This window comes from Pantoea phyllosphaerae, from assembly GCF_051025595.1.
Classification (GTDB): Bacteria; Pseudomonadota; Gammaproteobacteria; order Enterobacterales; family Enterobacteriaceae; genus Pantoea.
The window spans coordinates 114,652-169,088 of record NZ_JBPFDE010000011.1; the positions used below are offsets into that span (position 1 = coordinate 114,652).

Annotated in this window: 47 protein-coding genes and 3 tRNA genes (1 of these 50 running past the window's edge); 41 read left to right on the plus strand and 9 right to left on the minus strand. The window is 59.7% G+C overall.

Annotated features, from left to right (window positions below; all coding sequences use genetic code 11):
- From ACR6A7_RS15385 to lplT, 5 genes are all read left to right on the plus strand, one after another.
- Nucleotides 1–1,027, plus strand: the end of a protein-coding gene (locus ACR6A7_RS15385; RefSeq protein ID WP_434125853.1) for an efflux RND transporter permease subunit. Its footprint begins 2,171 nt before the window's first position; only the last 1,027 of its 3,198 coding nucleotides appear in the window; its start codon lies off the left edge, out of view; the stop codon is at nucleotides 1,025–1,027.
- Nucleotides 1,024–4,125, plus strand: coding sequence for an efflux RND transporter permease subunit (locus ACR6A7_RS15390; RefSeq protein WP_434125854.1), 3,102 nt, complete (start codon nucleotides 1,024–1,026; stop codon nucleotides 4,123–4,125). The genes ACR6A7_RS15385 and ACR6A7_RS15390 overlap by 4 nt, the downstream gene beginning before the upstream one ends.
- Before the next feature lie 3 nt (nucleotides 4,126–4,128).
- Complete coding sequence (locus ACR6A7_RS15395; protein WP_434125855.1) at nucleotides 4,129–5,517, plus strand: efflux transporter outer membrane subunit; 1,389 nt, start codon at nucleotides 4,129–4,131, stop codon at nucleotides 5,515–5,517.
- A gap of 77 nt (nucleotides 5,518–5,594) precedes the next feature.
- Entirely contained in the window at nucleotides 5,595–7,745 is a 2,151-nt protein-coding gene (gene aas, locus ACR6A7_RS15400; protein WP_434125856.1) for a bifunctional acyl-ACP--phospholipid O-acyltransferase/long-chain-fatty-acid--ACP ligase, read from the plus strand.
- Nucleotides 7,742–8,944 (plus strand): lysophospholipid transporter LplT, encoded by a 1,203-nt coding sequence (lplT, locus tag ACR6A7_RS15405; protein ID WP_434125858.1) that lies wholly within the window; start codon nucleotides 7,742–7,744, stop codon nucleotides 8,942–8,944. Before aas ends, lplT begins: the two co-directional genes overlap by 4 nt.
- Here lplT and ACR6A7_RS15410 read toward each other — a convergent pair.
- Together ACR6A7_RS15410 and barA are read right to left on the minus strand one after the other, a co-directional pair.
- Complete coding sequence (locus tag ACR6A7_RS15410) at nucleotides 8,941–9,189, minus strand: type II toxin-antitoxin system CcdA family antitoxin (RefSeq protein ID WP_434125907.1); 249 nt, start codon at nucleotides 9,187–9,189, stop codon at nucleotides 8,941–8,943. The two genes, lplT and ACR6A7_RS15410, sit on opposite strands and share 4 nt — an antisense overlap.
- Complete coding sequence (gene barA / locus ACR6A7_RS15415; RefSeq protein WP_434125860.1) at nucleotides 9,098–11,827, minus strand: two-component sensor histidine kinase BarA; 2,730 nt, start codon at nucleotides 11,825–11,827, stop codon at nucleotides 9,098–9,100. The genes ACR6A7_RS15410 and barA overlap by 92 nt, the downstream gene beginning before the upstream one ends.
- 78 nt (nucleotides 11,828–11,905) lie before the next feature.
- On the opposite strand from barA, the gene rlmD reads away from it, so the two are divergent.
- The 9 genes from rlmD to queE all read left to right on the plus strand — a co-directional run bounded on the left by rlmD (nucleotide 11,906) and on the right by queE (nucleotide 22,184).
- On the plus strand, nucleotides 11,906–13,219 hold the full coding sequence (gene rlmD / locus ACR6A7_RS15420; protein WP_434125861.1) for a 23S rRNA (uracil(1939)-C(5))-methyltransferase RlmD: 1,314 nt from the start codon (nucleotides 11,906–11,908) through the stop codon (nucleotides 13,217–13,219).
- A 33-nt stretch (nucleotides 13,220–13,252) separates the two neighbouring features.
- Nucleotides 13,253–15,484 (plus strand): GTP diphosphokinase, encoded by a 2,232-nt coding sequence (gene relA, locus ACR6A7_RS15425; RefSeq protein ID WP_434125862.1) that lies wholly within the window; start codon nucleotides 13,253–13,255, stop codon nucleotides 15,482–15,484.
- A gap of 61 nt (nucleotides 15,485–15,545) precedes the next feature.
- Nucleotides 15,546–16,334 carry a nucleoside triphosphate pyrophosphohydrolase gene (gene mazG / locus ACR6A7_RS15430; protein WP_434125863.1) on the plus strand — a complete coding sequence of 263 codons (789 nt, stop codon included), beginning with the start codon at nucleotides 15,546–15,548 and terminating at the stop codon, nucleotides 16,332–16,334.
- Nucleotides 16,335–16,563: 229 nt separating this feature from the next.
- Nucleotides 16,564–18,201, plus strand: coding sequence for a glutamine hydrolyzing CTP synthase (gene pyrG / locus ACR6A7_RS15435; RefSeq protein WP_434125864.1), 1,638 nt, complete (start codon nucleotides 16,564–16,566; stop codon nucleotides 18,199–18,201).
- 76 nt (nucleotides 18,202–18,277) lie between these two features.
- Entirely contained in the window at nucleotides 18,278–19,576 is a 1,299-nt protein-coding gene (gene eno / locus ACR6A7_RS15440; RefSeq protein ID WP_103794806.1) for a phosphopyruvate hydratase, read from the plus strand.
- Nucleotides 19,577–19,972: 396 nt separating this feature from the next.
- A complete protein-coding gene (tssD, locus tag ACR6A7_RS15445; protein WP_434125866.1) occupies nucleotides 19,973–20,449 on the plus strand; it encodes a type VI secretion system tube protein TssD in 477 nt (158 codons plus the stop codon).
- Between the two features lie 26 nt (nucleotides 20,450–20,475).
- Nucleotides 20,476–20,844, plus strand: coding sequence for a tlde1 domain-containing protein (locus ACR6A7_RS15450; RefSeq protein WP_434125867.1), 369 nt, complete (start codon nucleotides 20,476–20,478; stop codon nucleotides 20,842–20,844).
- Nucleotides 20,841–21,302 carry a hypothetical protein gene (locus ACR6A7_RS15455; protein WP_434125868.1) on the plus strand — a complete coding sequence of 154 codons (462 nt, stop codon included), beginning with the start codon at nucleotides 20,841–20,843 and terminating at the stop codon, nucleotides 21,300–21,302. Before ACR6A7_RS15450 ends, ACR6A7_RS15455 begins: the two co-directional genes overlap by 4 nt.
- 210 nt (nucleotides 21,303–21,512) lie before the next feature.
- The gene (queE, locus tag ACR6A7_RS15460; RefSeq protein ID WP_434125869.1) at nucleotides 21,513–22,184 is read left to right on the plus strand and encodes a 7-carboxy-7-deazaguanine synthase QueE; all 672 of its coding nucleotides are present in this window, start codon (nucleotides 21,513–21,515) and stop codon (nucleotides 22,182–22,184) included.
- Nucleotides 22,185–22,223: 39 nt separating this feature from the next.
- Here queE and ACR6A7_RS15465 read toward each other — a convergent pair whose 3' ends face one another.
- Both ACR6A7_RS15465 and queD read right to left on the minus strand, forming a co-directional pair.
- Nucleotides 22,224–22,820, minus strand: a complete 597-nt coding sequence (locus ACR6A7_RS15465) for an inorganic diphosphatase (protein ID WP_434125870.1) — start codon at nucleotides 22,818–22,820, stop codon at nucleotides 22,224–22,226.
- A 128-nt stretch (nucleotides 22,821–22,948) separates the two neighbouring features.
- Nucleotides 22,949–23,308: a 6-carboxytetrahydropterin synthase QueD gene (queD, locus tag ACR6A7_RS15470; protein WP_434125871.1), complete on the minus strand. Its 360-nt coding sequence runs from the start codon at nucleotides 23,306–23,308 to the stop codon at nucleotides 22,949–22,951.
- Between the two features lie 296 nt (nucleotides 23,309–23,604).
- On the opposite strand from queD, the gene cysJ reads away from it, so the two are divergent.
- From cysJ to ACR6A7_RS15485, 3 genes are read left to right on the plus strand one after another with little or no spacing between them, the layout of a single operon-like run.
- Nucleotides 23,605–25,410, plus strand: coding sequence for an NADPH-dependent assimilatory sulfite reductase flavoprotein subunit (gene cysJ / locus ACR6A7_RS15475; protein WP_434125872.1), 1,806 nt, complete (start codon nucleotides 23,605–23,607; stop codon nucleotides 25,408–25,410).
- Nucleotides 25,410–27,134, plus strand: coding sequence for an assimilatory sulfite reductase (NADPH) hemoprotein subunit (gene cysI / locus ACR6A7_RS15480; RefSeq protein WP_434125873.1), 1,725 nt, complete (start codon nucleotides 25,410–25,412; stop codon nucleotides 27,132–27,134). Before cysJ ends, cysI begins: the two co-directional genes overlap by 1 nt.
- A complete protein-coding gene (locus tag ACR6A7_RS15485; protein WP_434125874.1) occupies nucleotides 27,131–27,865 on the plus strand; it encodes a phosphoadenylyl-sulfate reductase in 735 nt (244 codons plus the stop codon). Before cysI ends, ACR6A7_RS15485 begins: the two co-directional genes overlap by 4 nt.
- A gap of 39 nt (nucleotides 27,866–27,904) precedes the next feature.
- On the opposite strand, the gene ACR6A7_RS15490 is transcribed toward ACR6A7_RS15485, so the two are convergent.
- Together ACR6A7_RS15490 and ACR6A7_RS15495 are read right to left on the minus strand one after the other, a co-directional pair.
- Nucleotides 27,905–28,189, minus strand: a complete 285-nt coding sequence (locus ACR6A7_RS15490) for a YciI family protein (protein WP_434125909.1) — start codon at nucleotides 28,187–28,189, stop codon at nucleotides 27,905–27,907.
- An 8-nt stretch (nucleotides 28,190–28,197) separates the two neighbouring features.
- Nucleotides 28,198–29,217, minus strand: coding sequence for an aminopeptidase (locus ACR6A7_RS15495; protein WP_434125875.1), 1,020 nt, complete (start codon nucleotides 29,215–29,217; stop codon nucleotides 28,198–28,200).
- A 254-nt stretch (nucleotides 29,218–29,471) separates the two neighbouring features.
- Between ACR6A7_RS15495 and cysG the strand changes: the two genes are divergently transcribed.
- The 13 genes from cysG to rpoS all read left to right on the plus strand — a co-directional run bounded on the left by cysG (nucleotide 29,472) and on the right by rpoS (nucleotide 40,619).
- Nucleotides 29,472–30,887 carry a siroheme synthase CysG gene (gene cysG / locus ACR6A7_RS15500; RefSeq protein WP_434125877.1) on the plus strand — a complete coding sequence of 472 codons (1,416 nt, stop codon included), beginning with the start codon at nucleotides 29,472–29,474 and terminating at the stop codon, nucleotides 30,885–30,887.
- A gap of 9 nt (nucleotides 30,888–30,896) precedes the next feature.
- Nucleotides 30,897–31,805, plus strand: coding sequence for a sulfate adenylyltransferase subunit CysD (gene cysD / locus ACR6A7_RS15505; RefSeq protein WP_033752098.1), 909 nt, complete (start codon nucleotides 30,897–30,899; stop codon nucleotides 31,803–31,805).
- 10 nt (nucleotides 31,806–31,815) lie between these two features.
- Nucleotides 31,816–33,243, plus strand: a complete 1,428-nt coding sequence (cysN, locus tag ACR6A7_RS15510) for a sulfate adenylyltransferase subunit CysN (RefSeq protein ID WP_434125879.1) — start codon at nucleotides 31,816–31,818, stop codon at nucleotides 33,241–33,243.
- A complete protein-coding gene (gene cysC / locus ACR6A7_RS15515; protein WP_434125880.1) occupies nucleotides 33,243–33,848 on the plus strand; it encodes an adenylyl-sulfate kinase in 606 nt (201 codons plus the stop codon). The genes cysN and cysC overlap by 1 nt, the downstream gene beginning before the upstream one ends.
- Nucleotides 33,849–33,903: 55 nt before the next feature.
- Nucleotides 33,904–34,224, plus strand: a complete 321-nt coding sequence (locus ACR6A7_RS15520; RefSeq protein WP_434125881.1) for a DUF3561 family protein — start codon at nucleotides 33,904–33,906, stop codon at nucleotides 34,222–34,224.
- A 171-nt stretch (nucleotides 34,225–34,395) separates the two neighbouring features.
- Nucleotides 34,396–34,710, plus strand: coding sequence for a cell division protein FtsB (gene ftsB / locus ACR6A7_RS15525; protein WP_033752087.1), 315 nt, complete (start codon nucleotides 34,396–34,398; stop codon nucleotides 34,708–34,710).
- 3 nt (nucleotides 34,711–34,713) lie between these two features.
- Entirely contained in the window at nucleotides 34,714–35,430 is a 717-nt protein-coding gene (gene ispD / locus ACR6A7_RS15530; RefSeq protein WP_434125883.1) for a 2-C-methyl-D-erythritol 4-phosphate cytidylyltransferase, read from the plus strand.
- Complete coding sequence (gene ispF, locus ACR6A7_RS15535; RefSeq protein WP_434125911.1) at nucleotides 35,430–35,912, plus strand: 2-C-methyl-D-erythritol 2,4-cyclodiphosphate synthase; 483 nt, start codon at nucleotides 35,430–35,432, stop codon at nucleotides 35,910–35,912. The genes ispD and ispF overlap by 1 nt, the downstream gene beginning before the upstream one ends.
- Complete coding sequence (truD, locus tag ACR6A7_RS15540; RefSeq protein ID WP_434125885.1) at nucleotides 35,909–36,958, plus strand: tRNA pseudouridine(13) synthase TruD; 1,050 nt, start codon at nucleotides 35,909–35,911, stop codon at nucleotides 36,956–36,958. The genes ispF and truD overlap by 4 nt, the downstream gene beginning before the upstream one ends.
- Nucleotides 36,939–37,700 carry a 5'/3'-nucleotidase SurE gene (surE, locus tag ACR6A7_RS15545; RefSeq protein WP_096073726.1) on the plus strand — a complete coding sequence of 254 codons (762 nt, stop codon included), beginning with the start codon at nucleotides 36,939–36,941 and terminating at the stop codon, nucleotides 37,698–37,700. The genes truD and surE overlap by 20 nt, the downstream gene beginning before the upstream one ends.
- Entirely contained in the window at nucleotides 37,694–38,320 is a 627-nt protein-coding gene (locus tag ACR6A7_RS15550; RefSeq protein ID WP_434125886.1) for a protein-L-isoaspartate(D-aspartate) O-methyltransferase, read from the plus strand. Before surE ends, ACR6A7_RS15550 begins: the two co-directional genes overlap by 7 nt.
- A gap of 164 nt (nucleotides 38,321–38,484) precedes the next feature.
- On the plus strand, nucleotides 38,485–39,576 hold the full coding sequence (gene nlpD / locus ACR6A7_RS15555) for a murein hydrolase activator NlpD (protein WP_434125887.1): 1,092 nt from the start codon (nucleotides 38,485–38,487) through the stop codon (nucleotides 39,574–39,576).
- Nucleotides 39,577–39,626: 50 nt separating this feature from the next.
- Nucleotides 39,627–40,619 carry an RNA polymerase sigma factor RpoS gene (gene rpoS, locus ACR6A7_RS15560; RefSeq protein ID WP_048783701.1) on the plus strand — a complete coding sequence of 331 codons (993 nt, stop codon included), beginning with the start codon at nucleotides 39,627–39,629 and terminating at the stop codon, nucleotides 40,617–40,619.
- Nucleotides 40,620–40,720: 101 nt separating this feature from the next.
- On the opposite strand, the gene mutS is transcribed toward rpoS, so the two are convergent.
- Together mutS and ACR6A7_RS15570 are read right to left on the minus strand one after the other, a co-directional pair.
- The gene (mutS, locus tag ACR6A7_RS15565; RefSeq protein WP_434125888.1) at nucleotides 40,721–43,282 is read right to left on the minus strand and encodes a DNA mismatch repair protein MutS; all 2,562 of its coding nucleotides are present in this window, start codon (nucleotides 43,280–43,282) and stop codon (nucleotides 40,721–40,723) included.
- A gap of 359 nt (nucleotides 43,283–43,641) precedes the next feature.
- Entirely contained in the window at nucleotides 43,642–44,427 is a 786-nt protein-coding gene (locus ACR6A7_RS15570) for a prepilin peptidase (protein WP_434125890.1), read from the minus strand.
- A gap of 290 nt (nucleotides 44,428–44,717) precedes the next feature.
- On the opposite strand from ACR6A7_RS15570, the gene mltB reads away from it, so the two are divergent.
- Both mltB and ACR6A7_RS15580 read left to right on the plus strand, forming a co-directional pair.
- A complete protein-coding gene (gene mltB, locus ACR6A7_RS15575) occupies nucleotides 44,718–45,800 on the plus strand; it encodes a lytic murein transglycosylase B (RefSeq protein WP_434125892.1) in 1,083 nt (360 codons plus the stop codon).
- 77 nt (nucleotides 45,801–45,877) lie between these two features.
- Entirely contained in the window at nucleotides 45,878–46,216 is a 339-nt protein-coding gene (locus ACR6A7_RS15580) for a zinc ribbon domain-containing protein YjdM (RefSeq protein ID WP_033752063.1), read from the plus strand.
- Between the two features lie 33 nt (nucleotides 46,217–46,249).
- Here the strand turns inward: ACR6A7_RS15580 and ACR6A7_RS15585 are convergent, their stop codons facing one another.
- Nucleotides 46,250–47,137 (minus strand): dihydrodipicolinate synthase family protein, encoded by an 888-nt coding sequence (locus tag ACR6A7_RS15585; protein WP_434125893.1) that lies wholly within the window; start codon nucleotides 47,135–47,137, stop codon nucleotides 46,250–46,252.
- Between the two features lie 146 nt (nucleotides 47,138–47,283).
- Between ACR6A7_RS15585 and tam the strand changes: the two genes are divergently transcribed.
- The 9 genes from tam to ACR6A7_RS15630 all read left to right on the plus strand — a co-directional run bounded on the left by tam (nucleotide 47,284) and on the right by ACR6A7_RS15630 (nucleotide 54,436).
- Nucleotides 47,284–48,063: a trans-aconitate 2-methyltransferase gene (gene tam, locus ACR6A7_RS15590; RefSeq protein ID WP_434125894.1), complete on the plus strand. Its 780-nt coding sequence runs from the start codon at nucleotides 47,284–47,286 to the stop codon at nucleotides 48,061–48,063.
- Between the two features lie 100 nt (nucleotides 48,064–48,163).
- Complete coding sequence (gene pncC / locus ACR6A7_RS15595) at nucleotides 48,164–48,658, plus strand: nicotinamide-nucleotide amidase (protein ID WP_434125896.1); 495 nt, start codon at nucleotides 48,164–48,166, stop codon at nucleotides 48,656–48,658.
- Nucleotides 48,659–48,753: 95 nt separating this feature from the next.
- Nucleotides 48,754–49,827, plus strand: coding sequence for a recombinase RecA (gene recA, locus ACR6A7_RS15600; protein ID WP_434125898.1), 1,074 nt, complete (start codon nucleotides 48,754–48,756; stop codon nucleotides 49,825–49,827).
- A gap of 112 nt (nucleotides 49,828–49,939) precedes the next feature.
- A complete protein-coding gene (locus ACR6A7_RS15605) occupies nucleotides 49,940–50,452 on the plus strand; it encodes a regulatory protein RecX (RefSeq protein WP_434125899.1) in 513 nt (170 codons plus the stop codon).
- A 135-nt stretch (nucleotides 50,453–50,587) separates the two neighbouring features.
- A complete protein-coding gene (gene alaS, locus ACR6A7_RS15610; RefSeq protein ID WP_434125900.1) occupies nucleotides 50,588–53,215 on the plus strand; it encodes an alanine--tRNA ligase in 2,628 nt (875 codons plus the stop codon).
- Between the two features lie 250 nt (nucleotides 53,216–53,465).
- Complete coding sequence (gene csrA, locus ACR6A7_RS15615; RefSeq protein WP_004155916.1) at nucleotides 53,466–53,651, plus strand: carbon storage regulator CsrA; 186 nt, start codon at nucleotides 53,466–53,468, stop codon at nucleotides 53,649–53,651.
- Nucleotides 53,652–53,956: 305 nt separating this feature from the next.
- Nucleotides 53,957–54,049 (plus strand) — tRNA-Ser (locus tag ACR6A7_RS15620).
- A gap of 9 nt (nucleotides 54,050–54,058) precedes the next feature.
- A tRNA-Arg gene (locus ACR6A7_RS15625) sits at nucleotides 54,059–54,135 on the plus strand.
- Between the two features lie 227 nt (nucleotides 54,136–54,362).
- A tRNA-Arg gene (locus tag ACR6A7_RS15630) sits at nucleotides 54,363–54,436 on the plus strand.
- The last annotated feature ends 1 nt before the right edge of the window (nucleotide 54,437 follow it).

The following is a 54,437-nucleotide window of genomic DNA, read 5'->3' on the forward strand; positions in this document are numbered from 1 at the left end:
CGCTTCGGACGTCGATACCGCGCTCTACAACGCCTTCGGCCAGCGTCTGGTCTCCACCATTTTCACCCAGTCGAACCAGTATCGCGTGGTGCTGGAGGTGGCGCCCGCTTACCAGCAGTCTCCCGCCTCGCTGGAGGAGATCTATCTACAGGCCGCGACCAGCGATAGCGCGACGAGCAGTTCGACGTCATCTGCGGGCGCATCTTCGACCACATCAACGTCAACGTCAACGTCAACCAGCGACGCCAGCGGCGGCATGGTAAAGCTGACCTCGGTCGCCACCATCCACCAGCGCGCCGGTTCGCTGATGCATATGCGGCTCAACCAGTTCCCGGCGGTGACGATCTCCTTCAACCTGAACAGCGGCTACTCGCTGGAGGAGGGGCAGAAGGCGATCGCCGAGGTGCAGCAGCAGCTGGGGATGCCGTCGAGCATCACGCTGCGCTATCAGGGCGAAACCGCCGCCTTCCAGAGCGCCACCGGCAATACCCTGTGGCTGATCCTCGCCGCGCTGCTCACCATGTACGTGGTGCTGGGCATTCTCTACGAGAGCTTTATTCATCCGGTCACCATTCTCTCCACGCTGCCCTCGGCGGCGGTCGGCGCGCTGCTGACGCTGCTGCTGGCGGGCAGCGAGTTCAGCCTGATTGCGCTAATCGGCGTGATCCTGCTGATCGGCATCGTGAAAAAGAACGCCATTATGATGATCGACTTTGCGCTGGAGGCGGAGAACAGGCAGCACCTCAGTCCGCGCGAGGCGATCCATCAGGCCTGCCTGCTGCGCTTTCGCCCGATCCTGATGACCACCATGGCGGCGCTGCTCGGCGCGCTGCCGCTGATGCTGGCGTCAGGCTCCGGCGCGGAGCTGCGCCAGCCGCTGGGGCTGGTGATCGTCGGCGGGCTGATCGTCAGTCAGGTGCTGACGCTCTTCTCCACGCCGGTGATCTACCTGTGGTTTGACGCCGTCGCGCAGCGCGGCAACGCCTGGGTGAAACGTCGCCAGCAGCGGTCGCGAGGCGCGTCATGAACCTGACGCGGCTGTTTATCTTCCGCCCGGTCGCCACGCTGCTGCTGACGCTGGCGATCCTGCTGCTCGGCGCGCTCGGCTACCGGCTGCTGCCGGTCGCGCCGCTGCCGCAGGTCGATTTTCCCACCATTATGGTGAGCGCCAGCCTGGCGGGCGCCAGTCCGGAAACCATGGCGGCGACGGTGGCGACGCCGCTGGAGCGCGCGCTGGGGCAGATTGCGGGCATTACCGAAATGACCTCCAGCAGCTCGCAGGGATCCGCCAGCATCATTTTGCAGTTTGAGCTGGACCGCGATATCAACGGCGCGGCGCGCGACGTGCAGGCGGCGATCAACGCCTCGCGCAGCCTGCTGCCGAGCAGCATGGCGTCGCTGCCGACCTACCGCAAAGCTAACCCCTCCGACGCGCCGATCGTGATGCTGGCGCTCACCTCGGCGACGCGCACCCCCGGCGAGCTGTACGATCTGGCCGAAAGCAAGATTGAGCAGGCGATGGGACAGGTGAAGGGCGTGGGCGAGGTGTCGCTGATGGGCAGCGCGCTGCCTGCGGTGCGCATCGACCTGCAGCCGCAGAAGCTGACGCACTACGGCATCTCGCTGGATAGCGTGCGCAGCGCCGTTGCCAACAGCACCACCAATTTGCCGAAAGGGATGCTGCAGGGCAGCAGCCAGTCGTGGATGATAGACAGCAACGGCCAGCTCGATAAAGCGGCGCAGTATCGCGATCTCATCGTCGCTTATCAGGACGGCAACGCGGTGCGGCTGCACGACGTCGCCACCGTCTACGACTCGGTGGAGGATCAGTATCAGGCCGGTTTCCTCAATGCCGCGCCGTCGGTGATGATCGGCATCAAGCGCCAGGCGGGCGCCAATATGCTCGACACCATCGACGCGATTAAGGCGCAGCTGCCGGCGCTGGAGAACGATCTGCCCGCCGATACGCAGCTAAAAGTGGTGATCGACCGCTCGCCAGGGGTGCGCGCCTCGCTCTACGACACCGAAGAGACGCTGCTGATCGCGGTGCTGCTGGTGATCGCCGTGGTGTTTCTGTTTCTGCGTAACCTGCAGGCGGTGGTGATCCCGGCGCTGGCGCTGCCGGTGTCGCTGATCGGCACCTGCGCGGTGATGTACCTGCTCGGCTACAGCCTCGACAACCTCTCGCTGATGGCGCTGATTATCTCTACCGGCTTTGTGGTGGATGACGCCATCGTGGTGCTGGAGAACATTACGCGCCATATCGAAGAGGGGCTGGGCCCGGTGCGCGCGGCGGTCCGCGGCGCGCGCGAGGTGAGCTTTACCGTGCTGTCAATGACGGTGTCGCTGATCGCCGTTTTTATCCCTGTCCTGCTGATGGGCAGCATCGTAGGACGCCTGTTCCGCGAATTCGCCGTTACCCTCACGGTGTCGCTGCTGATCTCGATGTTTGTCTCGCTCAGCCTGACGCCGATGCTCTGCTCGCGGCTGCTGAAGCGCAAACCGCGCGTGACCACACGACCGCATCCGGTTTATCAGTTTATTGAGAACCGCCTCAACGCGCTGCTGGCCGCCTATGCGCGCGGGCTGAACTGGGTGATGCGCCATCAGAAGCTGACGATGTTTAGCCTGCTGCTCACCGTGCTGCTCAATCTGTTTCTCTATAGCGTGGTGCAGAAGGGCTTCTTTCCCAATCAGGACACCGGCCTGCTGATGGGCGCGCTGCGCGCCGACCAGAACATCTCGTTTCAGGCGATGAAGCCGAAAATGCTGATGTTCACCAGCATCATTCAGGCCGATCCGGCGGTAGAGAGCGTAATGTCGTCGATGGGCAGCGGCATGTTCGGCTCGCGCAACAGCGCCAACTTCTTCGTGCGGCTGAAGGCGCTCGACCAGCGCGACGCCACCGCCACCGAAGTGGCCAACCGGCTGAGCATGAAAACCAGCCATATCGCGGGCGCGCAGATGTTCCTGATGGCGGCGCAGGATCTGCATATCGGCGGCCGCAGCGCCAACGCCAGCTATCAGTACAGCCTGCAGGCGGACGATCTCGATCTGCTGCGCACCTGGACGCCGAAGGTGCAGGCGGCGCTGGCGGCGATCCCGCAGCTCAACAGCGTCGACTCTGACTCGCAAACCGGCGGCCAGGAGGTGGTGATCACCATCGATCGCGATCGCGCCACGCGCCTCGGCGTCAATGTGCAGATGCTCGACACCCTGCTCAACAACGCCTTCAGCCAGCGCCAGGTCGCCACGCTCTATCACACGCTGAATCAGTATCACGTCGTGATGTCGCTTAACAGCAGCTACACGCGCGATCCGGCGGTTTTAGCGCAGCTCTATGTGATTAACGACAGCGGTGACCGGGTGCCGCTCTCCGCCTTCGCCACCCTGACCAGCGGCAACGCGCCGCTGTCGGTGGCGCATCAGGGGCAGTCGGCCACCAGCACCATTGCCTTTAACCTCAACGACGGCGTCTCGCTGGAGCAGGCGCAGGCGCTGATCAAGCAGGCGATGGCGAAGCTCGGTCTGCCCTCCAGCATCCAGGCCGGTTTCGCCGGCACCGCCGCCGCCTTCGGCCAGCTGACGGCCACCATGCCCTGGCTGATCCTGGCGGCGCTGGCGGCGGTCTATATCGTGCTGGGCGTGCTCTACGAGAGCTACGTGCATCCGCTGACCATTCTCTCGACGCTGCCGTCGGCGGGCGTCGGCGCGCTGCTGCTGCTGCTGCTCACCAACACGCAGCTCACGGTGATTGCGCTGATCGGCATCATCCTGCTGATTGGCATCGTCAAGAAGAACGCCATTATGATGATCGACTTTGCGCTCGACGCCGAGCGCCGTCTCGGCCTGACGCCGCAGCAGGCGATCGTGCAGGCGTGCCTGATGCGCTTTCGCCCCATTATGATGACCACGCTGGCGGCCTTTTTCGGCGCGCTGCCGCTGGCGCTCGGCAGCGGCGGCGACGCCGATCTGCGCAGCCCGCTCGGCATGGCGATTGCCGGTGGTCTGGCATTGAGCCAGCTGCTGACCCTGTTTACCACGCCGGTGGTTTATCTCTGGCTCGACCGTTTGAGTCGCGCCACTCAACGTCAGTGGCGCCGTTTGCGCCATGCGGAATCCTGATCGATGAAAAACGTTTCTCTCGCTTTACTGCTGCTGCTCGGCGGCTGCGCCGTCGGCCCCGACTATCAGCGCCCCAGCGCCAGCGTGCCGCTCCATTACAAAGAGGCGAGAGGCTGGCAGCGCGCCGCACCGCAGGACGATCAGAGCAAAGGTGAATGGTGGGCGGTCTATCACGACGACACCCTGAGCGGCCTGTTGCAGCAGGTCAGCCTCTCTAACCAGAACGTCGCCAGCTACGCCGCGCAGTACCGCGAGGCGCAGGCGCTGGCCGCTCAGTCGCGCGCCGCGCGCTTTCCCACGCTCGGTTATGACGCCAGCGGAACGCGCAGCGGCACCCGTTCGACCAACAGCGGCGCGCGCAGCGTCACCAATAGCAACTCGGCGCAGCTAAGCGCCAGCTGGGAGGCGGATCTGTGGGGCAAGCTGCGCCGCACCCGCGAAGAGAATGTTGCCAGCGCCCAGGCGAGCGCCGCCGAGCTGGCGAACGTGACGCTCAGCGCCCAGTCGGCGCTGGCGCAGGACTATTTTCAGCTGCGTATTATGGATGAGAAGATCGCGCGCTATCAGCAAAGCGTGGCGGCCTACGATCGCTACCTGAAGGTCATTGAGAATAAATACCAGGCGGGCAGCGAATCGCGCGCCACCCTGGCGCAGGCGCAGATGCAGCTGGAGAGCGCGCGCGCCTCGGCGCTCGACCAGCAGTGGCAGCGGGCCCAGATGGAGCATGCTATCGCGCTGCTGATCGGCAAAGCGCCAGCCGACTTCAGCCTGCCAGCGGCGAAGCTGACCGCGACGCTGCCGCCGTTGCCGCAGGCGCTGCCGTCGCAGCTGCTGCAGCGCCGTCCCGATATCGCCTATGCCGAACGCAACGTCGCCGCCGCCAACGCCGCGGTCGGCGTGGCGATTGCCGGCTACTATCCCGATCTGACGCTGAGCGCCAGCGGCGGCACCAGCGCCTCGGCGCTGCATAATCTCTTTTCGCTGCCGTATCGCGTCTGGTCGCTCGGCCCCGATCTGAGCGGCACGCTGCTCGATTTCGGCGCTACCTCGGCGAAGGTGGATCAGGCGCGCGCCGCGTATGATGCCAGCGTCGCCAGCTATCGCCTGGCGGTGCTGACGGCGATGCAGGAAGTCGAAGATGATTTGGTAGAGCTAAACACCCTCACCAGCGAACTGGATGCGCAGCAGCGTGCCACCGACGCCGCGCGCGAATCGGCGCGCGTCACCCGCAACCAGTATGAAGCGGGCATGATCGACTATCTGGACGTCGCCACCACCGAGGCCAGCAGCCTGAGCGCGCAGCAGAGCCTGCTGACGCTGCAAAGCACGCAGTGGGTCGCCAGCGTGGCGCTGATTGCCGCGCTCGGCGGCGGCTGGCAGAGCGCGCCCTAAATCGCGCCTTTACGCTTGTCGAACGACGTCAGATCCTGCATCGTTAGGAACCTTTTTAGCGATGCTATGGAGCTGGCATGTTGTTTACATTTTTACGGCTGGTCTGCCGCCTGCTGTGGCGAGTGGAACTGCGCGGTGATACCGCCGCGCTGCATCAGGGAAAAGTGCTGATCGCGCCGAATCATCTCTCTTTTCTCGACGGCGTGCTGCTGGCGCTGTTCCTGCCGATCAGACCGGTTTTCGCAGTTTATTCCGCCATCAGCGATCGGTGGTATATGCGGATGGTGAAGCCGCTGATCGATTTCGTTCCGCTCGATCCGACCCGGCCGATGTCGATCAAGCAGCTGGTGCGGCTGATCGACAGCGGCCGTCCGGTGGTGATCTTCCCGGAAGGGCGCATTACCGTGACCGGCTCGCTGATGAAAATCTACAGCGGCGCGGGGTTCGTCGCCGCCAAATCGCAGGCCAACGTAGTGCCGATGCGCATTGAAGGCGCAGAGTACACCCCCTTTGGCCGCCTGGCGGGCGTCTTCAAGCGCCGCCTTTTTCCCCGTATCACCCTGAGCATTCTGCCCGCCACGCGCATTCCGATGCCGGAGGCGAAGCGCGCGCGCGACCGGCGCCAGCTCGCTGGTGAGCACCTGCACCATATTATGATGGAGGCGCGCATGGCGGTGCGCCCGCGCGAAACGCTCTATGACGCCTTCCTCAGCGCTCGTACCCGCTACGGCGCCTTCAAGCCCTGCATCGAAGACGTCAATATGCAGCCCGACAGCTATACCGGGCTGCTGAAAAAGGCGCTCGGCGTCGGGCGCATTCTGGAGCGCTACAGCCAGCCGGGCGAGATCGTCGGCCTGCTGCTGCCGAATGCGACGGTGACCGCCGCGGCGATCCTCGGCGCGTCGATGCGCGGGCGCGTGCCGGCGATGCTCAACTACACCGCCGGGGTCAACGGCATGCGCGCGGCGCTGACCGCGTCGCAGGTGAAAACCGTCTTCACCTCGCGCCAGTTTCTGGAGAAGGGCAACCTCTGGCATCTGCCGCAGGGGCTGACCGAGGTCGAGTGGATCTATCTGGAGGATCTGCGCGATACCGTGACAACACAGGACAAGCTCTGGATCCTCGCGCATCTGCTGCTGCCGCGTCGCGCGCAGGTGGCGCGCCAGCCGGAAGAGGCGGCGATGGTGCTCTTCACCTCCGGCTCGGAGGGGAACCCCAAAGGGGTGGTGCATTCGCATAAAAGCCTGCTGGCGAACGTGGAGCAGATCCGCACCGTGGCGGATTTCACCCCACGCGATAAATTTATGTCGGCGCTGCCGCTGTTCCACGCCTTCGGCCTGACGGTGGGCCTGTTCACGCCGCTGATGACCGGCGCGCAGGTGTTTCTCTACCCCAGCCCGCTGCACTATCGCATCGTGCCGGAGCTGGTCTACGACCGCAACTGCACCGTGCTGTTCGGCACCTCGACCTTCCTCGGCAACTACGCGCGCTTTGCTGCGCCTTACGATTTCGCCCGCCTGCGCTACGTGGTGGCGGGCGCGGAGAAGCTGCAGGAAACGACGCGCCAGCTCTATATGGAGAAGTACGGCATTCGTATTCTGGAAGGCTACGGCGTAACCGAATGCGCGCCGGTGGTGGCGATCAATGTGCCGATGGCGGCGAAAGCGCACACCGTCGGCCGCATCCTGCCGGGCATGGATTCGCGGCTGATGTCGGTAGAGGGCATTGAGCAGGGCGGACGTCTGCAGCTGCGCGGGCCGAACATCATGAACGGCTATCTGCGCGTCGAGAACCCCGGCGTGCTGGAAACGCCCGCTGCCGACAACGGTGAAGGGCAGATGGAGGCGGGCTGGTACGATACCGGCGACATCGTCTCCTTTGACGAAGGCGGTTTCTGTCAGATCCAGGGGCGCGCCAAACGCTTTGCCAAGATCGCCGGCGAGATGGTATCGCTGGAGAGCGTCGAGCAGATCGCCCTGAAGGCGTCGCCGGAGAAACAGCACGCGGCGTCGCTGCGCGCCGACGGCAACCGCGGCGAAGCGCTGGTGCTCTTTACCACCGACGCCGGACTGAAGCGCGACGCGCTGCAGAAGGCAGCGCGCGAGCTGGGCGCGCCGGAGCTCGCCGTGCCGCGCGATATTCGCGTGATGAAACAGCTGCCGTTGCTGGGCAGCGGCAAACCGGACTATGTCAGCCTGAAAAAACAGGCGGAAGAGGAGCAGGCATGAGCAGGCTAAACACGCAGGCGATGTCGCTGAGGTCGCGCGGCATGCTGGCGGTGATGGGCGCGCAGTTTTTCTCCGCCTTCGGCGACAATGCGCTGCTGTTCGCCACCCTGGCGCTGCTGAAAAGCGAGTTCTATCCCGACTGGAGCCAGCCGGTGATGCAGATGCTGTTCGTCGCCGCCTATATTCTGCTGGCGCCCTTTGTCGGTCAGATGGCGGACAGCTTCGCCAAAGGCCGGGTCATGATGTTCGCCAACGGCCTGAAGCTGCTGGGGGCGCTGCTAATCTGCTTCGGCTTCAATCCTTTCGTGGGCTATACGCTGGTGGGCATTGGGGCAGCCGCTTATTCACCCGCCAAGTACGGCATTCTTACCGAGCTGACCTCTGGCGAGAAGCTGGTGAAGGCCAACGGCATGATGGAGAGCTCGACCATCGCCGCGATCCTGCTCGGATCGGTATCGGGCGGGGCGCTCGCCGACTGGAGCCTGACGGCGGCGCTGGCGCTCTGCGCAGCCACTTACGCGGTGGCGGTGGCGGCAAACCTGTTTATTCCGGCGCTTGCCGCGGCGCGGCCGGGACAGAGCTGGCACCCCGGCGTGATGCTGCGCGCTTTTTTCCAGGCGTGCTCAACGCTGTGGCATAACGCAGAGACGCGCTTTTCCATCCTCGGCACCAGCCTGTTCTGGGGCGCAGGCGTGACGCTGCGCTTTCTGCTGGTGCTCTGGGTGCCGGTGGCGCTCGGCATCGGCGACAACACGACGCCGACCACGCTCAACGCCATGGTGGCGATCGGCATTGTGGTCGGCGCCGGCGCCGCGGCGAAGCTGGTGACGCTGGAGACGGTGCGCCGCTGTATGCCCGCTGGCGTCCTGATCGGCGTGATGGTGGTTATTTTTTCGCTACAGCATTCGCTGCTGAATGCGTACCTGCTGCTGATGGTGATCGGCGCGCTGGGCGGCTTTTTCGTGGTGCCGCTCAACGCGGTGCTGCAGGCGCGCGGCAAAGCGAGCGTCGGCGCGGGCAATGCGATTGCGGTGCAGAACTTCGGCGAGAATATCGCCATGCTGGTGATGCTGGGGCTCTATACGCTGGCGGTGAAGGCGGGCGCGCCTGCGGTGGCGACCGGCGTCGGCTTCGGCGCGCTGTTTGCGCTGGCGATTGCGGCGCTCTGGCTGTGGCGGCCGAAAGCCGCCGCGCGTTAAAACTGAAGGTGCTGGTCCGAGAGTAAACCGTACGCTTCTGTTATTCGGTTGAGTCCGGCCAGCGCCGCCGCGTTAGCCTGCCGCCACTGCTGTGGCGATGCGGCGACAGAAGGCTCTCTGCGTTGCCTGCCGCCGCGCTCTTTTTTGCTCTGGTTAGCTTTCGCCCAGCAGCCTCCGCGCCTCGCGCGCCACGTTTTCCATCTCGTCCTGCAGCTCCAGCAGCTCCGGCTCCAGGTCGTCGATATCGCCGCTCTGGCGCAGGTTCTTCTCCAGCTGGCGGCAGAGCTGCTTCATGCGCGGCACGCCGCTGTAGCTGGCGCTGCCGTGCAGCTTATGAATGATTTCGCGCATTCCCTGCACATCTTTCGCCGCCATAAAGGCGTCAAGTTTTTCATGCACCTCAGGCAGAAAGTCGAGCAGCATTGTCAGCATGTCGCGCGCCAGATCGGGCTTGTTCGCCGCCTGGCGCAGCGCCAGCTCCCAGTCGAGCGACGGCGAAACGGCAGGCACCGGCGGCAGCACCGCAGGCAGCGCCGGGCTGTAGCGCGCCAGCAGCTGGCTGAGCCGGGCTTCGTCGATCGGCTTCGCCAGATAGTCGTTCATCCCGGCGTTGATCAGATGTTCGCGCTCGCCGTCGATGGCGTGCGCGGTGACCGCCACAATCGGCGTACTGGCATGCAGCGGCAGGCTGCGAATGATTTCGCTGGCGCGAATGCCGTCGATCTCCGGCATCTGGATATCCATCAGGATGATATCCAGCGGCTGCGCGCGCGCCGCGGCGATCGCCTGCTCGGCGTTGTTGCATAACAGGCTATGCTGCACCTGCTCCTCCAGCAGCGCGCCGATCAGCTTGAGGTTGGCGGGGTTATCGTCCACCGCCATGACCCGCAGCGGCAGGCGCGCGCCGTTCGGCAGGTCGCTGCGCTGGCGGCTATGCAGGTCGGCCAGCAGCGGCAGCAGACGCGTGGTAGAGACCGGTTTGGTGATGCAGCCGTGAATGCCGCGCACCTTGAGCCGATCCGCCAGCAGCATCATGGCGCTCGGCAGCGCCAGCAGCACGCAGTCGGCACGGTTCAGCAGGGAATCGATAAAGGCGTCGTCCAGCAGCGCTTGCTGCGTGATGTCGATCGGCAGCCCGACCAGCAGCAGCGGATAGTGCGGCTCGCGCAGGCCCGACAGCGTTTCGCTGTGCTCGACCTGCAGTGGGGTAAGGCGCAGCATCTTCAGCGCCGCGTCAGCCGAGGCGGCGTGCGCCTCGACGTAGGCCATGCGCGAGCGCGACAGGGCGTCGAGCGCGCGCGGCAGCGTCGGCGCGTTGGGATTGAGCTCGAGCTGTATCCGCACCCAGAAGGTCGAGCCTTCGTTAACGCGGCTGTGGAAGGCGATTTCACCGCCCATTTCGCTGACCAGCTTCTGGGTAATCACCAGCCCCAGCCCGGTGCCGCCGTGGCGGCGGGAAATGCTGGCGTCCGCCTGGCGAAACGCCTGAAACAGCTGGCTTTGCTGCTGCTCAGAAATGCCGATGCCGGAGTCGTGCACCTGAATCTCCAGCTCGACGCGCGTGGCGCTGACGGCGCGCTGTTCGACGCGCAGATCGATTGTGCCGCGCTCGGTAAACTTGATGGCGTTGCCCAGCAGGTTGATCAGAATCTGCTGCAGGCGCAGCGGATCGCCGATCACGTTATCCGGCACGCTGCTGTCGCACAGCACCGTCAGCTCCAGCCCTTTTTCGTGCGCCGACGGCGCCAGCAGCACGATGGTTTCATCCAGGGTGGCGCGCAGCGGGAAAGGAATCGACTCCAGCACCAGCTTGCCCGCTTCCAGCTTGGAAAAGTCGAGCACGTCATTGATGATGCTGAGTAAGTTATTCGCCGAGCGCTCAATGGTGTGCATATAGTCGCGCTGGGTGGTGCCGAGCGCCGTTTTCAGCATCTGACGGGTAAAGCCGATCACGCCGTTGAGCGGGGTGCGCAGCTCGTGAGACATATTGGCGAGAAACTCCGACTTGATGCGCGCCGCTTCCTGGGCGCGCTTTTTCGCCAGATCCAGCTCGACGTTCTGAATCTCCAGCTGCTCCAGCGTTTCTCGCAGATCCCAGGTCGCCTGATCGATATTGTGCTGCATCTCTTCATGATAGGCGGTGAGCGACATCGCCATGGCGTTGATGCCGTTTTTCAGAATGCTCAGCTCGCCCAGCATATAACCCTCGACGCGGCTGTCGAGCTGGCCGCGGCGAATGCGGTCGACGGTTGTCACCATGTTGCGAATCGGGCCGGTAACGTCGCGCATCAGGCGATAGGCGAACAGCATAGCGATGCAGAGACAAAACAGCAGCATCAGGGTGGCGATAAATACCTCTTTATACTGCTGCAAACGCACTGACTGGAGATCGAGCTCGATCGCCACGTAGCCGAGCGGATTACCCGCTGGTTTCGCCTCTTCGCTCGGCTGTTCATCTATCGCATAGTGCTCAGAGGTGATCGGCGTGCGCAGGATCAGCAGCGTGCCGTGGCGCTCTATCGAGACATCGTCCGGCAGCGCGTGGATATCCTCTTCCTGCGTCAGGCTCAGATTCTGGTTGTTATTCGAGGTGACGTAGAGACGGTTAGTGTTGTCGAACACGGAAATGGCGCGGACAATATCAGAATGACGGCGGTGCAGCAGGCTGACCAGCGCGCGCAGCGCGTCGCGATCGTGCCAGGTCATGCTGTATTCGCTGGAGATCGCCAGCGGCTCGATAATGCTGGCGCCCGCGTCCACGACCTGCCGCTGAAGTTCGTTATAGCGATGCACCACGAAAAATGAGCTGAGCAGGAGTCCAATCATTAACGTCGGGGCCAAAATTAGAATCATCATTCGCGCCCGCAGGCTGTATTTCGTCATAATAGTCGCTGGCTGAGCCCGTTATCCCTGTGCGCGACAACGCGCGCACGCTGAATTTTATTGAGAATGTAGAACACTATGGCGCAATTTTACTCCGCAAAACAGCGCGTGACGACGAAGCAACGCATCACCGTCACCGTAGACGAGCTCGATCCTTTTGGTCAGGGCGTGGCGCGGCATCAGGGCAAGACCCTGTTTATCAACGGCGCGCTGCCCGGCGAGCAGGCGGAAGTGACGCTGGTGGAGGAGAAACGTCAGTATGCGCGCGGCAAAGCGACGCGGCTGCTCAGCCTCAGCCCGGAGCGCGTGACGCCGCGCTGCCCGCACTTTACCCGCTGTGGCGGTTGTCAGCAGCAGCACGTCGCCGAGTCGCTGCAGCAGCGCAGCAAAGCGGCAGCGCTGTCGCGTATGCTGGGCCAGACGGCGCAGCGTGCCGTCGCGGTGGACGAGATCCTCGCCGGACCTGCCTGGGGCTACCGTCGCCGCGCGCGCCTCGGCCTGCAGTGGCAGCCGAAAACGCGCGAGCTGCAGATGGGATTTCGCCAGGAAGGGAGCAACGAGCTGGTAGCCATTCGCGTCTGCCCCATTCTGGCGCCCGAACTTGAAGCGCTGCTGCTGCCGTTGCGCGACTGCCTCAGCGCGCTAAAGGCGGCCAGCCGGCTGGGGCATCTTGAACTGGTGCTGGCGGACAACGGGCCGCTGATGGTATTGCGCCATCTCGACGCGCTGCAGGCCGCCGACCGCGAAAAACTGGAATGTTTTTCGCATGAGCAGAGGCTGATGCTGTTTCTCGACGACGGCAAGCGGCTGGAGCAGGTGCGCGGCGAGGAACCTTTTTACCATTCGGGCGAGGTGCGGTTGACCTTTAGTCCGCAAGACTTTATCCAGGTCAACGACGCGGTCAATCAGCAGATGGTGGCGCAGGCGATCGCCTGGCTCGATCTGCGGCCGGAAGACCGCGTGCTCGATCTTTTTTGCGGCATGGGAAACTTTACGATCCCTGTAGGAAAATTCGTACAAAATGCTGTGGGTGTGGAGGGCGTTGCAGCATTAGTGCGGCAGGCAGCGTATAATGCGCAACTGAATAATCTTAAAAATGTCCGCTTTTTCCAGCACAACCTGGAGGAAGACGTTACGCGCCAGCCGTGGGCGGCGCAGGGATTTAACAAGGTATTGCTCGATCCGGCGCGCGCCGGGGCCGCGGGTGTGATGACGCATGTGGTTAAACTTGCGCCAGAGCGCGTGGTCTATGTTTCGTGTAATCCCACAACGCTTGCTCGTGACAGCCAGACATTGCTGTCGGCGGGCTACCATCTGGAAAGGGTCGCGATGCTGGATATGTTCCCTCATACCCGCCATCTCGAATCCATGGTGCTATTCAGCAAAACATAAGCGGCAATTGATGCTGCTGTGGCAGGAGAGGATATGGTTGCGGTCAGAAGTGCGCATTTAAATACGGCAGGAGAGTTCGCTCTCGATCAGTGGATCGCCAGTCTTGGCATTGCCAACCCGCAATCATGTGAACGTATCGCCGAGACCTGGCGCTATTGCGAGGCCCAGACGCAGGGCCACCCCGATCAGTCGCTGCTGCTGTGGCGCGGTATCGAGATGGTTGAGATCCTCTCAATGCTCAGCATGGATATCGAAAGCTCCTGCGCCGCGCTGATCTTCCCGCTGGCGAGCGCGGAAGTGGTGAGCGAAGAGGAGCTAGGCGAAACCTTCGGCAACGGCATCGTTACGCTGGTGCACGGCGTGCGCGATATGGACGCCATTCGCCAGCTCAAAGCGATCCACAACGACTCCATGGCCTCTGAGCAGGTGGATAACGTGCGCCGCATGCTGCTGGCGATGGTGGAGGATTTCCGCTGCGTGGTGATCAAGCTGGCGGAACGCATCATGAACCTGCGCGAGATGAAAGACGCGCCGGAAGATGAGCGCGTGCTGGCGGCCAAAGAGAGCACCAATATCTATGCGCCGCTCGCCAACCGGCTCGGCATCGGCCAGCTGAAATGGGAGCTGGAGGATTACTGCTTCCGCTACCTGCATCCCGATGAATACAAACGCATCGCCAAACTGCTGCACGAGCGCCGTATCGACCGCGAGCAGTATATCGAGAACTTCGTCGACTCACTGCGCAAAGAGATGGTGAAAGAGGGGGTACGCGCCGAGGTTTACGGTCGTCCGAAACATATCTACAGCATCTGGCGCAAGATGCAGAAGAAGTCGCTGGCGTTCGACGAGCTGTTTGACGTGCGCGCGGTGCGCATCGTTGCCGAGCGTCTGCAGGACTGCTACGGCGCGCTCGGCATCGTGCATACGCTCTATCGTCATCTGCCGGCGGAGTTCGATGACTATGTCGCCAACCCTAAACCGAATGGCTATCAGTCGATTCATACCGTGGTGCTCGGGCCGAAAGGCAAAACCGTGGAAATTCAGATCCGCACCCGGCAGATGCATGAAGACGCCGAGCTGGGCGTCGCCGCACACTGGAAATATAAAGAGGGGCCGAGCACCGGCAGCGCCCGCGGCGCCTCTGGACACGAAGGGCGTATCGCCTGGCTGCGTAAGCTGATCGCCTGGCAGGAAGAGATGGCTGACTCCGGCGAGATGCTGGAAGAGGTGCGCAGCCAGGTGTTCGACGATCGCGTGTACGTCTTTACCCCAAAAGGCGACGTGGTGGATCTGCCCGCCGGATCGACGCCGCTCGACTTCGCCTATCACATTCACAGCGATATCGGCCACCGCTGCATCGGCGCCAAGATCGGCGGCCGCATCGTGCCCTTTACCTATCAGCTGCAGATGGGCGATCAGGTTGAAGTGATCACCCAGAAACAGCCGAACCCGAGCCGCGACTGGCTGAACCCCAACCTCGGCTATATCACCACCAGCCGCGGACGCGCCAAGATCCATAACTGGTTCCGCAAGCAGGACCGCGACAAAAACATCGCCGCGGGCCGTCAGATCCTCGACAGCGAGCTGAACCAGCTCGATATCAGCCTGCGCGAAGCGGAGAAGCTGCTGCTGCCGCGCTATAACGTTACCTCGCTCGATGAGCTGCTGGCGGCGATCGGCGGCGGCGATATTCGCCTTAATCAGATGGTTAACTTCCTGCAGGCGAAGCTCCACAAGCCGAGCGCGGAAGAGGAAGATCGCGAGGCGCTGCGCCAGCTGACGCAGAAAAGCTACTCGCCGCCGTCGCGCAAAGAGAGCGGCCGCGTGGTGGTGGAAGGGGTCGGCAACCTGATGCACCATATCGCGCGCTGCTGTCAGCCGATTCCGGGCGACGATATTGTCGGGTTTATCACCCAGGGCCGCGGCATCTCTATCCACCGCGCCGACTGCGATCAGCTCGCTGAGCTGAGCGACCACGCGCCAGAACGCATTGTCGATGCGGTGTGGGGCGAGAGCTACTCCAGCGGCTACTCGCTGGTGGTGCGCGTGACCGCCAACGATCGCAGCGGCCTGCTGCGGGACATCACCACCATTCTCGCCAACGAGAAGGTCAACGTGCTGGGCGTCTCCAGCCGCAGCGACACCAAAAAACAGCTGGCGACCATCGATATGGACATTGAAATCTACAATCAGCAGGTGCTGGGCCGCGTGCTGTCGCGGCTGAACCAGGTGCCTGATATCATCGACGCCCGACGGCTTCACTGATGTTGCGGGATGGGCGCGCGCCCATCCCCGCGTCTTATCCCCGATTAAACAAGGACTGACTATGAGCGCACTCGATCGCCTGCTGGGCATCATGCAAACCCTGCGCGATCCGCAACGCGGCTGCCCGTGGGATCGCGAACAAACCTTCGCTTCGATTGCGCCCCATACGCTGGAAGAGACCTATGAAGTGCTGGACGCCATCCAGCGAGAAGACTTCGACGATCTGCGCGGCGAGCTGGGCGATCTGCTGTTTCAAGTGGTGTTTTACGCGCAGATGGCCAGCGAGCAGGATCGCTTTACCTTCGACGACATCTGTAATGCTATCAGCGACAAGCTGGAGCGCCGCCATCCACATATTTTCGGCGACGCCAGCGTAGAGGGCAGCGCAGAGGTGCTGAAAAACTGGGAGGCGATCAAGGGCGCAGAGCGGGCGGAAAAGGCGCAGCACTCGGCGCTCGACGATATTCCCAAAGCGCTGCCGGCGCTGATGCGCGCGCATAAAATCCAGAAACGCTGCCATAACGTCGGCTTCGACTGGACCTCAATCGGCCCGGTGCTGGATAAGGTGCATGAGGAGATCGACGAGGTGATGCACGAGGCGCAGCAGGCGACCATCGATCCGCACAAGCTGGAAGAGGAGATTGGCGATCTGCTGTTTGCCACGGTCAACCTGTCGCGCCATCTGGGCAGCAAAGCGGAAACCGCGCTGCAAAAGGCGAACGACAAGTTTGAGCGCCGTTTCCGTGCGGTAGAGGCGATTATCGCTGCGCAGGGGCTCGCTATGTCGGAGGCGACGCTGGAGCAGATGGAGGCCGCCTGGCAGCAGGTCAAAGAAGGCGAAAAGCGCTGATTATTCCAGCGCCGCATACAATTTAGCCGGTCACGCTTACTCGATTCAGCCTGAGAAAAAAGTTGTGACCTGCGTCAACATTTCCCTGGCCGCTATCCGCTATGTTACCCGCTGCAATGCGTTGGAGGATGGCGGTGATTCATCAATTGTGGCTAACAGGGGTTTCAGGTATACTGTTTTCCCGTCCTGGTTATTCCACCGTCTTTAAACCTAAACTCTCAGGTTCAGCATGACAACGAATTATATTTTTGTGACCGGCGGGGTCGTTTCCTCTCTGGGTAAAGGCATTGCCGCAGCCTCCCTCGCAGCCATTCTCGAAGCACGTGGTCTCAACGTGACCATCATGAAGCTGGATCCCTATATCAACGTCGATCCGGGCACCATGAGCCCTACCCAGCACGGTGAAGTGTTCGTCACCGACGACGGGGCCGAAACCGATTTGGATTTGGGTCACTACGAGCGCTTCATCCGTACGAAAATGACGCGCCGCAACAACTTCACGACCGGCCGCATCTACTCTGAAGTGCTGCGCAAAGAGCGCCGCGGCGACTATCTCGGCGCGACCATTCAGGTTATCCCGCACATCACCAACGCCATTAAAGAACGCATTATCGCGGGTGGCGAAGGTCATGACGTCGTTCTGGTGGAGATCGGCGGCACCGTCGGCGATATCGAATCGCTGCCGTTCCTGGAGGCGATTCGCCAGATGGCGGTTGATGTCGGCCGCGAGCACACCATGTATATGCACCTGACGCTGGTGCCTTATATGGCGGCGGCGGGTGAGGTGAAAACCAAGCCAACACAGCATTCAGTAAAAGAGCTGCTCTCTATCGGCATCCAGCCCGACGTGCTGATCTGCCGTTCCGACCGCGCCGTGCCGGCAAACGAACGCGCCAAGATCGCGCTGTTCTGTAACGTGCCGGAAAAAGCGGTTATCTCGCTGAAAGATGTCGATTCCATTTACAAAATCCCGGGCCTGCTGAAATCACAGGGTCTGGATGACTATATCTGCAAGCGCTTCAACCTGAACGCGCCGGAAGCCAACCTGTCCGAATGGGAGCAGGTGATCTACGAAGAGGCCAATCCGGGCGGCGAAGTGACCATCGGCATGGTCGGCAAATATGTCGAACTGCCGGATGCGTACAAATCGGTGATTGAAGCGCTGAAGCACGGCGGCCTGAAAAATCGCGTAACGGTTAATATTAAGCTGATCGATTCGCAGGACGTCGAGACGCGCGGCGTCGAAATTCTCAAAGATCTGGATGCGATTCTGATCCCCGGCGGCTTCGGCTACCGCGGCGTGGAAGGCAAGCTGATGACCGCGCAGTACGCGCGTGAAAACAATGTGCCTTATCTGGGCATCTGCCTCGGCATGCAGGTGGCGCTGATGGAGTTCGCGCGCAACGTTGCCGGGATGGAAGGCGCCAACTCCACTGAATTTGTGCCAGACTGTAAATACCCGGTGGTGGCGTTGATCACCGAGTGGCGCGATGAAAACGGCAATGTGGAGCAGCGTACGGAGTCCAGCGACCTGGGCGGCACCATGCGCCTCGGCAGCCAGCAGTGCCAGCTGACGCCGGACAGCAAAGTTCGTCAGCTCTACGGTTCCGACACTATCGTCGAGCGCCATCGCCACCGCTACGAAGTCAACAATCTGCTGCTGAAGCCGATTGAAGCCGCAGGGCTGCGCATTGCCGGACGTTCTGGCGACGACCAGCTGGTCGAGATCATCGAGATCCCGAATCACCCCTGGTTTGTGGCCTGCCAGTTCCATCCGGAGTTCACGTCAACACCGCGCGACGGTCATCCGCTGTTCGCTGGCTTTGTTAAGGCCGCGCAGGATCACCAGAAGCGTTTAGCGAAGTAAGTTTCACGAGCAACGCGCGAACTTTTCGCGCGTTGTTTGTCTTAGGATTGACTAACTTGTACTGAGGAAAATCGTAATGGCCAAAATCGTTAAAGTCATCGGTCGCGAAATCATCGACTCCCGCGGCAACCCAACTGTAGAAGCGGAAGTACATCTGGAAGGTGGTTTTGTTGGTCTGGCAGCGGCACCGTCAGGCGCTTCTACCGGTTCACGCGAGGCGCTGGAACTGCGCGACGGCGACAAATCTCGTTTCCTGGGCAAAGGCGTAACGAAAGCCGTTGCTGCGGTTAACGGTCCGATTGCGGATGCGGTAAAAGGCAAAGACGCGAAAGATCAGGCGAACATCGATAAAATCATGATCGACCTGGACGGTACTGAGAACAAATCCAACTTCGGCGCAAACGCCATCCTGGCGGTATCGCTGGCTGCGGCGAAAGCGGCAGCGGCCTCTAAAGGTCAGCCGCTGTACGAGCACATCGCTGAGCTGAACGGCACCCCGGGCAAATTCTCTATGCCGCTGCCGATGATGAACATCATCAACGGCGGTGAGCACGCCGACAACAACGTCGATATCCAGGAGTTCATGATCCAGCCGGTTGGCGCTTCAACGGTGAAAGAAGCGATCCGTATGGGTTCTGAAGTGTTCCATCACCTGGCGAAAGTGCTGAAGGCGAAAGGCATGAACACCGCTGTTGGTGACGAAGGCGGCTACGCGCCGAACCTGGGCTCTAACGCTGAAGCGCTGGCTGTCATCGCAGAAGCGGTAAAAGCGGCGGGCTACGAGCTGGGCAAAGATATCACCCTGGCGATGGACTGCGCAGCCTCTGAATTCTACAAAGATGGCAAATATGTGCTGGCTGGCGAAGGCAACAAAGCCTTTACCTCTGAAGAGTTCACGCACTTCCTGGAAGATCTGACTAAACAGTACCCGATCGTCTCTATCGAAGATGGTCTGGACGAGTCAGACTGGAACGGCTTTGCTTACCAGACTAAAGTGCTGGGCGACAAAATCCAGCTGGTGGGCGACGACCTGTTCGTAACCAACACCAAAATCCTGAAAGAAGGCATTGAGAAAGGCATTGCTAACTCCATCCTGATCAAGTTCAACCAGATCGGTTCTCTGACCGAAACTCTGGCGGCGATCAAAATGGCCAAAGACGCAGGCTACACCGCGGTGATTTCACACCGTTCAGGTGAAACCGAAGACGCCACCATCGCTGACCTGGCGGTGGGTACTGCAGCAGGCCAGATCAAAACCGGTTCAATGAGCCGTTCTGACCGCGTTGCCAAGTACAACCAGCTGATTCGTATCGAAGAAGCCCTGGGTTCAAAAGCGCCGTTCAACGGTCTGAAAGAAGTGAAAGGCCAGGCGTAATCGCCTGCTGGTGCCGTCATCTGACGGCCTTTGCCTGAGTCAAAGCCCCGCCTTGTGCGGGGCTTTTTTTTAGCGGTTTCATTGGGAATTAATCTTTTTAAGATGATCCCGAGCATTTATCCCGTCATCGCTAAGATGGATCTTTGAAAGAGTCATAACTTCCCAACAGTAATAACAAATATAATAATTCAATCTTAAAATAGATGTCTTCCATTAAAAATGGCTAAGTTGTGTTTTTGATGCGATCTTGAAAAGATATATGGAGTTTAATGAAATATTAAGCGTGTAGTTTTTATCTATATGATTGCTTTTTCACTCTATAATGATTTAAATCATTATTTTTCGTTTTTTCTGCCGTAAGTTAGATTCTTTTATTAGTTAAAAGGAGTGTTAACTATGGCTCTGCCCATTTATCTTTGGGTTTATGACGAAGAGGAGAAGTTACTAAAGGGAGGAGTAGAAGTTAACGGCCGACAAGGGAGTATTGAAATTATGGGAATGCAACACGATATAGCTCTACCCACAAACAATATGAACGGTGCTATTGCCGGAGCGCATCAGCATGAGGCTTATACTTTCGAAAAAGAAATTGACTCATCATCTCCACTATTGTATCGCGCACTGACCACCGGCCGTACTCTGGCAAAAGCGATATTTAGATATTACCGTATCAGTCATAACGGTTTCGAAGAGGAGTATTTTAGGGTAGTCCTGGATAGCGTGAAAGTTTGCCATATCATACCCATTATGTTTGATACAAAAGATAGAGATTTCGCGAGTTACGGGCATATTGAACATGTGGGTTTTCACTATAAAAAAATTTACTGGAATTATTTGGATGGGAATATACAGCATGTTGATGGCTGGAAATAATTTAATGCTGCATAAGGAGATTGACTATGGCGAAATGGATATACAGGCAAAGCACCGGAGAACTATTCCGAGATGGTAAGTTAATTGAGAAAGGCTATTCTGGTGTGCTTACTAACAAAAATAATCCTGACCGCGAGCAGGTTCGAGGCATGGGACCCATTCCACGTGGAATCTGGAAAATAGGTAGCACCGGAACCAGCAAGGGCCCATTGACTATTACCCTAATTCATATCAGCGGCGAAGCTTACAACCGAGATATGAGTACTTTCCGTATTCATGGCGAAAAAGTTCACGGCGTGCCCGGCTTTGCCTCCTCAGGCTGTATAATCATGTATCCACATACGCGCCTGTTGGTGAGCAAAGATCGAGGTGCTTATCTGGAGGTTATACGATGAAGTGGATAGTCGCACTCCTTATGCTTCCCGCCATTGTATTGGCTACACCCTCGCCTGATAGCGCTGCAAAAAACAGATTAACACTTTCAGACTGGCGATATGTCACACAAAAGGTAGCGGCAGGCGATAGCACGTGGCTTGGCGTTGTTCCTGACCTCGCACTCAAAGCCGACCGTAAACAAGCCGATCAGCTTGAAGAGGCATTAGCCACCGCTTTGCCGATAAACCCCAAAGGCGTGTTAGCGGTGCTGCACACGCTGGATGCAGGTTCATGGCCTGAAATGAGTGGTACGAATATTGTTTGTACGCGGATGGTCGTACGGCCAGGCAAAGCGGCGTCGGACTATTATAAGGCTACGCGCTGGGCTTTGCTTAGTGAGCCTGGCGGGGCAGAATGCCTTTGGAATCTGGAGGGAGTTTGGGAAGAAGTGAACCAGCAAACAAATAACGCTGAATGAGGCTTTATTAAAACTGAAAACTTCACAGGCAGCCAGCGCATGCAACATGAGAAGAGCACGTGCGCTTTCCGCTTCGCCTCTTTTTGCCACCCGCAGGCTGTGCCAACGGGCAGACGATGTTTCTTGTACACAGAAAAGGCACGTCGCGTGGTTGAGCTGCACGGCAAATCTGCCATAATCAGCGCCCTGTTTTTTTCTAGCGAGTCCGTAATGCAATACCCGATTAATGAAATGTTCCAGACGCTGCAGGGAGAAGGATTTTATACCGGCGTTCCGGCCATCTTTATCCGCTTACAGGGATGTCCGGTGGGTTGTAGCTGGTGTGATACCAAACATACCTGGGAGAAGCTGGCCGATCGGGAAACGGCGCTGGGCGATATTCTGGTCAAAACGGTGGAAACAGATGCCTGGGGCCACGCCGATGCGGCGCTGCTGATTGAGACTATCCAGCGTCAGGGCTGGACGGCGCGCCATGTGGTGATTACCGGCGGCGAGCCGTCGATTTACGATCTGCGCCCGCTGACCACGGCGCTGGAAGCGCAGGGGTTTCAGTGCCAGATCGAAACCAGCGGCACGCACGAAGTGCACTGCTCCGAGAAAACCTGGGTGACGGTATCGCCGAAGGTGAATATGCGCGGCGGCTATGACGTGCTGGCCCAGGCGCTGCAGCGTGCGGATGAGATCAAGCATCCGGTGGCGCGCGAGCGCGACGTAGAGGCGCTGGACCAACTGCTGGCAACCCTGAGCGACAGCAAAGCGCGCATTATTGCGCTGCAGCCCATCAGCCGCAAAGACGCGGCGACGAAACTCTGTATTGAAACCTGTATCGCGCGCAACTGGCGCCTGTCGATGCAGACTCACAAATATCTTAATATCGCCTGACGGCAGAGAGCAGGGCGGCGGCCGCGCCGCCCGCTGGCATTACTGCTTCGCTTTATAGGCGTCAAACGCCTTCTTGATTTCGCTCTTCGCCACGTTGGCACCCTCAAATCCGTTCAGCTCGACCTTTTTGCGCCCCTCGGGCAGTTGCTTATAAACGCGGAAAAAGGCCTCGAGGCGTGCCCGTTCCATCTTCGGCAGATCGCTGATGCTCTGAATATCGTCCCAGGTCGGATCGATTTTACTGGTCGGCACCGCGACGATCTTGTCGTCCACTTCGCCGCCGTCAATCATCTTCAGCACGCCGATAGCGCGCAGTTTAATCAGCGTGCCTGGCTGCAGCGGCGCGCGGGTATAGAAGATCACGTCGAGCGGATCGTTATCACCGCCCAGTGACTGCGTCAGGGATCCGTAGTTAGCCGGATAGGCCACCGGCATCGACTGAAAGCGATCCGCCACGATAAAGCCGGTTTTGGCGTCGGTCTCATATTTGATCGTGCCGCCGGCGGGAATTTCGGTCACGACGTAGAACTCGTCCGGCACGTTGTCCGGCTGGGGAAAGTCGAGCACGTTTTGCGCCTGTACGGCGGCAGAGGCGGTAAAAAGCAGCGCAAGGGCAGCAAGGCGTTTCAGGTTCATTGTTGATTCTCTTGATCTTTAATGAAGGAGAGAACAACGTAGAGAGGTCAGATGACAGAGAGATGACGCAGGCGTAAAGAAGCGTAGGGCGGAAAGAGCGGGCTGTGCGGTCCACAGCCCTGACGGGATTATCCTTTATAGACGCAGCCCGCTGTACAGGTCTCTTTGATCATTACCGCGCTCAGCTCCGGCAGCTGCGGCTTCATCCGATCCCAAATCCACTTCGCCAGCACTTCGCTGGTGGGGTTCTCAAGGCCAGCGATCTCGTTCAGATAGTGGTGATCGAGGCGCTCGTACAGCGGCTTGAACGCCGCTTTCAGTTCGGCGAAATCCATTACCCAGCCGGTATGCGCGTCCACTTCGCCGGTAATTTCCAGTCGCACCAGAAACGAATGGCCATGCAGGCGACCGCATTTATGTCCTGCCGGGACGTTAGGTAAATGGTGAGCAGCTTCGAACTGGAACTCTTTAAACAATGTGGTAGACATAATGGCTCTCAGGCTAAAAAACCGGGGAATTCTACCTGAAATACGGAATTTTCGCATCCGTACCGTTGTAAAGAGGGATTTGCGCGGTCACTGCAGCAGCGCGCCATTATAAGGTACTGATAAATATAAACTTTATATATCAGTTTTACCGATTATGCCTACCTGGAAAACCACTTAGTCATTTTGGTTATTAATTATGTCGAAGCCGTATTTAATCGTTAATATACGGGCCGGTAACCTACCACTCTTCCTGCTACTTTACCGTCCGGACTCTGAATACTGGAATTCTTAACGCGATGACGACTCAGGCACCCCCAGGTTCTCTGCTCCCGCTTAACCCGGAGCAACTTGCGCGCTTACAGGCGGCAACGACTGATTTTTCTCCCACCCAGCTGGCGTGGATCTCTGGCTACTTCTGGGGAATGATCAATCAGACGCCCGGCAGCGTCGCGGCCAGTGCGCCAGCGGCGGCGGAGATCCCGGCGATTACGCTGATCTCCGCTTCGCAAACCGGCAACGCGCGCCGCGTCGCCGAGCAGCTGCGCGACGATCTGCAGGCGGCGAAGCTGAACGTCAAGCTGGTTAACGCCGGCGATTACAAATTCAAGCAGATCGGTCAGGAGAAGCTGCTGGTGGTGGTGACCTCCACGCAGGGTGAAGGCGATCCGCCGGAAGAGGCGGTGGCGCTGCATAAATTCCTGATGTCGAAAAAAGCGCCTGCGCTTAATGGCGCCGCCTTCGCGGTGCTGGGCCTCGGCGACACCTCTTACGAATTCTTTAGCAAAGCGGGCAAGGATTTCGACAGCCGTCTGGCGGAGCTGGGCGCAGAGCGCCTGCTGGATCGCGTCGACGCCGACGTCGATTTCGCCGAAGCGGCTGCCAGCTGGCGCCGCGCGCTGGTCGAGGTGCTGAAGCAGCGCGTGCCGAGCGAAACGCCGGCGCAGGCCGTGGCGACCGCGACCGGCAGCGTCAATGAAGTGCACAGCAGCCCCTACACCAAAGAGGCGCCGCTGTCCGCCAGCTTTGCCGTTAACCAAAAGATTACCGGCCGCCACTCCGATAAAGACGTGCGTCATATCGAAATCGACCTGGGCGACTCCGGCCTGCGCTACCAGCCAGGCGACGCGCTGGGCGTCTGGTATGAAAATGACCCGGCACTGGTTGCCGAGCTGCTGAGCCTGCTGTGGCTGAGAGGTGATGAGCCGGTGCAGATGGAGAGTGAAACCTTGCCGCTTAGCGAAGCGCTGCAAACGCGTTTTGAGCTGACGGTGAACACCGCCCAGATTGTCGAGCAGTACGCCGCGCTGTCGCGTAACGACGCGCTGCTGGCGCTGGTGGGCGATAAGGCGAAGCTGCAGCACTATGCGCAGACCTTCCCGATCGTCGATATGGTGCGTAACGCGCCGACCGAACTCAACGCCGAACAGCTGACGACGCTGCTGCGTCCGCTGACGCCGCGCCTCTACTCCATCGCCTCGTCGCAGGCGGAGAATGAAACTGAAGTCCATATTACCGTCGGCGCGGTGCGCTTCGATTTCGACGGCCGCGCACGCGCAGGCGGCGCCTCCAGCTATCTGGCCGACCGGCTGGAAGAGGATGCGGAAATTCGCGTCTTTATCGAGCATAACGATAACTTCCGTCTGCCCGCTAACCCGGATGCGCCGGTGATTATGATTGGCCCGGGCACCGGCATCGCGCCGTTCCGCGCCTTTATGCAGCAGCGCGATAACGATGGCGCAGGCGGCAAAAACTGGCTCTTCTTCGGCAACCCGCACTTCACAGAGGATTTTCTCTATCAGGTGGAATGGCAGCAGTATGTGAAGGATGGCCTGCTGACCCATATCGACCTCGCCTGGTCGCGCGACCAGGAGCAGAAAGTCTACGTGCAGGACAAAATCCGCGCCAAAGGGGCGGAAGTGTGGCGCTGGATCGAAGAGGGCGCACATATTTATGTCTGCGGCGACGCCAACCGTATGGCGAAGGATGTCGAGCAGGCACTGCTGGATGTGGTGGTCGAACACGGCGCAATGGATCGTGAAACGGCCGACGAATTTTTAAGCGAGCTGCGCATTGAGCGCCGCTATCAGCGAGACGTTTACTAATGAGCGAAAAACACCCCGGACCGCTGGTCGTTGAAGGCAAGCTGGTTGACGCCGAGCGTCTTAAAAAAGAGAGCAACTATTTACGCGGCACCATCCTGGAGGATCTGGATGATGGCCTGACCGGCGGCTTTAACGGCGATAACTTTCTGCTGATCCGCTTCCACGGCATGTACCAGCAGGACGATCGCGACATTCGCGCCGAGCGCGCCGAGCAGAAGCTGGAGCCGCGTCACGCCATGATGCTGCGCTGCCGACTGCCTGGCGGTATCATCACGCCGACGCAGTGGCTGGCGATCGACAAGTTCGCCACCGAAAAAACGCTGTACGGCAGCATCCGTCTGACTAACCGCCAGACCTTTCAGTTCCATGGCATTCTGAAGAAGAACGTCAAGCCTTCGCACCAGATGCTGCACGAAGTCGGGCTCGACGCGCTGGCGACCGCTAACGACGTCAACCGCAACGTGCTCTGCACCTCAAACCCGGTCGAATCGGAGCTGCATCAGGAAGCCTACGAGTGGGCGAAGAAGATCTCCGAGCATCTGCTGCCGCGCACCCGCGCCTACGCAGAAATCTGGTGGGATAAAGAGAAGGTTGCGACTACGGATGAGGAGCCGATCCTCGGCGAGACCTATCTGCCGCGTAAGTTTAAAACCACGGTGGTGATCCCGCCGCACAACGATGTCGATCTGCACGCTAACGATCTCAACTTTATCGCGGTGGCGGAGAAGGGCAGGCTGATCGGCTTTAACCTGCTGGTCGGCGGCGGCCTGTCGATCGAGCACGGCAACAAAGCGACCTATGCGCGCACCGCTAGCGAGTTCGGCTTTCTGCCGCTGGAGAAAACGCTGGAGGTCGCGGCTGCGGTGGTGACTACCCAGCGCGACTGGGGCAACCGCACCGATCGCAAAAACGCCAAAACCAAATATACCCTGGAGCGCGTCGGCGTCGAGACCTTCAAAGCGGAAGTGGAGAAGCGCGCCGGGCTGACCTTCGAGCCGATTCGTCCTTACGAGTTTACCACCCGCGGCGACCGCATCGGCTGGATCAAGGGCATCGACAAGAAGTGGCACCTGACGCTGTTTATCGAAAACGGCCGCCTGCTCGACTACCCGGACCGTCCGCTGAAAAGCGGCATCGCGGCGATTGCGCGCGTGCATCAGGGCGACTTCCGCCTGACGGCGAACCAGAACCTGATCGTGGCCGGCGTGCCGGAGAGCGAAAAGGCAAAAATCGAGGCGATTGCGCGTGAACACGGCCTGATGGAGAGCGTGACCGCGCAGCGCGAAAATTCGATGGCGTGCGTCTCGTTCCCGACCTGCCCGCTGGCGATGGCGGAAGCGGAGCGTTTTCTCCCCGCCTTTGTCACCAAAGTCGAAGAGATCATGCACAGCCACGGCGTGGGCGAAGAGCACATAGTGCTACGCGTCACCGGTTGTCCCAACGGCTGCGGCCGTGCCATGCTGGCGGAAATCGGGCTGGTGGGCAAAGCGCCGGGCCGTTACAACCTGCATATCGGCGGCAACCGCATCGGTACGCGTATTCCGCGTATGTATCGCGAGAACATCACCGAAAGCGAGATCCTCGCCAGCATCGACGAGCTGGTGGGCCGCTGGGCGCGCGAGCGCCACGGCGCTGAGGGCTTCGGCGACTTCGCGATCCGCGCAGGCATCGTCAAGCCGGTTGTCGATCCGGCACGAGATTTCTGGGATTCGGAGGCAGTATGAGTCAGTTCGACCTCGCAGCACTGGGTGAAATGAACAAAGTCGAGCGCACGCTGGCGCTGGCGTCCGTCAATGCGCAGCTGGAGAAAAGCTCGGCGGAGGCGCGCGTCAGCTGGACGCTGGAGAACCTGCCGGGCGCCTTTGTGCTCTCGTCGAGTTTCGGCATTCAGGCGGCGGTGTCGCTGCATCTGGTCACGCGGCAGATGCCCGATATTCCGGTGATCCTCACCGATACCGGCTATCTCTTCCCGGAAACCTACCGTTTTATCGATCGGCTGACGGATCAGCTGGGCCTGAATCTGCAGGTGTTTCGCGCCGAAACCTCGGCGGCCTGGCAGGAGGCGCGCTACGGCAAGCTGTGGGAGCAGGGGGTGGAAGGCATTGAGCAGTACAACCAGATCAACAAGGTTGAGCCGATGAACCGTGCGCTGCAGACGCTGGGCGCGCAGACCTGGTTCGCCGGGCTGCGGCGCGATCAGTCGGGCAGCCGGGCGAATCTGCCGGTGCTTGGCGTGCAGCGCGGCGTGTTCAAGGTGCTGCCGATTATCGACTGGGACAACCGTCAGATTCATCACTATCTGCAGCAGCACAATCTTCAATACCATCCGCTGTGGGACGAAGGCTATTTGTCGGTGGGCGATACCCACACCACGCGCAAATGGGAGCCCGGCATGGCAGAAGAGGAGACGCGCTTCTTCGGCCTCAAGCGCGAGTGCGGCCTGCACGAAGGCTAAATTTCCAGGCGCGCGGCGATAAAACCGCGCGCCTGCTGACTACATCCCTACCAGAGCGGCAAACTCCTCTGTCGCACGCGTGACGTTCAGCCTGGTCACCTCATAATTCGCCACCGCGACAAAGGGATCCTCCGCCAGAATCGTATCCAGCCGCGCGCGATCGATATCTTTGACCAGCACGATACCGCCGGTGCGCGGATCCTTGCGTCCAGCCGCGATAAAGACGCCAGCAGCGAAATAGCGATCTAGCCACTGGATATGCGGTTCCAGCAGTGTTTCCACCTCTTCGACCGGCCGAAAATAGCTTAACGAAACGATATACATCATTATCCTCACACTTTGGGATTGGTCAGCTCGCCCAGCAGCGGCAGCAGCACCTTCACGCTGTCGCGCGTGCGCAGGGAAATACGGCCCGGCAGCCAGCGATCGAGATAGCTGAGGTTATCACGATCAATCTGATGGCGTGTGGTGCCGTCGGGGAAATGCGTCGAGCGGCGGCGCTGCTGCGCGCCATCTTTGTTACCCAGCGCCCAGTTGCTCGCCGTCACGTCCAGCAGCGGAAAGCCCGCCTTATCGAAGGCGTTAGCGGCGTTATAGTCGCGCGCGGTCATCTGATGGCTGGCGGCGGGGATGCCGAGCTGCTGCGCGAGGCGCAGCGCGCGTTCGCTGGTCTGCTTGCGCACCGCGCGCGGCGTATTGCTGCCGCTGTTGAAATAGAGATGGTCGCCGGCGATCAGGCTGTTGAGATCGACCACCAGCAGCGTGTTCTTTTTCTCTTTCTCGCTCATGCGCGCCACGTAGTCCTGCATGCCGCCCAGCGCGGTTTCGCCTGCGCTCAGCGCCACAAAGCGCACGCCGTAATGCAGCGGCCGATGGCTCAGCTGCTGCGCCAGCTCCAGCATCACGCCCAGCCCTGACGCGTTATCGTCGACGCCCTGCAGACGCAGGCCACCAAGGTTATGCTCCGCGTCGCTGCTGCTGAGCGGCGTCCAGGTGTCGAGATGCGCCACAATCAGGATCTCCTGCGGCGCGCTGCCGGCGCGCGCGGCGATTACCGAGGTTGCGGTCACTTTATGCCAGCGCAGATCGCCGTTGGCTTCGCGCCAGCGGTAGCCGGTATTGAACTGACGGGTATTACTCTGAAAACCGAGCGCGGTGAACTGCTGCTGCAGGTAGTCGGCGGCCATCATTTCAGCCGGGCTGCCGCTCATGCGGCCAGGGAAGTAAGTGGCGATATGGCGAAGCTGCTGCTCGGCAAATTTCCCCGGCGCGACGCTGGCGGCCTGGGCGTGCAGAGCGAAACCGCAATTCAACAGCGCAGCCAGCGCGGTCAGGCGGAGAAGGGCAAACATGGGGTGTTCCTTGTGGGTCATCCTGTGACGAAAAGCCAAAATTTTTTGGCTATCCAGTATGAAACTGTGATCGCCATTAGACAATTTGATTCGCTCTGAAAGCCTTGCCAGATCATCCGTTAAGCACATTTTGTTATGAGCTTCCCTGGCGCGTTATTCCATTCGGTAACTACTCATTCCAATTCGTAATTTCATCTGCCAGAAGGGCGCAACGTATAGTCGCGTTAAATTACGGTTACAACGCCAGGGTTATCGTGGACTATTTGCCTCTTTTCGCCGATCTCAAAGGTCGTCCGGTGCTGGTCGTAGGCGGCGGCGACGTCGCGGCGCGCAAAATTGAACTGCTGCGTCGCGCCTCTGCGCAGGTGCGCGTGGTGTCGCGCGAGCTCTGCCCTGAACTTCAGGCGCTGCATCAGGAACAGCAGATCGAATGGCTGGCGACGGCGTTCGAGCCGGCGCAGCTCGACGCGGTTTTTCTCGCCATCGCCGCGACCGACGATAACCTGCTCAACCGCCAGGTTTACGACGAGGCCAACGCCCGTCACCGGCTGGTCAACGTAGTGGACGACCAGCCAAAGTGCAGCTTTATCTTTCCCTCTATCGTGGACCGCTCTCCGCTGGTGGTCGCTATCTCCTCGAGCGGCACCGCGCCGGTGCTGGCGCGTATGCTGCGTGAAAAGCTCGAAGCGCTGCTGCCCGCCAGCCTGGGACAGATGGCAGAGGTCGCGGGCGGGTTTCGCGACCGCGTAAAGCAGCGTTTTAGCCGCATGTCCGATCGCCGACGCTTCTGGGAGCGCGCCTTTAACGGTCTGTTCGCCAGCCAGATGTCGGCGGGCAACGTGGACGAAGCGACGCGTACTTTACAGCGCGAGCTGCAGGAAGAGCCGAACCGCGAAGGGGAAATCATTCTGGTCGGTGCCGGACCCGGCGACAGCGGGCTGCTGACGCTGCGCGGCCTGCAGGTGATGCAGCTGGCGGACGTGGTGCTCTACGACCATCTGGTCAGCGACGAGGTGCTGGATCTGGTGCGCCGCGACGCGGATCGCATCTGCGTCGGCAAACGCGCCGGTGCGCACTCGGTGCCGCAGGAAGAGACCAATCGCCTGCTGGTGGAGCTGGCGCGCAAAGGCAAGCGCGTGGTGCGCCTGAAAGGGGGCGATCCCTTTATCTTCGGCCGCGGCGGCGAAGAGCTGCAGGCGGCGCAGGAGGCGGGGATACCGTTCCAGGTGGTGCCCGGCGTGACGGCGGCGGCAGGCGCGACCGCCTATGCCGGTATTCCGCTGACGCACCGCGATCACGCGCAGAGCGTGCTGTTTATCACTGGTCACTGTCGCGCCGACGGCGACGACATCGACTGGCCGTCGCTGGCGCGCGCGCGTCAGACGCTGGCGATCTATATGGGTACGGTAAAGGCTGCGGTAATTAGCGAAGGGCTGATACATCACGGCCGCGACCCCGCGACGCCGGTGGCGGTGATTGGCCGCGGCACGCGGCAGGATCAGCAGGTGCTGACCGGCACGCTGGAGCACCTTGAGACGCTGGCTGCCGCCGCGCCGACGCCAGCGCTGCTGGTGATCGGGGAAGTGGTGAAGCTGCACGAGCAGCTGGCGTGGTTTCAACATTCTGCACAGCAGGCGACCCGCGAGTCCGCCGTTGTCACACTGGCTTGAGGAAAAATCATGGACCAAAAAAGACTCACTCATCTGCGTCAGTTAGAGGCGGAAAGCATTCATATCATCCGCGAGGTCGCAGCGGAGTTCGGCAATCCGGTAATGATGTACTCCATCGGCAAAGATTCGTCGGTGATGCTGCATCTGGCGCGTAAAGCCTTCTATCCAGGCACGCTGCCGTTTCCGCTGCTGCATGTCGATACCGGCTGGAAATTCCGCGAGATGTACGCGTTTCGCGATCGCACCGTAAAAGAGATGGGCGCCGAGCTGCTGGTTCACCGCAATCCGGAAGGCGTGGCGATGGGCATCAACCCCTTCGTGCACGGCAGCGCTAAGCACACCGATATTATGAAAACCGAAGGGCTGAAGCAGGCGCTGAACAAATATGGCTTTGACGCCGCGTTCGGCGGCGCGCGTCGCGACGAAGAGAAGTCGCGCGCTAAAGAGCGTATCTACTCTTTCCGCGACCGTTTCCACCGCTGGGATCCAAAGAACCAGCGCCCGGAGCTGTGGCATAACTACAACGGTCAGATCAACAAGGGCGAAAGCATTCGCGTCTTCCCGCTGTCGAACTGGACCGAACTCGATATCTGGCAGTACATCTTCCTGGAAAACATTGAAATCGTGCCGCTCTACCTCGCCGCGCCGCGTCCGGTGCTGGAGCGCGACGGCATGCTGATGATGGTGGATGACGACCGTATCGATTTGCAGCCTGGCGAAGTGATCAAGCAGCGTATGGTGCGCTTCCGCACCCTTGGCTGCTGGCCGCTTACCGGCGCGGTGGAATCTGAGGCGCAGACGCTGCCGGAAATTATCGAAGAGATGCTGGTCTCTACCACCAGCGAACGTCAGGGCCGCGTGATTGACCGCGATCAGTCCGGTTCGATGGAACTGAAAAAACGTCAGGGTTATTTCTAAGGAGACGCAGATGAATACCGTTATTGCACAACAGATTGCCGATCAGGGCGGCGTGGAAGCCTGGCTGACCGCGCAACAGCATAAAAGTCTGCTGCGTTTTCTCACCTGCGGCAGCGTCGACGACGGCAAAAGCACGCTGATTGGCCGCCTGCTGCACGATACGCGCCAGATTTATGAAGACCAGCTCTCCTCGCTGCACAACGACAGCAAGCGTCACGGCACCCAGGGTGAGAAGCTCGACCTGGCACTGCTGGTGGACGGGCTGCAGGCGGAGCGCGAGCAGGGCATCACTATCGACGTGGCCTACCGCTACTTCTCCACCGAGAAGCGTAAATTCATTATCGCCGACACGCCGGGACACGAGCAGTACACCCGCAATATGGCAACCGGCGCCTCGACCTGCGACCTGGCGATTCTGCTGATCGACGCGCGTAAAGGGGTGCTGGATCAGACCCGTCGCCACAGCTTTATCTCGACGCTGCTGGGCATTAAGCACCTGGTGGTAGCAATCAACAAAATGGACCTGGTGGAGTATCGCCAGGAGACCTTTGAACAGATCAAACAGGATTACCTCGACTTCGCGGCGCAGCTACCGGAGGACCTGGATATCCGCTTTGTGCCGATGTCGGCGCTGGAGGGCGACAATGTTGCCACGCCGAGCCAGACCATGCCGTGGTACAGCGGTCCGACGCTGCTTGACGTGCTGGAAACCGTTGAGGTGAAGCGCGTGGTGGATCAGCAGCCGATGCGCTTCCCGGTGCAGTACGTTAACCGTCCGAACCTGGATTTCCGCGGCTATGCGGGTACGCTCGCCTCCGGCGCGGTACGTGTCGGCCAGCGCGTGAAGGTGCTGCCGTCGGGCGTAGAGTCCACCGTTGCGCGCATCGTTACCTTTGACGGCGATCTGCAGGAAGCGGGCGCGGGCGAAGCCATTACTCTGGTGCTGAACGACGAGATCGATATCAGCCGCGGCGATCTGCTGGTTGACAGCGACGCCGAGCTGGAGGCGGTGCAGTCCGCCACCGTTGACGTGGTATGGATGGCGGAGCAGCCGCTGCAGCCCGGCCAGAGCTACGATATTAAAATTGCCGGCAAGAAGGCGCGCGGCCGCGTGGAGAAGGTGATTCATCAGGTCGAGATCAATACGCTGGAGAAACGCGCCGCGGAGACGCTGCCGCTGAACGGCATCGGCCTGGTGGAAATGACCTTCGACGAACCGATGGTGCTGGATAAATACCAGCAGAACCCGGTGACGGGCGGCATGATCTTTATCGATCGCCTGAGCAACGTCACCGTGGGCGCCGGGATGATTCATGAGCCGCTGAGCGGCGCGGCGCGGCAGGCGGGTCAGTTCAGCGCGTTCGAGCTGGAGCTGAACGCGCTGATCCGCCGCCACTTCCCGCACTGGAACGCGCGCGATCTGCTGGGCGGTGAGTAATGGCGCAGCACGATGAAAACGTGGTGTGGCACGATCATCCGGTGACGCGCGAGGCGCGCGAGCGGCAGCACGGCCATCAGGGCGCGGTGCTATGGTTTACCGGCCTCTCCGGCTCCGGCAAATCGACGGTGGCTGGCGCGCTGGAGCAGGCGCTGCATGCGCTCGGCGTCAGTACCTATCTGCTTGACGGCGATAACGTGCGTCACGGCCTCTGCCGCGATCTGGGCTTCAGCGACGCGGATCGCAAAGAGAACATCCGCCGCGTCGGCGAAGTCGCGAAGCTGATGGTGGATGCGGGGCTGGTGGTGCTCACCGCCTTTATCTCGCCGCACCGCGCGGAGCGTCAGATGGTACGCGATATGCTGCCGGAAGGGCGCTTTATCGAGGTCTTCGTCGATACGCCGCTGGCGGTGTGCGAAGCGCGCGATCCCAAAGGGTTATATAAGAAAGCGCGCGCGGGCGAGCTGCGTAATTTTACCGGCATCGACAGCCTCTACGAGGCGCCGGAGCAGCCGGAAATACGCTTAGCGGGCGAACAATTGGTTACAAAACTGACCGGCCAATTGTTAGACCTGCTGCGTCACCGCGATATCATCGAATCCTGAACAGACAAGCGGCAAATCGAGGCTGATTTGCCGCCTTCGCGTCAACAGGATCTCTATGCAGAACGTTACTCCTATGCTGGCCCGCAAAGATGACACCTCTCCGGACGAGCCGCGCTCGTCGCTGCCGGGCGGCATCATCGGCTTTCTCTCTTACTGGTGCGCGCTGGCGATCCCTTTCCTGTTGTACGGTTCCAACACGCTTTTCTTCTTCCTCTATACCTGGCCTTTTTTCCTGGCGCTGCTGCCAGCGTCAGTGCTGATCGGCATCATTTTCAGTATGGCATTGCGCGGCAGGCTGCTCTGGACGACGCCCGCTACGGCGATAGTCGTTGTCTGCCTTTTCTGGCTGCTCTTCTCTTTTTTATCCGGCTGGTAATGCTTCCCGATGTAGAAACGCGTCGGCAGGTTACAAAACTTTACCTGTCTGCTTTCCTGCCATCCTAATCAGAATTTGTGCAGACAGCCGGTAAAGCGGGCCATTTTCACCGCTGGAGTGGAGTCCTGCAGCAAGTTATGGGATGATTGAGCCGTTTTTCAGGGGGCGGGGATGGGAAAACTGACGTTACTGCTACTGGTGCTGCTCGGCTGGCTGCAATATTCGCTGTGGCTGGGCAAAAACGGTATTCACGACTACACGCGCGTCAATGATGACGTCGCGGTGCAACAGGCGAACAACGCCAAACTTAAAGCGCGTAACGATCAGCTGTTTGCCGAAATTGACGATCTCAATGGCGGCTCGGAAGCGATCGAGGAGCGCGCACGCAACGAGCTGGGCATGATAAAGCCCGGTGAGACCTTCTATCGTCTGGTGCCGGATCAGAACAAACGCAACGCGCAGGCTGCGCAAAACCAACAACGATAACTCATGAACATGCACTCTCTCCCTGCGGAGGTGATCGCCGTGGTGCCCGCTGCCGGTATCGGCAGCCGCATGCAGGCGACCTGTCCTAAGCAGTATCTGACCATCGGTCAGCAGACGCTTCTGGAACACAGCATCGCACGTCTGTTTTCCCATCCCGCTATCAAACAGGTCATCGTCGCGCTTAGCCCGGATGACGCGCAGTTCGCCTCGCTGCCGCTGGCGCGAGACCCGCGCGTGCTCAGCGTAACGGGCGGCGAAACGCGCGCGGAGTCGGTGCTGGCGGGGCTGCAAGCCGCGCAGGGCGCAGGCTGGGTGCTGGTGCACGACGCGGCGCGTCCTTGCCTGCACCCTGACGATCTCGCGCGTTTGCTGCAGGTGCGGGAAACCAGCCGCGTTGGCGGCATTCTGGCCGCGCCGGTGCGCGACACCATGAAGCGCGGCGAGCCGGGCGTCGCCGCCGTGGCGCATACCGTTGAGCGTGAAGATCTCTGGCACGCGCTGACGCCGCAGTTTTTTCCTCACCCGCTGCTGACCGCCTGCCTGACGCGCGCGCTGGCGGAAGGTGCGACCATTACTGACGAAGCCTCGGCGCTCGAATATTGCGGCTATCATCCCCTGCTGGTCAGCGGACGCAGTGATAACATCAAAGTCACCCGGCCGGAAGATCTGGCGCTGGCGGCATTTTACTTAACCCAGATTCAGTTAAAGGAGAGCGCATGATGCGTATCGGTCACGGTTTTGACGTTCACGCTTTTGGCGGAGAAGGTCCGCTGGTGATTGGCGGCGTGCGGATCCCGTTTGAACAGGGTTTTCTTGCCCATTCCGACGGCGACGTGGCGCTGCATGCGCTGACCGACGCGCTGCTTGGCGCGGTGGCGATGGGCGATATCGGCAAGCTGTTTCCCGATACCGATCCCGCCTATAAGGGCGCGGACAGCCGCGGCCTGCTGCGCGAGGCCTGGCGACGCATCGCGGAAAAGGGCTATCGCATCGGCAATGTCGACGTCACCATCATCGCTCAGGCGCCAAAAATGCTGCCCCATGTGCCGCAGATGCGCGTCAATATCGCTGAAGATCTGGGCTGCCATATGGATCAGGTCAATGTCAAAGCCACCACCACCGAGAAGCTGGGCTTTACCGGGCGTGGCGAAGGCATCGCCTGCGAAGCGGTCGCGCTGCTGCTGAAGGCGGATGCGTCATGACGCTGGAGAGCCAGGCTTTTCTGCACGGCAAGCCAACCGCGTGCGGCACAATCAAAGCGAGCCCGGAAGATTTTGTGGTGGTGGAGGATCTCGGCTACGGCGCCGACGGCGAGGGGGAGCATCTGCTGGTGCGCATCCGTAAAACCGGCGCGAATACGCGTTTTGTGGCGGAAGCGCTGGCGAAGTTCCTCGGCGTACATCAGCGCGATATGAGCTATGCAGGAATGAAAGACCGCCATGCGGTGACCGAGCAGACACTCTGTTTTCGCATTCCGGGCAATGCGATGCCCAACCTGAGCGGTTTTTCGCTGGAAGGGGTCGAGATTCTCGAAGCGACGCGCCACAAGCGCAAGTTGCGTATCGGCGCGCTGGCGGGTAACGCCTTTCGTCTCGTGGTGCGCCAGATCAGCGACCGCGACGCGGTGGAATCGCGCCTGGCGCTGATCCGCGACGCCGGTGCCCCCAACTACTTCGGCACGCAGCGCTTTGGCCGCGGCGGCCATAACCTGACCATGGCGCAGCAGTGGGCGCGTGGCGAAATCAGCCTGCGCGACCGCAACAAGCGCAGCCTGATCCTTTCGGCGGCACGCAGCGCGCTGTTTAATCAGGTCACCAGCGCGCGCCTGCAGCAGCAGGGGTCGCTAACGCAGATCCTGGAGGGTGATGCGCTGCAGCTTACCGGCCGCGGCAGCTGGTTTGTCGCACAGGCGGCGGAGCTGAGCGAGCTGCAAACCCGCGTCGACCACCATGAGCTGCGCATTACCGCGCCGCTGCCGGGACGCGGCGAGCCGGGTCCGCAGGCGGAGGCGCTCGCCTTTGAGCAGCAATCTCTGGCGGGCGCAGCAGAATTGGTTACACTGCTTGAGCGAGAGCGAGTGGATGCGGCGCGGCGCGCGATGCTGGTGGTGCCGCGCGATCTGCGCTGGAACTGGTGGGACGACGTCACGCTGGAGATGCAGTTCTGGCTGCCGGCAGGCAGTTTCGCAACCAGCGTGATTCGGGAACTTCTGCAACAGGAAGGTGACGATGCGGATATTGCTGAGTAATGACGACGGAATTCATGCGCCGGGCATTCAGACGCTGGCAAAGGCGCTGCGCCATATCGCTGAGGTGCAGGTGGTCGCACCCGACCGCAACCGCAGCGGCGCCTCTAACTCCCTGACGCTGGAGACGCCGCTGCGCACCTTTACCCATGAAAACGGCGACATCGCCGTGCAGATGGGGACGCCGACCGACTGCGTTTACCTCGGCGTCAACGCGCTGATGCAGCCGCGCCCGGATATTGTGGTTTCCGGCATCAACGCCGGCCCCAATCTGGGCGACGACGTTATCTACTCAGGCACCGTGGCGGCGGCGATGGAAGGGCGCCATCTCGGCCTGCCCGCGCTGGCGGTATCGCTCAACGGGCATCAGCATTACGATACGGCAGCGGCGGTCACCTGCGCGCTGCTGCAGGCGCTGACGCGCGAACCGCTGCGCACCGGGCGTATTCTCAACATCAACGTGCCGGATCTGCCGCTGGAAGAGATTAAAGGCATCCGCGTGACGCGCTGCGGCAGCCGTCACCCCGCCGATCAGGTTATCGCGCAGCAGGATCCGCGCGGCAACACGCTCTACTGGATTGGACCTCCGGGTGAAAAGTTCGATGCTGGCCCGGATACCGATTTCGCCGCCGTGGATCAGGGCTACGTCTCCGTGACCGCGCTGCATGTCGACCTCACCGCGCACGGCGCGCAGGATGTGCTGATTGACTGGCTGGAGAAGTCGGAGGTCAGTCTCGTATGGTGAACCGGCGTATCGAAGCGTTGCTGGCGCAGCTGCGCCAGCAGGGCATCCACGATGAGCTCCTGTTACGGGCCATCGCGGGGGTGCCGCGCGAACGTTTTATCGACGAAGCCTTCGAGCATAAAGCCTGGGACAATGTGGCGCTGCCCATCGGTTCCGGGCAGACAATTTCGCAGCCCTATATGGTGGCGCGCATGACCGCGCTGCTGGAACTGCACCCCCATTCGCGCGTGCTGGAGATCGGCACCGGTTCCGGCTATCAGACCGCTATTCTGGCGCACCTCGTGGACCACGTTTACTCCGTCGAACGCATCAAGGGGCTGCAGTGGCAGGCAAAACGCCGCCTCAAACAGCTCGACCTGCATAACGTTTCGACGCGCCACGGCGACGGCTGGCAGGGCTGGCCCGCGCGCGGTCCTTTCGACGCCATCATTGTCACCGCCGCGCCACCCGAAATTCCGACTGCGCTGATTGCGCAGCTCGACGAGGGCGGCATTATGGTGCTGCCGGTGGGGGAGGATCAGCAGGTGCTGAAGCGTCTGCGCCGCCAGGGTGGCGACATTGTGGAGGAAACTATTGAGCCGGTGCGGTTCGTTCCGCTGGTTCAGGGTGATTTGGCCTGAGATTTTCCCTACGTATTTCTTCACAACTGTTTCATAGCACCATCCTTTTGATCTTGTTACTATCCATTTTCATGCGTTATACGCAGGCTTTAATACGCCTCACAGAGCTTTGTGCTGGTGCGTTAGCAAGAAGCGTTATTCAGGTTTGCCATCACGGGGGAACAATGAGCACGGGAAGCCCAATATTTCAGTTACGCCGCCTTGCGGCGCTTTCTCTGGTTGGATTTTGGCTGGCAGGCTGTAGTTCAGGCGACAACACACAAGCACCCATTAGCCAGGTTGGAGATAATGGCAGCAGCGGCGGCATGCTTAGCGCGTCAGGCGGCGTTCCGTCGACGCCACGCCAGGGAGGTATGATTAGCAATACTGTACCTTCGGCACCCAGCAGCGGTGCAATGATTAGCGGCAATGATAATGTGCAGACGCAAAACGGCCGCATCGTATACAATCGCAGTTATCAGAATATTCCGAAAGGTAGTTACGCTGGCGATACATATACCGTTAAACGTGGCGACACGCTGTTCTATATCGCCTGGATTACCGGCAACGATTTCCGCGATCTGGCGCAGCGTAACAACGTGCAGGCCCCGTACAGCCTGAATGTCGGCCAGACGCTGCAGGTTGGCAACGGCTCCGGCCAGCCGATCACGGGCGGCAATGCGATCACTGCCGCCGACGCAACGCAGGGCGGCGTCCCGACCGCGCCGCAAATTAAACCCGCGCCTGTTGCACAGCAACCAGTTATTACGTATTCTGATGATTCGGGTAACTCGTCTGGCAGCAAATTGTTGCCGTCGAGAGGGACAAATGTTGCAACGACAACAGCTCCCCCCGTGGTTGCCGCACCGCCCACGGTTAGCAGTACAACGAACAGTTCGACGCCGGTTGGAAGCTGGCGTTGGCCGACCGATGGGAAGATCATCGATAACTTCTCCGCCTCTGAAGGGGGGAACAAAGGAATCGATATCGCTGGTTCGCGTGGACAACCTGTCGTCGCTACCGCATCAGGAAGAGTAGTGTACGCAGGCAACGCGCTCCGGGGTTATGGCAACCTGATCATCATCAAGCACAATGATGATTATCTCAGTGCCTACGCCCACAACGATACAATGCTGGTCCGGGAACAACAGGAAGTTAAGGCGGGGCAAAAGATCGCTACCATGGGTAGCACCGGAACCAGTTCAGTTAGATTACATTTTGAAATTCGTTACAAGGGGAAATCCGTAAACCCGTTGCGTTATTTGCCGCAGCGATAAACCGGCAGAACCCTGCTGTTCTGCCCTGGGATCACGGGTAGGAGCCGCTTATGAGCCAGAATACGCTGAAAGTAAACGAGTTACATGAAGATGCGGAATTCGAGGAGAACGGAGCTGAGGTTTTTGATGAGAAGGCTCTTGTTGAAAACGAACCCAGTGATAACGACGTAGCGGAAGAAGAGTTGTTGTCACAGGGTGCGACGCAGCGCGTTTTGGATGCGACGCAGCTCTATCTCGGGGAGATTGGCTATTCTCCGTTGTTGACGGCAGAGGAAGAAGTGTTCTTCGCTCGCCGTGCATTACGAGGCGATATTCCTTCTCGTCGCCGCATGATTGAAAGTAACTTACGACTGGTGGTGAAGATTGCCCGCCGCTACAGCAATCGCGGTCTTGCGCTGCTTGACCTGATTGAAGAGGGCAATCTCGGATTAATCCGTGCCGTTGAGAAGTTTGACCCAGAACGTGGGTTCCGTTTCTCAACCTATGCTACCTGGTGGATTCGTCAGACGATTGAACGGGCGATTATGAATCAAACCCGTACCATCCGCCTGCCGATTCACATTGTTAAAGAGCTGAACGTTTATCTGCGCACCGCGCGTGAACTCTCCCACAAGCTCGATCATGAGCCGAGTGCGGAAGAGATTGCGGAGCAGCTGGATAAGCCCGTTGACGACGTCAGCCGTATGCTGCGTCTTAACGAACGCATCACCTCGGTTGATACGCCGTTAGGCGGAGACTCCGAAAAAGCGCTGCTGGACATTCTGGCCGATGAAAAAGACAACGGTCCGGAAGACACCACGCAGGATGACGATATGAAGCAGAGTATCGTTAAGTGGCTGTTCGAACTGAACGCCAAGCAGCGCGAAGTGCTGGCGCGTCGTTTCGGCCTGTTAGGCTATGAAGCGGCAACGCTTGAGGATGTGGGCCGCGAAATCGGTCTGACCCGCGAGCGCGTACGCCAGATTCAGGTTGAAGGCCTGCGTCGTCTGCGTGAAATCCTGCAGGCACAGGGTCTGAACATTGAAGCACTGTTTCGTGAGTAACTGACAAGTTGTAAGTACAAAAAAGCGGTGGCCGTGGGCCCCCGCTTTTTTTTTGCTGCGGCAGTGGCGGCAGGGCCGTAAAGGCCTGCCGCCAGGGATCGCTACACCAGCGACTTCAGTCGGTAAATCCACTCCAGTGCCTGACGCGGCGTCAGGGTATCGGGATCCAGCGCTTCAAGCGCTTCGACGGCTGGCGAACTCTCTTCCACCAGCAGGGGCAGCTGCGATCCGTCGATGGTTGAAGAGGCTGAATGATTCGATAGCGTCTCCAGCTCCTTGAGCTTATTGCGGGCGCGCTTGATCACCTCTTTCGGCACCCCCGCCAGCGCCGCAACGGCCAGACCGTAGCTTTTGCTGGCGGCCCCTTCCTGCACGCTGTGCATAAAGGCGATGGTGTCACCGTGTTCGACCGCGTCCAGATGGACGTTGAACACGCCCTCCATTTTTTCCGGCAGCGTAGTCAGCTCGAAATAGTGGGTGGCGAACAGCGTCATCGCCTTGATGCGGTTCGCCAGGCTCTCTGCGCAGGCCCAGGCCAGCGACAGGCCGTCATAGGTCGAGGTGCCGCGCCCGATTTCATCCATCAGCACCAGGCTGTTTTCGGTGGCGTTGTGTAAGATATTGGCGGTTTCCGTCATCTCCACCATAAAGGTCGAACGGCCTGAGGCAAGATCGTCTGCCGCGCCGATACGGGTAAAAATACGATCCAGCGGGCCGGTCACCGCCTCTTCCGCCGGCACAAAGCTGCCAATCCAGGTCATCAGGGCGATCAGCGCCGCCTGACGCATGTAGGTGCTTTTACCGCCCATATTGGGGCCGGTGATAATCAGCATACGGCGCTGCGGCGTTAGCGACAGCGGGTTGGCGATAAAGGGCTCTTTCAGCACCTGCTCAACCACCGGATGGCGGCCGCCGGTAATTTTAATGCCGGGTTTTTCCTGTAGCGTCGGGCGGCAGTAGTTCAGCGTCCAGGCGCGTTCCGCCAGGTTGCTCAGCACATCCAGCTCGGCGAGCGCGGCGGCGCTGAGCTGCAGCGCTTCCAGATGCGGCAGCAGCTGGTCGAACAGCGACTCGTAAAGGCTTTTCTCCAGCGCCAGCGCCTTGCCCTTCGAGGTCAGCACCTTATCCTCGTACTCCTTCAGCTCAGGAATGATATAGCGCTCGGCGTTTTTCAACGTCTGGCGGCGTACGTAGTGGATCGGCACATGATCGCTCTGGCCGCGGCTGACCTGAATGTAGTAGCCATGGATCGCGTTGTAGCCAACCTTGAGCGTATCGAGGCCGAGCTTTTCGCGCTCGCGGATCTCCAGTCTGTCCAGATAGTCGGTGGCGCCGTCCGCCAGCGCGCGCCATTCATCCAGCTCCGCGTTGTAGCCCGCTGCGATAACGCCACCGTCGCGGATCAGCACCGGCGGCGCTTCGATAATCGCCGCCTCAAGCAGCTCGCGCAGCTCGGTGAACTCGCCCATCTGCGCGCGCAGACGGATCAGCGCCGTCGATTCGACGCTGGCCAGCAGGGCGTTCAGCTCCGGCAGCTGCTGAAAAGCGTGACGCATGCGGGCTAAATCGCGCGGACGCGCGGTACGCAGCGCCAGACGCGCCAGAATACGCTCCAGGTCGCCTACCTGGCGCAGCACCGGCTGCAGCGTATCGCTCAGCGGCTGAAGCTCGGCGATGGCGTCCTGGCGCTGACCGATCGTCTGCGCGTCGCGCAGCGGCATATGCAGCCAGCGCTTGAGCATGCGGCTGCCCATCGGCGTCACGGTGCGGTCCAGCACCGCCGCCAGCGTGTTCTCCGTGCCGCCGGCGAGGTTCTGCGTAATTTCCAGATTGCGGCGCGTCGCGGCGTCCATAATGATGCTGTCCTGCTGCCGCTCCATGCTGAGCGAGCGGATATGCGGCAGGCTGGTGCGCTGCGTATCCTTAACGTACTGCAGCAGGCAGCCTGCGGCGCGCAGTGCCTGATGCGCCTGCTCGACGCCAAATCCATTCAGATCGCGGGTGCCGAACTGCATATTTAACTGCTGACGCGCGGTCGCGATCTCAAACTCCCACAGCGGACGACGGCGCAGGCCGCGACGCTGATCAATCAGCGACATCGCCTGCAGATCTTCTGGATAGAGCAGTTCGGCGGGATTGGTGCGCTGCAGTTCGGCCGCCATGGTTTCGGCGTCCGCCGGTTCGCTCAGGCGAAAACGGCCGGAGCTGATATCGAGCGTGGCGTAGCCGAACCCCTGGGGGCTCTGCACGATGGCGGCCAGCAGGTTGTCGTGGCGCTCCTGCAGCAGCGCTTCGTCGCTGATGGTACCCGGAGTGACGATGCGTACCACCTTGCGTTCAACCGGCCCCTTGCTCAGCGCCGGATCGCCGATTTGCTCGCAAATTGCCACTGACTCGCCCAGCTGCACCAGCTTAGCCAGATAGCTCTCTACCGCATGGTAGGGCACGCCCGCCATCGGGATCGGTTCGCCCGCCGAAGCGCCGCGTTTGGTTAGCGAGATCTCCAGCAGCTGCGAGGCGCGTTTCGCGTCGTCATAGAAGAGCTCGTAAAAGTCGCCCATGCGGTAAAACAGCAGAATGTCAGGATGTTCAGCCTTGAGACGCAGATACTGCTGCATCATGGGCGTATGAGCGGTGATGTCCTTATCGACTGATTTGTTCATAAATAATGTGCTCTTAAATCATTCGGTTATTGGGCAAGCCTTGCATCGGACTGCACGATCTGGCGTATGTATCGGGATCAATCCATTCGAAAAACAGAGAGGATGCCCGGAAAATGCGGTCATGGCTGTGAGATAAGCGGCGTCTGAAAGCCATTATGAAAAGTTGCCTGCTGAACATCAAGGCTGCCGCTTTTTCACCGCCAGGATAAAGGCGCTCTGGACCGGGCGGATAAGGCGAGCGCCACCCGCGTCGGGCGAAAACCTGGGTTAATGCGCATGACGTTATCAGGCTGCGCGCTAAAAGCCTAACGGAACCCTGTCTGATGGCGAACCCGTGCGAGACGCTACGCAAAAAGCGCTTAGCCGTAGCAGGACACCAGCCGATCCAGCAGCAGCGCTTCGCCCGCCAGCGCCAGACAGGGGCCGAAAGGCAAGGGAAGATGCAGCGGACGCTGCATCCACAGGCGCGCCAGCAGCGCGGCGCTTAAACCGGCGCAGGAGGCGATCAGCAGCAGCAGGGGGAGCGACTGCCAGCCCAGCCAGGCGCCGAGTGCCGCCAGCAGCAGGGTGTCGCCGCCGCCCAGCGCCTCCCGATGGCGGAACAAGCGCCAGGTCCAGGCCAGCAGCCGGAACAGCAGATAGCCGCTGGCGGCGCCAAGGATCGCCTCTACCGGGCTGCTACGCGGGAGAACGCCCCAGGCGTGAAACAGCAGCCCGAGCCAGAGCAGGGGCAGGGTCAGCGCATCGGGCAGCAGCTGGACGCGCAGGTCGATCAGCGATAACGTCAGCAAAAAGCCGCTTACCACCAGCGCCGCCAGCAGCACACCGTTCCACGGCAGTTGCCAGGCAAGCAGCAGGCTTATCGCCAGCGCGGCAAGCTCGATCGCCGGGTAACGCCATGAAATGGGGTGGCAGCAGTAGCGGCAGCGGCCGCGCAGCCGCAGCCAGCCAAGCAGGGGAAGGCAGTCACCTGCGCGTATCGGTGTTTTGCAGCGCGGACAGTGCGATCGAGGCAGCAGCAGTGAGAATCCCGGCTGCGGCTGCAGCACCATCAGCGGCAGGCGATAGATCACCACGTTTAGAAAGCTGCCGACGCAGAGTGCGGCGGCGGCCAGCAGCAGCCAGCATAAAAGGTCATAGCTCATCAGTTTCGGTTCCTCTTCCTTGATGCGCCGGCTTTGAGTAACCGGCTTAACCGCCAGGGTCTGAACGCACTCTATCCTTATCGCTATCGGCGTACAGCCTGACCTGCGGTTTTCCGTGAGGCTTGCGTCCCGTGCCGCAGGATGAGGCTGAAATAGCGCAATGGTTTGCCGCGCTTCCTGCGCCGGTTCACAGCTATGCGCTGGCGCTATTTTTGCGTTTCGCCCTGTCTATTCTGCGAGTGAATGTTTACCATAATTCGTTACCTTCACTGCATGCTTATGGATATCAAATGCGTTTTAAGATCATCTTGCTTCCGCTTGTTGCCTTACTTGCCGCCTGCAGCAGTAAACCTGAATCCGCGCCGCAGGCTGCTACCCTGGCGGCGCCGAAAGGGGGCTTTCTGCTGGAACAGTCCCACGCCGTTCAGCCTGTGCTCGGCGACTTTGCCGGTAATCCGGCCGCCGAAAAGTTCATCGATCAGATGGTGGAGAAGCACGGTTTTGACCGCCAGCAGCTGCACGCGGTTATCGGCCAGGCGAAACGGCTGGACTATGTGCTGCGCCTGATGGATCGTCAGGCGCCCGCCTATACGCCTCCCGCCGGGCCTAACGGCGCCTGGATCCGCTATCGCAAACAGTTCATTACGCCGGACAACGTGCAGAACGGCGTCGCCTTCTGGAACCAGTATCAGGACGCCTTAACGCGCGCCCAGCAGGTCTACGGCGTGCCGCCGGAGATTATCGTCGGCATTATCGGCGTTGAGACGCGCTGGGGGCGCGTTATGGGGAAAACGCGCATTCTCGACGCGCTCGCCACGCTGTCGTTTAACTATCCGCGCCGCGCCAGCTACTTCAGTAGCGAGCTGGAAACCTTCCTGCTGATGGCGCGCAACGAAGAGGACGATCCGCTGGATCTCAAGGGATCGTTCGCCGGCGCGATGGGCTACGGTCAGTTTATGCCCTCTTCCTACCAGCAGTATGCGGTAGATTTCAACGGCGACGGCCACGTCAATCTGTGGGATCCGGTCGACGCTATCGGCAGCGTCGCCCACTACTTCAAAGAGCACGGCTGGCGCAGCGGAGAGGGCGTTGCCGTTCCCGCCAGCGGCCAGGCACCGCTGCTGGAGAATGGCTTCAAAACCAGCTATACACCGCAGATGCTGGCGGCATCCGGCCTCTCTCCGCAGGGGTCGCTCGACGGCAATAACCAGGTCAGCCTGCTGCGACTGGATATGGGTACCAGCTATCAATACTGGTACGGGTTGCCTAACTTCTACGTCATTACCCGCTATAACCACAGCACCCACTACGCGATGGCGGTATGGCAGCTGGGTGAGGCGGTTAGCAAAGCGCGCAGCGGCGCGATGTTCTGATAGTTGCCCTTACCAATAGTGCGGGTATATGATGGCGCCCCTCTGGCGTCATCATATCTGTTGTTTCAGGAGCTGTTATGCAATCACTTCCCGCATGTCCCCTTTGTCAGGCTGATTACAGCTGGCAGGATGGCGACAACCTCAACTGTCCCGCCTGCGGTCATATCTGGTCGCCGGGCGAAGGCGAAAGCACTGCGGATCGTCTTGTGGTGCGCGACGCCAACGGCAATCTGCTGGAGGATGGCGATACGGTGACCGTGATTAAAGATCTTAAAGTGAAGGGCAGCTCTTCCACGCTGAAGATCGGTACTCGCGTAAAAGGGATCCGTCTGGTTGAGGGCGATCATAACATCGACTGCAAGATCGACGGTTTCGGCCCGATGAAGCTGAAATCGGAGTTTGTGAAGCGCGGATAACGCTGGCGGGCGCATCGCGCCCGCCTCAGTGTCTTAGTCAAACAGCCGGTCGAGCGCCTCGCACTGCTCAGCGCTCAGCGCACCTTCATAGTTGCGCGACTGGCTGGTCATCGAATCGAACCGGCGCGATACCGCAGTTTTGATGGTGGTGACAAAATCCTCTCCAATGGCGTAAATCGCCATCATCTTGCCGATGCGCTGCTGAATAAGCGTCAGCGCTGCCAGATCCTGATCGCGCCACGCCTGCATCGCTGCGGCGAACAATTCCGGCACAATGTTATTCAGACCTGAAATCACGCCTGAGCCGCCTGCCAGCAGATTCGGCACCAGATATTCGTCGTAGCCGGAGAGCACGGCGAAATCGTCGCGTACCTTTTTCGTCTCTTCGATCAGCGCGCGATTGTGCGACAGGCAGTCGACCGTATCTTTTATGCCAATAAAATTAGGCAGTTCGGCCGCCAGCTCGCTGATCAGCGTCGGCGTCAAATCGCAGCCGGTGCGCGCCGGGAAATTATAGGCGAACCATTTGCCACCAATCTGCTTATCCAGCGCACGAAAGTAGCTGAGCAACTGACGCGGCGTCTGGCCGTAGTAGTAGGGCGGCAGCACCATCACCGCGTCGAAGTCGTTTTTCCAGGCGGCCTCGGCCAGCGCCAGCATATCCGGCACGCAGGTGCTGGAGATATTGGCGACCATGCTGAGCGGCGAGAGCTGCCGCGCCTCGCGAATCAACAACAGTCGCTCCTGCTGCGTCAGCGAGGCAAATTCGCCAATGCTGCCCATCAGCAGTAAGGTATTAATGCCTGACGCGTTTAGCCGGTTAAAGTGGCGACCCAGCGCGTCAATATCGGGCTCTCCTCGTGGCGTAAAAGGCGTAACGGAAGGGCACCACACGCCGGAAAAAGCGGATTGCGAGATCATAAACGCTCCTGAAGGTGAAAAAATGAAACACTGTTTTAACCTAATGCGCGGCGTGACGCTCTGCCAGCGCAGCGCAAAGAATTGGGCAGCGCATCGCATTTTTCCGCTTCACAGCGCGTTCAGACTCACCTACACAGAGGCTCAAGATGCAAGACTGGAACCCTCAACTCTATCGTCAGTTTGAATCAGAAAGGACGCGGCCTGCGCAAGAGCTGCTGGCGCGCATTCCCGTTACCGACGTGCGTTTCGCTACGGATTTAGGCTGTGGACCGGGCAACAGCACCGAGCTGCTGGCTCATGCCTGGCCCGACGCGCGGATTATCGGGCTGGACAGTTCCGAAGCGATGCTGGCGCAGGCGCGCGAACGGCTGCCGCGCTGCACTTTCCTCAAGGAGGATATTCGACGCTGGCGCGCTGCGGAACCGCAACAGGTGATTTACGCTAACGCCTCGCTGCAGTGGCTTGACGCGCATGACAGCCTGTTGCCCCATCTGACAAACCAGCTCGACAGCGGCGGCGCGCTGGCGATTCAGATGCCGGATAATCTGCAGGAACCGTCGCATCGTTCGATGCGCGAAATTGCGGCCTGCGATCCCTGGCGTCAGCGCATCGGCGACGTTGAGCGGAAAAAACCGCTCACCAGCGAGCACTACTACGATCTGCTAACCCAGGCGGGCTGCGAGGTGGATCTCTGGCGCACCACCTATTATCACGTGATGCCCGACGTGCAGGCGATTATAAACTGGCTAAAAGCGACCGGTTTGCGGCCGTTTCTCAACGCGCTTGAACCTGACGAGCAGCCGCGCTTTCTGGAGCAGTATCATCAGGCGTTGCAGCTGGCCTATCCGCCGCGCGCCGACGGCCGCGTTTTGCTCGCCTTTCCGCGTCTTTTTATCGTAGCGGTGAAAAAGGGGAGCGCGCGCTGAGAGGCAATGCGCAAAGCGGGCAGGGGGATGCGCGAGACGGGTTGAAAATATCCCGCTTCTGCACCATGTTCTCTTAACCGGGCTAAAAGGATAAGTGGCGATGAATGATATGGAACTGCAGCGCTTAAGCGCGGCAATAGGCGATCGTCTTAAGGCGGCAAGGGCGACGGTAACCTGCGCCGAGTCCTGTACGGGCGGCTGGATCGCCAAAGTGTTTACCGACATCAGCGGCAGCTCCGCCTGGTTTGAACGCGGTTTTGTCACCTACAGCAATGAGGCCAAACAGGAGCTGGTGGGGGTTGCTGCGGCTTCGCTTGCCCAGCACGGCGCGGTGAGCGAAGTGGTGGTGCGCGAGATGGCGCAGGGCGCGCAGCGTGCTGCGCAGGCGGACTATGCGCTATCGGTCAGCGGCATCGCCGGACCGGACGGCGGCAGCGCGGAAAAACCGGTCGGTACCGTATGGTTCGGCTTCGCGGCGCCAGGCGGAAAAGTACTTGCGAAACGCCAGCAATTTCAAGGGGATCGCGAAGCAGTACGTCGTCAGTCTGTGGCCTTCGCTTTGCAGACATTACAGGACGATTTTTTGGCAAATTAAGCTTGATACTGTATGACTATACAGTATAATTAGCAGCAACAGAAAGCGAGCAGGCATTTGTAGCGTGCTTACCCCCGTATGAGTCAGGAGTAGAAATGGCAATTGACGAAAACAAACAGAAGGCTTTAGCTGCTGCGCTGGGCCAGATTGAGAAGCAATTCGGTAAAGGCTCCATCATGCGTCTGGGTGAAGATCGCTCAATGGACGTGGAAACCATTTCTACCGGTTCGCTTTCTCTGGATATCGCGCTGGGCGCCGGCGGTTTGCCGATGGGCCGTATGGTTGAAATCTATGGTCCGGAATCTTCTGGTAAAACGACCCTGACGCTGCAGGTTATCGCTTCAGCACAGCGCAAAGGTAAAACCTGTGCCTTTATCGATGCTGAACACGCGCTCGATCCGGTTTATGCCAAGAAGCTCGGCGTAGATATCGACAATCTGCTCTGTTCTCAGCCAGACACCGGCGAGCAGGCGCTGGAGATCTGTGACGCGCTGGCGCGTTCAGGCGCAGTAGACGTTATCATTGTCGACTCCGTTGCGGCGCTGACGCCGAAAGCGGAAATCGAAGGCGAGATCGGCGACTCTCACATGGGCCTTGCGGCGCGTATGATGAGCCAGGCGATGCGTAAGCTGGCGGGTAACCTGAAGCAGTCCAACACGCTGCTGATCTTCATTAACCAGATCCGTATGAAGATCGGCGTGATGTTCGGTAACCCAGAAACCACTACCGGTGGTAACGCGCTGAAGTTCTACGCTTCTGTTCGTCTTGATATCCGTCGTATCGGCGCGATCAAAGAGGGCGACGAAGTGGTCGGCAGCGAAACCCGCGTTAAAGTCGTGAAAAATAAAATCGCTGCACCGTTTAAGCAGGCAGAGTTCCAGATCATGTACGGCGAAGGCATCAACACCTTCGGCGAGCTGGTCGACCTGGGTGTGAAGTACAAGCTGGTGGAAAAAGCGGGCGCCTGGTATAGCTATAACGGCGACAAGATTGGCCAGGGTAAAGCGAACGCCACCAATTTCCTTAAGGAAAACCCGGCGATTGCCAACGAGCTGGACGTTAAACTGCGTGAGATGCTCCTGAACAGCGCGAACGCCGAAGCAGACGCCGGTAATGCGCCAGCAGGCGCGCTGGAAGATGCAGCCAGCGAGACGAACGAAGATTTCTAATCCTGCAGCGGGAGTGGGCAATCCACTCCCGTTTTTCGTTTTAACGACCCTCTCTTTTCTTCCCCCTCGTTCTGCCGCCATAATCCCCTTCTGATTGAGCAAGGTGACCGCTATGACTGAACAACCGCAACCTAAGGAAATCGCTTTTCCGCGACTGCTCGACCGCGCCATGCGCATTCTGGCGCAGCGCGATCACAGCGAGGCTGAGCTGCGTAAAAAGCTGCAGCAGTCAGTGCAGCGAGCGGCATTTATCCAGCAGAACGATCCTGAGATCATCACCGATGCGCAGCTGGATAAAGTCATCGGCTGGTGCCAGGAAAACGGCTGGCTTGATGAGGCGCGCTTTACTGAGCGCTTTATCCAGAGCCGCAGCCGCAAAGGGTACGGTCCACAGCGCATCCGGCTGGAGCTGGGACAAAAAGGCATCGCACGGCCGGAAATCGACATAGCGATGGAAGCCTGTGAGATTGACTGGAGCGCCTGCGCCGCGCAGCTGGCGGAGCGCAAATTCGGCCTTCCCTTGCCCACAGAATGGAAGGCAAAAGCTAAAGTTCAGCGCTTTTTGCAGGCAAAAGGCTTTTTCATGGAGGATATTCAGTCCGTTTTCAGAAATTTTGATGACTGAAAGCTGCGCGGGGTTTTACTTCCCTGTGAAGAAAATTTATCTTATTCCCACTTTTTGTTCCCCTGAACGGACAACTGCGCGGATGCGGCTTGTCTGACCGGACGGAACTTTCGTTAGCGTGATTCCAGGATATATATGAGCAAGAGCACTGCTGAGATCCGTCAAGCGTTTCTCGACTTTTTCCATAGCAAGGGACATCAGGTTGTAGCCAGCAGCTCCCTCGTACCGAATAACGACCCGACGCTGCTGTTTACTAACGCCGGTATGGTTCAGTTCAAGGACGTTTTCCTTGGGCAGGATAAGCGCAACTATTCGCGTGCGACCACGTCGCAGCGCTGCGTGCGTGCAGGCGGCAAGCACAACGATCTGGAAAACGTCGGTTATACCGCACGTCACCACACCTTCTTTGAAATGCTGGGCAACTTCAGCTTCGGCGACTACTTCAAGAAAGAGGCGATTGCTTATGCCTGGGAACTGCTGACGGGAGAAACCTGGTTCGCTCTGCCGAAAGAGCGTCTATGGGTCACCGTTTATGAAACCGATGACGAAGCCTACGACATCTGGGCCAACGATATTGGCGTGCCGCGCGAGCGCATTATTCGCATCGGCGACAACAAAGGCAGCGCCTACGCCTCTGACAACTTCTGGCAGATGGGCGATACCGGTCCCTGCGGGCCGTGCAGCGAAATTTTCTACGATCATGGCGATCATATCTGGGGCGGACCGCCAGGTAGTCCGGAAGAAGATGGCGATCGCTATATCGAGATCTGGAATATCGTCTTTATGCAGTTCAATCGTCAGCCGGACGGTACTATGCTGCCGCTGCCGAAGCCGTCGGTTGATACCGGCATGGGTCTGGAGCGTATCTCCGCCGTGCTGCAGCACGTTAATTCCAACTATGAAATCGATCTGTTCGCCAACCTGATCAAAGCGGTAGCTAACGTCACCGGCGCGACCGATCTCACTAACAAGTCGCTGCGTGTTATCGCCGACCATATTCGCTCCTGCGCGTTTCTCATTGCTGACGGCGTTATTCCGTCGAACGAAAACCGCGGCTACGTCCTGCGCCGCATCATTCGTCGTGCGGTGCGCCACGGCAATATGCTGGGTGCGAAAGAGGCGTTCTTCTACAAGCTTGTCGCCCCGTTGGTCGAGGTGATGGGCGCTGCGGGCGACGATCTTAAACGTCAGCAGAGCCAGGTGGAAACGGTACTCAAGACGGAAGAAGAGCAGTTCGCGAAAACCCTGGAGCGCGGTCTGGCGCTGCTGGACGAGGAGCTGGCCAAACTGCAGGGCGATACGCTTGACGGCGAAACCGTTTTCCGTTTGTACGATACCTTCGGCTTTCCGGCCGATCTTACGGCCGACGTCTGCCGCGAGCGTAACCTGAAAATTGACGAAGCCGGTTTTGAAAAAGCGATGGAGCAGCAGCGCCAGCGCGCGCGCGAAGCCAGCGGTTTCGGCGCTGATTACAGCAATGTCATCAGCATCGATGCGGCTTCCGCCTTTAAAGGCTACGACCAGCTCGATCTGACAGCAAGCGTGAAGGCAATCTACGTTGACGGCGTCGCGGTCGAAGAAGTGGCCGCAGGTCAGGAGGCTGTCGTGGTGCTGGATGAAACGCCATTTTATGGTGAGTCTGGTGGCCAGGTCGGCGATACAGGCCTGCTGAAAGGGAAGAATGCTGAATTTAGCGTCCAGGATACACAAAAATATGGTCAGGCTATTGGCCATATCGGTAAGCTGACGGCTGGTCATCTGCGTATCAACGATCGCGTTGAGGCGCAGGTTGATGAAGCACGTCGCGCGCGCATTCGTCTGAACCACTCTGCAACGCATCTGCTGCACGCGGCGCTGCGTGAAGTTCTCGGCGAGCACGTGGCGCAGAAAGGATCGCTGGTCAATGATAAGTACCTGCGTTTCGACTTCTCGCATTTTGAAGCGATAAAGCCGCAGGAGCTTCATCGGGTCGAAGAGATCGTTAACGCGCAGATCCGCCGCAACCTGCCGGTTGAAACCGAAGTGATGGATATTGACGCGGCGAAAGGCAAGGGCGCGATGGCGCTGTTCGGTGAGAAGTACGATCAGCGCGTGCGCGTCCTGACCATGGGCGATTTCTCCATTGAACTGTGCGGCGGTACTCACGCTGCGCGCACCGGCGATATTGGCTTGTTCCGTATCTTAAGCGAGTCCGGCACGGCAGCAGGCGTACGCCGTATCGAAGCTGTTACCGGCGAGGGTGCGCTGGCGCAGGTTTATGCGCAGAGCAGTCAGCTGAACGAAATTGCGCAGTTGGTGAAAGCCAACAGTAGCAATCTGAACGACAAGGTGCGCGGACTGGTCGATCACGTGCGTTCGCTGGAGAAAGAGCTGCAGCAGCTGCGCGATCAGCAGGCTGCGCTTGAGAGCGCTTCTTTGAGCAGCAAAGCGCTTGACGTTCAAGGCGTGAAGCTACTGGTTAGCGAACTGGGCAACGTAGAGCCGAAAATGTTGCGCACCATGGTAGACGATCTGAAAAATCAGCTGGGCTCGGCGGTGATTGTGCTGGCGACCGTAGCAGAAGGAAAAGTATCGTTAATTGCAGGCGTAACCAAAGATCTTACTGACCGCGTAAAAGCGGGTGAACTGGTGGGTGAGCTGGCGCAGCAGGTTGGCGGCAAAGGCGGCGGACGCCCCGATATGGCGCAGGCTGGCGGCACCGATGCCCAGGCGCTGAAAGGCGCGCTGGCGGGTGTCGAAAGCTGGGTTAAGAGCCGCCTGTAACGAAATAGAACAATGCATCGTGAAAAGCGCCAGGGCCTGAGGTTCCGGCGCTTTTTAATACGATGTACATCAGGTAATGACAAAGTCAGGTCGATGTAGTGTATTTCGGCTAAACTAACTATCAGCAGAATGTATTGGCGTAGCGACGTACATTGATGTATTTGTCATAGTCAATGTTCAGCGTTAAATGATGGATAATGCCGGGAGCCCAAACAGAGCCCGACTCTTTTAATCTTTCAAGGAGCAAAGAATGCTTATTCTAACTCGTCGAGTTGGTGAAACCCTCATGATTGGCGATGAGGTGACTGTAACGGTGCTGGGTGTGAAAGGTAACCAGGTTCGTATTGGTGTGAACGCGCCAAAAGAGGTCTCAGTGCATCGCGAAGAGATTTATCAGCGCATTCAGGCCGAAAAAACTCAGCAAACGAGTTACTAACGGATTCAGCGCCTCGCAGGATGCTGCGAGGCGCGACCGCTTTTACGCTTCACGCCTCTTTTCTTCCCGCTTCGTCTTGTTTTCCTCCCGCTCCGTCTTTCTGATTATTTTGCTAATTGCTCGCTTTCACTGTTGATAATTCACTCTTTTTGTCGGCAAATTAGGCCAATTGAGCGTCATTTGTGCAAACGATCGGGCGGTGGGAAAAATTGTTTGACTTATAAGTGCGGGAAAGTAATATGTGCGCCACGCAGTGCCGATGAGCAGATACAACGTTCAGACGCACAGTTCGGAAGAACGCGTAAGGTGAGGTGGCCGAGAGGCTGAAGGCGCTCCCCTGCTAAGGGAGTATGCGGTCAAAAGCTGCATCCGGGGTTCGAATCCCCGCCTCACCGCCATTTTCCGATGCATCCGTAGCTCAGCTGGATAGAGTACTCGGCTACGAACCGAGCGGTCGGAGGTTCGAATCCTCCCGGATGCACCATATCTTCGGATATGGAAAGAGTGCCCCGAACTGACATGGCATGAAATATCGCCAGGCAGTGTGAGGGAGGAGAACGTTGTATTAGCAACGGCCCGCAGGGCGAGGCGAAAGCCGAGTCATCCTCCCGGATGCACCATCTTTTAAAGATGCGGAATAAAAAGTAAGTGAAAGAGTCGTTCCTTTCTCGGTGAGTTGTTAGCACCCTGCGTTGTACAAGAATTATCTATGCATCCGTAGCTCAGCTGGATAGAGTACTCGGCTACGAACCGAGCGGTCGGAGGTTCGAATCCTCCCGGATGCAC

Excerpts from the sequence above, each read along its gene's own strand:
- rpoS (WP_048783701.1), top strand. The coding sequence starts at position 39,627 with ATGAGCCAGAATACGCTGAAAGTAAACGAGTTACATGAAGATGCGGAA.
- ACR6A7_RS15450 (WP_434125867.1), top strand. The coding sequence starts at position 20,476 with ATGGCGAAATGGATATACAGGCAAAGCACCGGAGAACTATTCCGAGAT.
- eno (WP_103794806.1), top strand. The coding sequence starts at position 18,278 with ATGGCCAAAATCGTTAAAGTCATCGGTCGCGAAATCATCGACTCCCGC.
- csrA (WP_004155916.1), top strand. The coding sequence starts at position 53,466 with ATGCTTATTCTAACTCGTCGAGTTGGTGAAACCCTCATGATTGGCGAT.
- mltB (WP_434125892.1), top strand. The coding sequence starts at position 44,718 with ATGCGTTTTAAGATCATCTTGCTTCCGCTTGTTGCCTTACTTGCCGCC.
- queE (WP_434125869.1), top strand. The coding sequence starts at position 21,513 with ATGCAATACCCGATTAATGAAATGTTCCAGACGCTGCAGGGAGAAGGA.
- alaS (WP_434125900.1), top strand. The coding sequence starts at position 50,588 with ATGAGCAAGAGCACTGCTGAGATCCGTCAAGCGTTTCTCGACTTTTTC.
- ACR6A7_RS15485 (WP_434125874.1), top strand. The coding sequence starts at position 27,131 with ATGAGTCAGTTCGACCTCGCAGCACTGGGTGAAATGAACAAAGTCGAG.
- queD (WP_434125871.1), bottom strand. The coding sequence starts at position 23,308 with ATGTCTACCACATTGTTTAAAGAGTTCCAGTTCGAAGCTGCTCACCAT.
- ACR6A7_RS15395 (WP_434125855.1), top strand. The coding sequence starts at position 4,129 with ATGAAAAACGTTTCTCTCGCTTTACTGCTGCTGCTCGGCGGCTGCGCC.
- lplT (WP_434125858.1), top strand. The coding sequence starts at position 7,742 with ATGAGCAGGCTAAACACGCAGGCGATGTCGCTGAGGTCGCGCGGCATG.
- pyrG (WP_434125864.1), top strand. The coding sequence starts at position 16,564 with ATGACAACGAATTATATTTTTGTGACCGGCGGGGTCGTTTCCTCTCTG.
- cysJ (WP_434125872.1), top strand. The coding sequence starts at position 23,605 with ATGACGACTCAGGCACCCCCAGGTTCTCTGCTCCCGCTTAACCCGGAG.
- cysI (WP_434125873.1), top strand. The coding sequence starts at position 25,410 with ATGAGCGAAAAACACCCCGGACCGCTGGTCGTTGAAGGCAAGCTGGTT.
- surE (WP_096073726.1), top strand. The coding sequence starts at position 36,939 with ATGCGGATATTGCTGAGTAATGACGACGGAATTCATGCGCCGGGCATT.
- cysC (WP_434125880.1), top strand. The coding sequence starts at position 33,243 with ATGGCGCAGCACGATGAAAACGTGGTGTGGCACGATCATCCGGTGACG.
- ACR6A7_RS15605 (WP_434125899.1), top strand. The coding sequence starts at position 49,940 with ATGACTGAACAACCGCAACCTAAGGAAATCGCTTTTCCGCGACTGCTC.
- ispD (WP_434125883.1), top strand. The coding sequence starts at position 34,714 with ATGAACATGCACTCTCTCCCTGCGGAGGTGATCGCCGTGGTGCCCGCT.
- cysN (WP_434125879.1), top strand. The coding sequence starts at position 31,816 with ATGAATACCGTTATTGCACAACAGATTGCCGATCAGGGCGGCGTGGAA.
- barA (WP_434125860.1), bottom strand. The coding sequence starts at position 11,827 with ATGACGAAATACAGCCTGCGGGCGCGAATGATGATTCTAATTTTGGCC.
- ACR6A7_RS15585 (WP_434125893.1), bottom strand. The coding sequence starts at position 47,137 with ATGATCTCGCAATCCGCTTTTTCCGGCGTGTGGTGCCCTTCCGTTACG.
- ACR6A7_RS15520 (WP_434125881.1), top strand. The coding sequence starts at position 33,904 with ATGCAGAACGTTACTCCTATGCTGGCCCGCAAAGATGACACCTCTCCG.
- aas (WP_434125856.1), top strand. The coding sequence starts at position 5,595 with ATGTTGTTTACATTTTTACGGCTGGTCTGCCGCCTGCTGTGGCGAGTG.
- ftsB (WP_033752087.1), top strand. The coding sequence starts at position 34,396 with ATGGGAAAACTGACGTTACTGCTACTGGTGCTGCTCGGCTGGCTGCAA.
- tssD (WP_434125866.1), top strand. The coding sequence starts at position 19,973 with ATGGCTCTGCCCATTTATCTTTGGGTTTATGACGAAGAGGAGAAGTTA.
- ACR6A7_RS15570 (WP_434125890.1), bottom strand. The coding sequence starts at position 44,427 with ATGAGCTATGACCTTTTATGCTGGCTGCTGCTGGCCGCCGCCGCACTC.
- relA (WP_434125862.1), top strand. The coding sequence starts at position 13,253 with ATGGTTGCGGTCAGAAGTGCGCATTTAAATACGGCAGGAGAGTTCGCT.
- truD (WP_434125885.1), top strand. The coding sequence starts at position 35,909 with ATGACGCTGGAGAGCCAGGCTTTTCTGCACGGCAAGCCAACCGCGTGC.
- recA (WP_434125898.1), top strand. The coding sequence starts at position 48,754 with ATGGCAATTGACGAAAACAAACAGAAGGCTTTAGCTGCTGCGCTGGGC.
- ACR6A7_RS15455 (WP_434125868.1), top strand. The coding sequence starts at position 20,841 with ATGAAGTGGATAGTCGCACTCCTTATGCTTCCCGCCATTGTATTGGCT.
- mazG (WP_434125863.1), top strand. The coding sequence starts at position 15,546 with ATGAGCGCACTCGATCGCCTGCTGGGCATCATGCAAACCCTGCGCGAT.
- ACR6A7_RS15550 (WP_434125886.1), top strand. The coding sequence starts at position 37,694 with ATGGTGAACCGGCGTATCGAAGCGTTGCTGGCGCAGCTGCGCCAGCAG.
- rlmD (WP_434125861.1), top strand. The coding sequence starts at position 11,906 with ATGGCGCAATTTTACTCCGCAAAACAGCGCGTGACGACGAAGCAACGC.
- ACR6A7_RS15390 (WP_434125854.1), top strand. The coding sequence starts at position 1,024 with ATGAACCTGACGCGGCTGTTTATCTTCCGCCCGGTCGCCACGCTGCTG.
- ACR6A7_RS15495 (WP_434125875.1), bottom strand. The coding sequence starts at position 29,217 with ATGTTTGCCCTTCTCCGCCTGACCGCGCTGGCTGCGCTGTTGAATTGC.
- pncC (WP_434125896.1), top strand. The coding sequence starts at position 48,164 with ATGAATGATATGGAACTGCAGCGCTTAAGCGCGGCAATAGGCGATCGT.
- ispF (WP_434125911.1), top strand. The coding sequence starts at position 35,430 with ATGCGTATCGGTCACGGTTTTGACGTTCACGCTTTTGGCGGAGAAGGT.
- ACR6A7_RS15465 (WP_434125870.1), bottom strand. The coding sequence starts at position 22,820 with ATGAACCTGAAACGCCTTGCTGCCCTTGCGCTGCTTTTTACCGCCTCT.
- cysD (WP_033752098.1), top strand. The coding sequence starts at position 30,897 with ATGGACCAAAAAAGACTCACTCATCTGCGTCAGTTAGAGGCGGAAAGC.
- ACR6A7_RS15490 (WP_434125909.1), bottom strand. The coding sequence starts at position 28,189 with ATGTATATCGTTTCGTTAAGCTATTTTCGGCCGGTCGAAGAGGTGGAA.
- nlpD (WP_434125887.1), top strand. The coding sequence starts at position 38,485 with ATGAGCACGGGAAGCCCAATATTTCAGTTACGCCGCCTTGCGGCGCTT.
- mutS (WP_434125888.1), bottom strand. The coding sequence starts at position 43,282 with ATGAACAAATCAGTCGATAAGGACATCACCGCTCATACGCCCATGATG.
- tam (WP_434125894.1), top strand. The coding sequence starts at position 47,284 with ATGCAAGACTGGAACCCTCAACTCTATCGTCAGTTTGAATCAGAAAGG.
- ACR6A7_RS15580 (WP_033752063.1), top strand. The coding sequence starts at position 45,878 with ATGCAATCACTTCCCGCATGTCCCCTTTGTCAGGCTGATTACAGCTGG.